General features: G+C 56.9%; 60 protein-coding genes and 1 pseudogene (2 of these 61 cut by a window edge). 32 read left to right on the top strand and 29 right to left on the bottom strand.

Going from position 1 to position 55,778, the window contains the following annotated elements; translation table 11 throughout:
* From C7H08_RS17980 to C7H08_RS17935, 10 genes are all read left to right on the top strand, one after another.
* A protein-coding gene (locus C7H08_RS17980) for an enoyl-CoA hydratase (RefSeq protein WP_106673573.1) crosses the window boundary here: on the top strand, positions 1-33 show its end. Its footprint begins 747 nt before the window's first position; 33 of the gene's 780 nt are visible here — the last part of the coding sequence; its start codon lies off the left edge, out of view; it ends in the stop codon at positions 31-33.
* Positions 34-49: 16 nt separating this feature from the next.
* Positions 50-1,120, top strand: coding sequence for an enoyl-CoA hydratase/isomerase family protein (locus C7H08_RS17975; RefSeq protein ID WP_106673572.1), 1,071 nt, complete (start codon positions 50-52; stop codon positions 1,118-1,120).
* A 24-nt stretch (positions 1,121-1,144) separates the two neighbouring features.
* Complete coding sequence (gene mmsB / locus C7H08_RS17970; RefSeq protein ID WP_106673571.1) at positions 1,145-2,032, top strand: 3-hydroxyisobutyrate dehydrogenase; 888 nt, start codon at positions 1,145-1,147, stop codon at positions 2,030-2,032.
* Positions 2,033-2,158: 126 nt separating this feature from the next.
* The gene (locus C7H08_RS17965) at positions 2,159-3,814 is read left to right on the top strand and encodes an AMP-binding protein (RefSeq protein WP_106673570.1); all 1,656 of its coding nucleotides are present in this window, start codon (positions 2,159-2,161) and stop codon (positions 3,812-3,814) included.
* Positions 3,811-4,227, top strand: coding sequence for a PaaI family thioesterase (locus tag C7H08_RS17960; protein WP_106673569.1), 417 nt, complete (start codon positions 3,811-3,813; stop codon positions 4,225-4,227). Before C7H08_RS17965 ends, C7H08_RS17960 begins: the two co-directional genes overlap by 4 nt.
* An 88-nt stretch (positions 4,228-4,315) precedes the next feature.
* Positions 4,316-5,119, top strand: a complete 804-nt coding sequence (locus tag C7H08_RS17955; protein ID WP_106673568.1) for an ABC transporter ATP-binding protein — start codon at positions 4,316-4,318, stop codon at positions 5,117-5,119.
* Complete coding sequence (locus C7H08_RS17950; protein ID WP_106673567.1) at positions 5,116-5,838, top strand: ABC transporter ATP-binding protein; 723 nt, start codon at positions 5,116-5,118, stop codon at positions 5,836-5,838. Before C7H08_RS17955 ends, C7H08_RS17950 begins: the two co-directional genes overlap by 4 nt.
* 73 nt (positions 5,839-5,911) lie before the next feature.
* Positions 5,912-7,123 carry an ABC transporter substrate-binding protein gene (locus C7H08_RS17945; protein WP_106673566.1) on the top strand — a complete coding sequence of 404 codons (1,212 nt, stop codon included), beginning with the start codon at positions 5,912-5,914 and terminating at the stop codon, positions 7,121-7,123.
* Between the two features lie 108 nt (positions 7,124-7,231).
* Positions 7,232-8,119, top strand: a complete 888-nt coding sequence (locus tag C7H08_RS17940; RefSeq protein WP_044386779.1) for a branched-chain amino acid ABC transporter permease — start codon at positions 7,232-7,234, stop codon at positions 8,117-8,119.
* 77 nt (positions 8,120-8,196) lie between these two features.
* Entirely contained in the window at positions 8,197-9,117 is a 921-nt protein-coding gene (locus C7H08_RS17935) for a branched-chain amino acid ABC transporter permease (protein WP_373284935.1), read from the top strand.
* Positions 9,118-9,157: 40 nt separating this feature from the next.
* Here the strand turns inward: C7H08_RS17935 and C7H08_RS17930 are convergent, their stop codons facing one another.
* From C7H08_RS17930 to C7H08_RS17915, 4 genes are all read right to left on the bottom strand, one after another.
* Positions 9,158-10,180: a DUF2235 domain-containing protein gene (locus C7H08_RS17930; protein ID WP_106673564.1), complete on the bottom strand. Its 1,023-nt coding sequence runs from the start codon at positions 10,178-10,180 to the stop codon at positions 9,158-9,160.
* Positions 10,181-10,650: 470 nt separating this feature from the next.
* Positions 10,651-11,415, bottom strand: a complete 765-nt coding sequence (locus C7H08_RS17925; RefSeq protein ID WP_106673563.1) for a hypothetical protein — start codon at positions 11,413-11,415, stop codon at positions 10,651-10,653.
* Between the two features lie 193 nt (positions 11,416-11,608).
* On the bottom strand, positions 11,609-12,916 hold the full coding sequence (locus tag C7H08_RS17920) for a short-chain fatty acid transporter (protein ID WP_106673562.1): 1,308 nt from the start codon (positions 12,914-12,916) through the stop codon (positions 11,609-11,611).
* Positions 12,917-13,114: 198 nt separating this feature from the next.
* Positions 13,115-13,501 (bottom strand): cupin domain-containing protein, encoded by a 387-nt coding sequence (locus tag C7H08_RS17915; protein ID WP_106673561.1) that lies wholly within the window; start codon positions 13,499-13,501, stop codon positions 13,115-13,117.
* Positions 13,502-13,754: 253 nt separating this feature from the next.
* Here C7H08_RS17915 and C7H08_RS17910 point away from each other — a divergent pair, with 253 nt between their 5' ends.
* A complete protein-coding gene (locus C7H08_RS17910; RefSeq protein WP_165793983.1) occupies positions 13,755-14,063 on the top strand; it encodes a hypothetical protein in 309 nt (102 codons plus the stop codon).
* A 63-nt stretch (positions 14,064-14,126) separates the two neighbouring features.
* Here the strand turns inward: C7H08_RS17910 and C7H08_RS17905 are convergent, their stop codons facing one another.
* From C7H08_RS17905 to C7H08_RS17890, 4 genes are read right to left on the bottom strand one after another with little or no spacing between them, the layout of a single operon-like run.
* Positions 14,127-16,103, bottom strand: a complete 1,977-nt coding sequence (locus tag C7H08_RS17905) for a hypothetical protein (protein WP_106673560.1) — start codon at positions 16,101-16,103, stop codon at positions 14,127-14,129.
* A gap of 49 nt (positions 16,104-16,152) precedes the next feature.
* A complete protein-coding gene (locus tag C7H08_RS17900; RefSeq protein WP_106673559.1) occupies positions 16,153-16,770 on the bottom strand; it encodes a TPM domain-containing protein in 618 nt (205 codons plus the stop codon).
* Between the two features lie 60 nt (positions 16,771-16,830).
* Positions 16,831-17,586, bottom strand: a complete 756-nt coding sequence (locus C7H08_RS17895) for a TPM domain-containing protein (RefSeq protein WP_106673558.1) — start codon at positions 17,584-17,586, stop codon at positions 16,831-16,833.
* The gene (locus C7H08_RS17890; protein ID WP_227663354.1) at positions 17,586-18,146 is read right to left on the bottom strand and encodes a LemA family protein; all 561 of its coding nucleotides are present in this window, start codon (positions 18,144-18,146) and stop codon (positions 17,586-17,588) included. Before C7H08_RS17890 ends, C7H08_RS17895 begins: the two co-directional genes overlap by 1 nt.
* Positions 18,147-18,531: 385 nt before the next feature.
* On the opposite strand from C7H08_RS17890, the gene C7H08_RS17885 reads away from it, so the two are divergent.
* Genes C7H08_RS17885 through C7H08_RS17870 form a run of 4 tightly spaced genes read left to right on the top strand, consistent with a single transcriptional unit; the run spans position 18,532 to position 21,468 of the window.
* Positions 18,532-19,050, top strand: a complete 519-nt coding sequence (locus C7H08_RS17885) for a hypothetical protein (protein WP_133169842.1) — start codon at positions 18,532-18,534, stop codon at positions 19,048-19,050.
* Positions 19,051-19,091: 41 nt separating this feature from the next.
* Positions 19,092-19,547 (top strand): phage holin family protein, encoded by a 456-nt coding sequence (locus C7H08_RS17880; protein ID WP_106673555.1) that lies wholly within the window; start codon positions 19,092-19,094, stop codon positions 19,545-19,547.
* Positions 19,544-20,425, top strand: a complete 882-nt coding sequence (locus C7H08_RS17875; RefSeq protein ID WP_106673554.1) for a DUF3618 domain-containing protein — start codon at positions 19,544-19,546, stop codon at positions 20,423-20,425. Before C7H08_RS17880 ends, C7H08_RS17875 begins: the two co-directional genes overlap by 4 nt.
* An 8-nt stretch (positions 20,426-20,433) precedes the next feature.
* Positions 20,434-21,468 (top strand): chemotaxis protein CheB, encoded by a 1,035-nt coding sequence (locus C7H08_RS17870; protein ID WP_207768332.1) that lies wholly within the window; start codon positions 20,434-20,436, stop codon positions 21,466-21,468.
* Positions 21,469-21,489: 21 nt separating this feature from the next.
* On the opposite strand, the gene C7H08_RS17865 is transcribed toward C7H08_RS17870, so the two are convergent.
* The gene (locus tag C7H08_RS17865) at positions 21,490-21,957 is read right to left on the bottom strand and encodes a fatty acid desaturase family protein (protein ID WP_165793982.1); all 468 of its coding nucleotides are present in this window, start codon (positions 21,955-21,957) and stop codon (positions 21,490-21,492) included.
* Complete coding sequence (locus C7H08_RS18210; RefSeq protein ID WP_165793981.1) at positions 21,933-22,286, bottom strand: fatty acid desaturase family protein; 354 nt, start codon at positions 22,284-22,286, stop codon at positions 21,933-21,935. The genes C7H08_RS17865 and C7H08_RS18210 overlap by 25 nt, the downstream gene beginning before the upstream one ends.
* A gap of 147 nt (positions 22,287-22,433) precedes the next feature.
* Here C7H08_RS18210 and C7H08_RS17860 point away from each other — a divergent pair, with 147 nt between their 5' ends.
* Positions 22,434-22,811, top strand: coding sequence for a nuclear transport factor 2-like protein (locus C7H08_RS17860; RefSeq protein ID WP_106673552.1), 378 nt, complete (start codon positions 22,434-22,436; stop codon positions 22,809-22,811).
* 20 nt (positions 22,812-22,831) lie between these two features.
* On the opposite strand, the pseudogene C7H08_RS17855 reads toward C7H08_RS17860, so the two are convergent.
* A pseudogene (locus C7H08_RS17855) lies at positions 22,832-23,077 on the bottom strand (DUF2959 family protein); the annotation flags it as partial.
* 348 nt (positions 23,078-23,425) lie between these two features.
* On the opposite strand from C7H08_RS17855, the gene C7H08_RS17850 reads away from it, so the two are divergent.
* The gene (locus tag C7H08_RS17850) at positions 23,426-23,713 is read left to right on the top strand and encodes a hypothetical protein (protein WP_106673647.1); all 288 of its coding nucleotides are present in this window, start codon (positions 23,426-23,428) and stop codon (positions 23,711-23,713) included.
* A gap of 161 nt (positions 23,714-23,874) precedes the next feature.
* On the opposite strand, the gene C7H08_RS18585 is transcribed toward C7H08_RS17850, so the two are convergent.
* The 6 genes from C7H08_RS18585 to C7H08_RS17815 all read right to left on the bottom strand — a co-directional run bounded on the left by C7H08_RS18585 (position 23,875) and on the right by C7H08_RS17815 (position 27,519).
* Positions 23,875-23,979 carry a hypothetical protein gene (locus tag C7H08_RS18585; RefSeq protein ID WP_373284934.1) on the bottom strand — a complete coding sequence of 35 codons (105 nt, stop codon included), beginning with the start codon at positions 23,977-23,979 and terminating at the stop codon, positions 23,875-23,877.
* A gap of 59 nt (positions 23,980-24,038) precedes the next feature.
* Entirely contained in the window at positions 24,039-24,302 is a 264-nt protein-coding gene (locus tag C7H08_RS17835; protein WP_207768331.1) for an SHOCT domain-containing protein, read from the bottom strand.
* Between the two features lie 115 nt (positions 24,303-24,417).
* A complete protein-coding gene (gene rho / locus C7H08_RS17830; RefSeq protein WP_227663331.1) occupies positions 24,418-25,452 on the bottom strand; it encodes a transcription termination factor Rho in 1,035 nt (344 codons plus the stop codon).
* Between the two features lie 251 nt (positions 25,453-25,703).
* A complete protein-coding gene (locus tag C7H08_RS17825; protein WP_106673550.1) occupies positions 25,704-25,967 on the bottom strand; it encodes a Txe/YoeB family addiction module toxin in 264 nt (87 codons plus the stop codon).
* Entirely contained in the window at positions 25,964-26,206 is a 243-nt protein-coding gene (locus C7H08_RS17820) for a type II toxin-antitoxin system Phd/YefM family antitoxin (protein WP_092008450.1), read from the bottom strand. The genes C7H08_RS17825 and C7H08_RS17820 overlap by 4 nt, the downstream gene beginning before the upstream one ends.
* Positions 26,207-26,355: 149 nt before the next feature.
* Positions 26,356-27,519 (bottom strand): BON domain-containing protein, encoded by a 1,164-nt coding sequence (locus C7H08_RS17815; RefSeq protein ID WP_207768330.1) that lies wholly within the window; start codon positions 27,517-27,519, stop codon positions 26,356-26,358.
* A 199-nt stretch (positions 27,520-27,718) separates the two neighbouring features.
* Between C7H08_RS17815 and C7H08_RS17810 the strand changes: the two genes are divergently transcribed.
* From C7H08_RS17810 to C7H08_RS17770, 9 genes are all read left to right on the top strand, one after another.
* A complete protein-coding gene (locus C7H08_RS17810; protein WP_106673549.1) occupies positions 27,719-30,148 on the top strand; it encodes a metallophosphoesterase family protein in 2,430 nt (809 codons plus the stop codon).
* A 176-nt stretch (positions 30,149-30,324) separates the two neighbouring features.
* Positions 30,325-31,053: a UTRA domain-containing protein gene (locus C7H08_RS17805; protein WP_106673548.1), complete on the top strand. Its 729-nt coding sequence runs from the start codon at positions 30,325-30,327 to the stop codon at positions 31,051-31,053.
* Positions 31,054-31,151: 98 nt separating this feature from the next.
* Positions 31,152-32,384, top strand: coding sequence for an NAD(P)/FAD-dependent oxidoreductase (locus C7H08_RS17800; protein WP_106673547.1), 1,233 nt, complete (start codon positions 31,152-31,154; stop codon positions 32,382-32,384).
* Between the two features lie 17 nt (positions 32,385-32,401).
* Positions 32,402-33,553: a 2-aminoethylphosphonate--pyruvate transaminase gene (locus C7H08_RS17795; RefSeq protein WP_106673546.1), complete on the top strand. Its 1,152-nt coding sequence runs from the start codon at positions 32,402-32,404 to the stop codon at positions 33,551-33,553.
* 31 nt (positions 33,554-33,584) lie between these two features.
* Positions 33,585-34,412: a phosphonoacetaldehyde hydrolase gene (phnX, locus tag C7H08_RS17790; RefSeq protein ID WP_044386735.1), complete on the top strand. Its 828-nt coding sequence runs from the start codon at positions 33,585-33,587 to the stop codon at positions 34,410-34,412.
* A 135-nt stretch (positions 34,413-34,547) separates the two neighbouring features.
* The gene (locus C7H08_RS17785) at positions 34,548-35,552 is read left to right on the top strand and encodes a putative 2-aminoethylphosphonate ABC transporter substrate-binding protein (protein ID WP_227663352.1); all 1,005 of its coding nucleotides are present in this window, start codon (positions 34,548-34,550) and stop codon (positions 35,550-35,552) included.
* 86 nt (positions 35,553-35,638) lie between these two features.
* Positions 35,639-36,709, top strand: coding sequence for a putative 2-aminoethylphosphonate ABC transporter ATP-binding protein (locus C7H08_RS17780; protein WP_106673544.1), 1,071 nt, complete (start codon positions 35,639-35,641; stop codon positions 36,707-36,709).
* Between the two features lie 18 nt (positions 36,710-36,727).
* Entirely contained in the window at positions 36,728-38,488 is a 1,761-nt protein-coding gene (locus C7H08_RS17775; protein WP_227663329.1) for a putative 2-aminoethylphosphonate ABC transporter permease subunit, read from the top strand.
* A 19-nt stretch (positions 38,489-38,507) separates the two neighbouring features.
* Positions 38,508-39,413, top strand: a complete 906-nt coding sequence (locus C7H08_RS17770) for an EamA family transporter (protein ID WP_106673543.1) — start codon at positions 38,508-38,510, stop codon at positions 39,411-39,413.
* A 66-nt stretch (positions 39,414-39,479) separates the two neighbouring features.
* Here the strand turns inward: C7H08_RS17770 and C7H08_RS17765 are convergent, their stop codons facing one another.
* On the bottom strand, positions 39,480-40,142 hold the full coding sequence (locus tag C7H08_RS17765) for an HAD family hydrolase (protein ID WP_106673542.1): 663 nt from the start codon (positions 40,140-40,142) through the stop codon (positions 39,480-39,482).
* Between the two features lie 241 nt (positions 40,143-40,383).
* Between C7H08_RS17765 and C7H08_RS18580 the strand changes: the two genes are divergently transcribed.
* Together C7H08_RS18580 and C7H08_RS17755 are read left to right on the top strand one after the other, a co-directional pair.
* Entirely contained in the window at positions 40,384-40,995 is a 612-nt protein-coding gene (locus C7H08_RS18580; RefSeq protein ID WP_373284933.1) for a DUF2914 domain-containing protein, read from the top strand.
* Positions 40,996-41,243: 248 nt separating this feature from the next.
* Entirely contained in the window at positions 41,244-42,857 is a 1,614-nt protein-coding gene (locus C7H08_RS17755) for an alpha/beta hydrolase family protein (protein WP_106673540.1), read from the top strand.
* A gap of 99 nt (positions 42,858-42,956) precedes the next feature.
* Here the strand turns inward: C7H08_RS17755 and C7H08_RS17750 are convergent, their stop codons facing one another.
* Both C7H08_RS17750 and C7H08_RS17745 read right to left on the bottom strand, forming a co-directional pair.
* Positions 42,957-43,193 (bottom strand): hypothetical protein, encoded by a 237-nt coding sequence (locus C7H08_RS17750; RefSeq protein ID WP_106673539.1) that lies wholly within the window; start codon positions 43,191-43,193, stop codon positions 42,957-42,959.
* Positions 43,194-43,273: 80 nt separating this feature from the next.
* Complete coding sequence (locus tag C7H08_RS17745) at positions 43,274-43,756, bottom strand: winged helix-turn-helix transcriptional regulator (RefSeq protein ID WP_106673538.1); 483 nt, start codon at positions 43,754-43,756, stop codon at positions 43,274-43,276.
* A 152-nt stretch (positions 43,757-43,908) separates the two neighbouring features.
* Here C7H08_RS17745 and C7H08_RS17740 point away from each other — a divergent pair, with 152 nt between their 5' ends.
* The 3 genes from C7H08_RS17740 to C7H08_RS17725 all read left to right on the top strand — a co-directional run bounded on the left by C7H08_RS17740 (position 43,909) and on the right by C7H08_RS17725 (position 46,647).
* Positions 43,909-44,760 (top strand): metal-dependent hydrolase, encoded by an 852-nt coding sequence (locus C7H08_RS17740; protein WP_106673537.1) that lies wholly within the window; start codon positions 43,909-43,911, stop codon positions 44,758-44,760.
* A 41-nt stretch (positions 44,761-44,801) separates the two neighbouring features.
* Positions 44,802-45,236 (top strand): PaaI family thioesterase, encoded by a 435-nt coding sequence (locus C7H08_RS17735; RefSeq protein ID WP_106673536.1) that lies wholly within the window; start codon positions 44,802-44,804, stop codon positions 45,234-45,236.
* 514 nt (positions 45,237-45,750) lie between these two features.
* A complete protein-coding gene (locus C7H08_RS17725) occupies positions 45,751-46,647 on the top strand; it encodes a DUF2914 domain-containing protein (protein WP_133169840.1) in 897 nt (298 codons plus the stop codon).
* 134 nt (positions 46,648-46,781) lie between these two features.
* On the opposite strand, the gene C7H08_RS17715 is transcribed toward C7H08_RS17725, so the two are convergent.
* Positions 46,782-47,267, bottom strand: coding sequence for a P-loop NTPase family protein (locus tag C7H08_RS17715; RefSeq protein WP_106673534.1), 486 nt, complete (start codon positions 47,265-47,267; stop codon positions 46,782-46,784).
* A gap of 146 nt (positions 47,268-47,413) precedes the next feature.
* Here C7H08_RS17715 and C7H08_RS17710 point away from each other — a divergent pair, with 146 nt between their 5' ends.
* Positions 47,414-47,650 carry an addiction module protein gene (locus C7H08_RS17710; RefSeq protein ID WP_106673533.1) on the top strand — a complete coding sequence of 79 codons (237 nt, stop codon included), beginning with the start codon at positions 47,414-47,416 and terminating at the stop codon, positions 47,648-47,650.
* Positions 47,651-47,931: 281 nt separating this feature from the next.
* On the opposite strand, the gene C7H08_RS17705 is transcribed toward C7H08_RS17710, so the two are convergent.
* The 8 genes from C7H08_RS17705 to C7H08_RS17670 all read right to left on the bottom strand — a co-directional run.
* A complete protein-coding gene (locus C7H08_RS17705; protein WP_106673532.1) occupies positions 47,932-48,468 on the bottom strand; it encodes a hypothetical protein in 537 nt (178 codons plus the stop codon).
* A gap of 131 nt (positions 48,469-48,599) precedes the next feature.
* Positions 48,600-48,848 carry a hypothetical protein gene (locus C7H08_RS17700; protein ID WP_106673531.1) on the bottom strand — a complete coding sequence of 83 codons (249 nt, stop codon included), beginning with the start codon at positions 48,846-48,848 and terminating at the stop codon, positions 48,600-48,602.
* Positions 48,849-49,186: 338 nt separating this feature from the next.
* Positions 49,187-50,311 carry an IS91 family transposase gene (locus C7H08_RS17695; protein ID WP_106673530.1) on the bottom strand — a complete coding sequence of 375 codons (1,125 nt, stop codon included), beginning with the start codon at positions 50,309-50,311 and terminating at the stop codon, positions 49,187-49,189.
* Positions 50,311-51,162 carry a tyrosine-type recombinase/integrase gene (locus C7H08_RS17690; RefSeq protein WP_106673529.1) on the bottom strand — a complete coding sequence of 284 codons (852 nt, stop codon included), beginning with the start codon at positions 51,160-51,162 and terminating at the stop codon, positions 50,311-50,313. The genes C7H08_RS17695 and C7H08_RS17690 overlap by 1 nt, the downstream gene beginning before the upstream one ends.
* A gap of 502 nt (positions 51,163-51,664) precedes the next feature.
* Positions 51,665-53,353 (bottom strand): AMP-binding protein, encoded by a 1,689-nt coding sequence (locus tag C7H08_RS17685; protein WP_106673528.1) that lies wholly within the window; start codon positions 53,351-53,353, stop codon positions 51,665-51,667.
* 53 nt (positions 53,354-53,406) lie between these two features.
* Entirely contained in the window at positions 53,407-53,988 is a 582-nt protein-coding gene (locus C7H08_RS17680) for a peroxidase-related enzyme (protein WP_106673527.1), read from the bottom strand.
* Positions 53,985-54,893 carry a hydroxymethylglutaryl-CoA lyase gene (locus C7H08_RS17675; RefSeq protein ID WP_106673526.1) on the bottom strand — a complete coding sequence of 303 codons (909 nt, stop codon included), beginning with the start codon at positions 54,891-54,893 and terminating at the stop codon, positions 53,985-53,987. Before C7H08_RS17675 ends, C7H08_RS17680 begins: the two co-directional genes overlap by 4 nt.
* Positions 54,893-55,778, bottom strand: partial view of an acetyl/propionyl/methylcrotonyl-CoA carboxylase subunit alpha gene (locus C7H08_RS17670; RefSeq protein WP_106673525.1) — the 3' end only. The gene runs 1,118 nt beyond the window's last position; the window shows 886 of its 2,004 coding nt (coding positions 1,119-2,004); its start codon lies off the right edge, out of view; the stop codon is at positions 54,893-54,895. The genes C7H08_RS17675 and C7H08_RS17670 overlap by 1 nt, the downstream gene beginning before the upstream one ends.

Here is a 55,778-nt window from a genome sequence, read left to right as displayed (position 1 = left end):
GACAAACGTAAACCCCAGTGGAAAAACCGGTAGTCACCGAGGCGAGAATATGAGCGACCACCCTGTCTTATTTGAAGAATGGCAAACCGCGGGGGGTAAGTTGATTGCGGTGGCGCGGCTGAACACGCCCCGTAATCTCAACTCCTTGTCGATGGACATGATCCAGTTGCTGAAACCGCAACTGCAGCGCTGGGCAGATGACCCAAAGGTGTGTGCAGTCTGGCTGGAAGCCGAGGGCGACAAAGCCTTCTGCCCCGGCGGCGATATTGTCTGGCTGTACCGCAGCATGACTGAGCCCGGCAAGCTTGGCGAAGGCGAACGCTTCTTCAGCGAAGAGTACGAGCTGGACTATCAGATTCACACCTTCCCCAAGCCGGTCATCTGCTGGGGTAACGGTATTGTCATGGGCGGCGGCATCGGGCTGATGGTGGGGGCGTCTCACCGGGTGGTCACCGAGCACTCAAAGCTGGCCATGCCGGAAGTGAGCATTGGCCTGTATCCGGACGTTGCCGCCGGCTGGTTTCTGAATCGCATGCCGGGGCGTACCGGCCTGTTTCTGGGCCTGACCGGGGCCAGAATGAACGGGGCCGACGCGCTGTTTGTCGGCATGGCCGACCGCTTCGTCAAACACGCGCTCAAGGGCGACGTGATTGACGCCCTGAAAGCGTCGGATTGGTCGGCGGATAACGCCCACGCGGTCACCGCACAAGTGCTTCGGCAGTTCGAGCAGCACAGCCAGGATGCCCTGCCGGAATCGCCGGTGCGCCAGCATCTGGACGAGATTAACCTGGCGGCCGATGCCGACACTCCGGAACAGGTGGTGCAGCAGATCAAAGCACTGAACAGCCGCGACGATTGGCTGGGCAAATCCACCAAATCCATCGGCAACGCCTCGCCTACCTCACTGGCGCTGATGTGGCAGCACTATCACCGTAGCCGCCACCACGGCCTCAAGCAGGTGCTGGATAACGAATTGGTGATGTCGCACAACAGCCTGAAAAAAGGCGAGTTCGCCGAAGGCATCCGGGCACTGCTGATCGACAAAGACATGCAGCCCCGCTGGCGTTACGCCTCGCTGGGCGAAATTGACCAAGAGTGGATAGACAGTTTTTTCAGCTGAATTAAAACAACAAGGGGAATAGCGATGGCACGGATAACCTTTATCGGCCTGGGCAACATGGGCGGCCCCATGGCCACCAACCTGATCAAAGCTGGCAACGAGGTCACGGTGTTCGATCTCTCCAAATCCGCCGTCGCCGCTCTGGTGGCAGATGGCGCGACAACGGCGGAGTCTGCCAGGGCCGCGGTGGAGGGCGCTGAGTGCGTGATCACCATGCTGCCGGCTGGCATGCATGTGGAGGCGGTGTATCTGGGTGAGGAAGGTCTGTTGGAGGCTCTGCCCGCCGGCACCCTGGTGATTGATTCCTCCACCATCGCCCCTGAAACCGCCCGCAAGGTGGCGGAGGTGGCCCTTGCCAAAGACCTGGAATTTATCGATGCGCCTGTGTCCGGGGGTGTTGGTGGTGCCAAGGCAGGCACTCTGACGTTCATCTGCGGCGGTGAAGAAAGTACCTTCGACAAGGCCAAGCCGATTCTTGAAGGCATGGGCAAGAACATCTTTCACGCCGGCCCTTCCGGTGCCGGGCAGGTGGCCAAGATCTGCAACAACATGTTGTTGGCGATCCTGATGGCCGGCACCAGCGAGGCACTGGCCCTGGGCGCAAAGAATGGCCTCGACCCCGCCGTGCTGTCTGAAATCATGAAGCAAAGCTCCGGCGGTAACTGGGCGCTGAACGTCTATAACCCCTGGCCGGGTGTGATGGACGGTGTGCCGGCATCTCGCGATTATCAGGGTGGCTTTCTGGTTAAGCTGATGACCAAGGATCTCGGGTTGGCGTTTGATAACGCCGTCACAAATCAGGCTTCTATTCCGATGGGCTCATTGGCCCGCAACCTGTTTCAGCTACACGCGGGGCAGGGTCACGGCGAGCTGGATTTCTCAAGCATTCAGCGGCTCTACAAGCCGGAATAAAACCCAGGGGTGGCGTGTGTCGCCCCTTTTTTATTAACCATTGGTTTACCTTTACGTAAAGTGAAGGTTGTGCTAAACCTTGACTAGATCTTGTGCAACTGAAGACAACAATAACAGGAGTTCACAATGGGCCTTCCGCAATACACTGAGGTGTACAACAACTTCGACATGGCCGCTCTGGAAGCGGAGATTCTGGATGGTCGCCTCGACAGCGGTCTGAACGTGTGCCACGAAATCTGCGACAAGTGGGCGACCGATCCGCAAAAGGTGGCCCTCTACTACGAAACCACCGATGGTGGCGACGGCGTGCTGACCTTCGCGGAGCTCAAGGCCGCGTCTGCCAGATTCGCCAATTATCTGCGCAGCCTGGGCGTCAGCAAGGGCGACCGCGTGGCGGCCATGCTGCCGCGGGGCCCGGAGTTGCTGATTGTAATCACCGGCACTCTTCGCCTCGGCGCGGTGTACCAACCGCTGTTTACCGCGTTTGGCTCCGGCGCCATCGAATACCGCCTGGAGCGGGCCAGCACCAAGCTGGTGGTCACCGATCCCGACAACTACTCCAAACTCACTGAAGTCAAAAACTGCCCGCCGGTGCTGTGCTTGAATGCCGCCGCCACCGCCACCGGCGCAGACGTGGCGGACTTTGAGCAGGCCATGGCGCAGCAGTCCGACCAGTGCGAACCGGTGATGATCACCGGTAACGATCCGTTTTTGCAGATGTTTACCTCCGGCACAGTGGGCAAGGCCAAAGGGGTGGCGGTACCGGCCAAGGCCTTGCTGGCGTTCTACGTGTACATGAAATACGCCATCGAGCTGCGCGACGACGACGTGTTCTGGAATGTCGCTGACCCCGGCTGGGCCTATGGTTTGTACTACGCCGTCACCGGGCCGCTGTTGATGGGCCACGCCACCCACTTCAACCCGAACCCGTTTACGCCAGAATCCACCTACGACATGATCCGCAAATACCGGATCACCAACCTGGCCGCCGCGCCCACCGCCTACCGCTTGCTCAAGGCCAACGACAGCGTGTTGCCAGAGGGTGAGAACCTTGGCCTGCGGGTATGCAGCAGTGCCGGCGAGCCCCTGAATCCGGAGGTGGTCAACTGGATTGCCAAGCGCCACTACTGCCCGGTGAAAGACCACTACGGCCAGACCGAAACCGGCATGACCTGCTGCAACTTCCACGGCCTGGAGCATCCGCTCCGCCCAGGGGCCATGGGCTATTCCTCTCCGGGGCACAAGGTAGTGGCCCTGAACGAGAAAAACGAAGTGGTGGGTGAGGGCGAGAACGGCCAGCTGGCGGTGGATATTCAGGCCTCCCCGTTGTTCCACTTCGATGGCTACACTTGGGGCGAGAAAGACCCGTTCGTGAATGGCTACTACCTGACCGGCGACATGGTGACCTGCCACGGCGACGGCAGTTTCTCCTTCAGTGGTCGCGATGACGACATTATTACCACCGCCGGTTACCGGGTGGGCCCGGCGGATGTGGAAAGCACCTTGCTGGAGCACGCCGCAGTGGCCGAGTCCGGTGTGGTTGCCAAGCCGGATGAGAAGCGTGGCTCAGTGATCAAGGCCTATGTGGTGATCAAGGCAGGCCAGGAACCCGCGGATGACAACGTGCTGAGAGAAGAGCTGCAGGAACTGGTGCGCCATCGGCTGTCGACCCACGCCTACCCGCGGGAGATCGAGTTTGTGGACGAGTTGCCCAAGACCCCCAGCGGCAAGATCCAGCGTTTTGTGCTGCGTAATCGTGCCAAAGAGGAAGCCGGCGAATGAAGATCACTTTTGAGGAGTTGCGTCACTTCCTTGAGGTGCAGTTTCCACAGGGGGCCTCCTACGGCACCCTGCAGAAATTGGGTGATGGCTGGGCCGAAATGAAACTGAACGTAGACGAAGAGCACCTCCGGCCCGGCGGCACCGTGGCCGGCCCCGCCATGATGGGGTTGGCGGATGTCACCATGTACGCTGCGCTGCTGAGCCGGATTGGCCTGGTGCCGCTGGCGGTGACCACCAACCTGAACATTAACTTTCTCAGAAAACCGGTCGCCCACGCGCCGATATGGGCCAGGGCGACTATGCTCAAGGTGGGTCGGACCATGGGCGTGGGGGAGGTTTTTGTCTATTCCGAGGGTGTGGAAGAGCCCGTTGCTCATTCCACCATGACGTATTCCATACCCCCGGAAAAATAGAGAAGTTAATTCTTGACGTTTACGTATACGTCAATCTAATCTGTAGATTGATTGTGAAAGACAACAATAACAAAAGGTGAAGTGGCTCATGAGTGAACAGTTCGTTCTCGAGACCCGTAACCTGGTCAAGGAATTCAAAGGCTTTGTGGCGGTTGACGACGTCAATCTGAAGATCCATCAGGGCCATATTCACGCCTTGATCGGCCCTAACGGCGCCGGTAAGACTACGGTATTCAATCTGCTTACCAAGTTTCTGAGTCCGACTAGAGGCCAGATTCTGTATCAGGGTGAAGACATCACGTCTCTGAAATCCGCCGCCATTGCCCGCAAGGGCATCGTGCGCTCGTTCCAGATTTCGGCCGTATTTCCGCACATGACGGCGCTGGAAAATATCCGCGTTGCTCTGCAAACCGCCGAAGGCACCTCATTCAGCTTCTGGAAATCCGGTAACTCCCTGCACAAGCTCAACCAGCGTTGTATGGAGCTGCTCGATTCAGTCGGCCTGACTGAATTCGCCAACACCACTACCGTCGAGCTTGCCTATGGTCGCAAGCGGGCGCTGGAGCTGGCGACCACTCTGGCCATGGAGCCGACAATGCTGTTACTGGATGAGCCAACACAGGGCATGGGCTCGGAAGACGTAGACCAGGTCGTGGAGCTGGTGCGCAAGGCGGCGGAAGGCCGAACCGTGTTGATGGTTGAGCACAACCTCAGTGTGGTCAGCAAACTGTGTGATCGCATTACCGTGCTGGCCCAGGGGGCGGTGCTGACCGAAGGCGACTACCAAACGGTGTCTGCTGACCCTCGAGTTCGCGAAGTCTACATGGGCAGCGCTGACAGCGGTGAGCGCGGTGGCAGCAGTCCGGCCCCGCAGGCGGAGGCAGCGCAATGAGCCAGAGCCCTCAAAAAGATTATGAACAGCTACGGGTTTCCGGGCTGCATGCCTTTTACGGCGAATCGCACATTCTTCATGGCATTGATCTGGTGGTAAAGCGGGGCGAACTGGTCACCCTGCTTGGGCGTAACGGCGCCGGCCGCAGCACCACGCTCAAAGCGATTATGAACATGGTGGGCCGGCGCACCGGTTCGATCATGATCAATGGTGAAGAAACCATGAGCTGCGCGCCGCACCACATTGCAAGGTTGGGAGTGGGTTATTGCCCCGAACACCGGGGCATTTTTTCTTCTCTTAACGTTCAGGAAAACCTCACCTTGCCGCCGGTGGTGCGCAGCGGTGGCATGGGTCTGGAAGAAATCTACGGCATGTTCCCGAACCTGTACGAACGCCGATTCAGTCAGGGCAGCAAGCTTTCCGGTGGCGAGCAGCAAATGCTCGCGATGGCGCGCATTCTGCGTACCGGCGCCAACATGCTCTTGCTGGATGAGATCACCGAAGGGCTCGCGCCAGTAATTGTTGAGAAGCTGGGCGAGGTCCTGATGGCGCTGAAGAAAAAGGGCCTGACCATCATACTGGTTGAACAGAATTTTCACTTTGCTGCTCCCCTGGCCGATCGTCATTACGTGGTCGAGCATGGGCAGATTGTGGAAGAAATCCACGCCGACGAACTGAGTGCCAAGCAATCGGTGCTGGATGGCTATTTGGGGGTCTGATCTCCGGATAGAACGAGAGCAACAAAACCAACAACAACACGAACCAACGCAAGACAGTAGCGGAGATACAACAATGACAATGACCAAAAAGCTTCTGACCTCAGCCGTTGCATCAGCCCTGATGGTGGGTGGCGCTCAGGCGGCCATTTCCGACAACACGGTAAAGATTGGCTACCTGGCAGACATGTCTGGCACCTATCGTGATCTGGCTGGCCCCAACGGCCTAAAGGCTCTGGAAATGGCCGTTAAAGATTTCGGTGGTACTGTAAACGGCACCAAAATCGAAATCGTCAGCGCTGACGATCGCAACAACCCGGATTCCTCTTCCAGCACCGTTCGCCGCTGGGTGGAGAATGACAACGTCGACATGGTCGCGGGTCTGGTGGCCTCATCTGTAACCATCGCCGTCAGCAAGATTCTTGAAGAGAATGACCGGCTTGGTATTGTCTCCGGTTCTGCGGCCTCCAGCATTACCAACGAGCACTGCACCCCTAACCATATCCACTATGTGTATGACACCTATCCGCTGGCCAACGGCACCGCCAGTGCGGTGGTCCAGGAAGGTGGTAAAAGCTGGTACTTGATGACCGCAGACTACGCCTTCGGTCACGCCCTTGAAGCCGATGTCACCCGGGTGGTGGAAGCCAACGGCGGCGAGATCGTGGGTTCTGTGCGCCATCCGTTCCCGACCCAGGATTTCTCGTCGTTTGTGTTGCAGGCCCAGGCTTCCGGCGCAGATGTGGTCGGCCTGGCCAATGCCGGCTCAGACACCACCAACGCCATCACCACCGCCAGTGAGTTCGGTGTAACCCAGGCCGGCCAAACGCTGGCGGCTCTGTTGCTGTTCCTGACCGACGTGCACGCACTTGGTGCCAACACGGCCCAGGGCATCCAGCTCACCACGGGTTGGTACTGGGACATGAACGACGACACCCGGGCATGGTCCGATCGCTTTATGGAAGAAACCGGTGTCCGGCCCACCATGGTGCACGCCGGTATCTATTCCAGCACCCTGCATTACCTGAATGCGGTGGCCGCAGCCGGTACGGATGATGCCCAGACCGTGCGCAAGCAGATGATAGACACCCCCATCAACGACATGTTCGCCACCGACGGTCGCATCCGCGAGGACGGCCGGATGGTGCACGACATGTACCTGGCGGAAGTTAAAACGCCGGCTGAGTCCAAGAACGAATGGGATCTTTACAAGATCCTGCGGACCATCCCGGCAGACGAAGCTTACCGCCCACTCTCCGAGAGCAAGTGCAAACTGGTCACTAACTGAGACTGACAAACGCTGTGGTGCATCCCGCAACAGGGCAGGGTGCACCCGGCAAGTCGCTTGGACGACACGCTCAATCCCAACGTACGTGCTGCTTGTGGAGTTAAACCCATGTCCATGATTTTCGGCGTCCCGCTTGCTGTGCTGTCCGGCCAGCTTCTGATCGGGTTCATCAATGGCGCCTTTTACGCCCTGTTAAGCCTGGGCCTTGCGATCATCTTCGGCCTGCTTAAGATCATCAACTTCGCCCACGGTGCCATGTACATGCTCGGCGCCCTGGTCACGGTTGTTCTGTTCAACACACTGGGCGTTAACTACTGGGTGGCCCTGTTCCTGGCACCCTTACTGGTCGGCGCCTTCGGGGTACTGATCGAATACTTTCTGTTGCGGCGCATTGCCGGGCAGGATCACATCTACAGCCTTCTGCTCACCTTCGGGGTAGCGCTGATTATTCAGGGCGTCCTCACCAATATTTACGGCGTTTCCGGCCTGCGCTACGCGATGCCTGATATGTTCAAGGGCGGCTTCAAACTGGACTTCATGTTCCTGCCTTATTACCGGGCCTGGGTCATAGTGGTGGCGCTGCTGGTGTGCTTTGGCACCTGGTTTGTGATCGAGAAAACAAAGCTCGGTGCCTACCTTCGGGCCGGCACCGAAGACTCCCAGCTGATGCAGGGCTTCGGCATCAACGTGCCGCTTCTGGTCAGCCTCACTTACGGTTTTGGCGTGGCACTGGCGGCCTTTGCCGGGGTGCTGGCAGCACCCATCTACTCCGTCACCCCCGGCATGGGCGCCAATACGCTGATCGTGGTGTTTGCGGTGGTGGTCATCGGCGGCATGGGCTCCATCGGCGGGGCGATTATTACCGGCATTCTGATGGGCGTGATTGAGGGCCTGACCAAAACCTTTTATCCACCCGCATCGTCCGCGGTCATTTTCCTGGTCATGGTGGTGGTGCTGATGTTCCGACCCGCCGGCCTGTTCGGTAAGGAAGCATAACCATGAGCCAGTCCTTCGATTCTTCCAACGTACGAAAGGCTATCCTCGACCAGCAGAAGTCACAGGACCGCCGGAAAATGCTGCTCAACGGCGTCTTGCTGCTCCTGTTGCTAGCGGCGCCCTTCGCGATGTACCCGGTATTCTTGATGAAAATCCTGTGCTTCGCGCTGTTTGCGGTGGCCTTCAACCTGCTGTTCGGTTTTACCGGCCTGCTATCCTTCGGCCATGCGGCCTTCCTGGCCAGTGGCGGCTACACCACCGGGTATCTGCTCAGTAACTACTCGGGCCTGACCACCGAAATGGGCATTATTGCCGGCACCTTGGTAGCTACCCTGCTGGGGCTGGCATTCGCCTTGTTGTCCATTCGCCGGCAAGGCATCTACTTTGCCATGGTCACCCTGGCGTTGGCCCAGCTGGTTTACTTTTTCTTCGTGCAGTCGGCTTTTACCGGCGGCGAAGACGGTATGCACGGTATTCCCCGGGGACACTTGTTCGGCCTGATCGATCTGTCGGACAACATGAACATGTACTACTTCGTGCTGACCGTATTCATCGCCTGCTACCTGTTGGTGCAGCGGATTGTCAGTAGTCCCTACGGCCAGGTGCTCAAAGCCATCAAGCAGAACGAGCCCCGGGCGGTGTCACTGGGTTACAACGTCGACCGCTACAAGACACTGGCCTTTGTGATCTCGGCAGCGTTGGCGGGATTGGCGGGCTCCATGAAATCCGTGGTGTTCCAGCTGGCCTCGCTGAACGACGCCCATTGGCACATGTCGGGTGAAGTCATCCTGATGACCCTGGTTGGCGGCATGGGCACCCTGCTGGGCCCGGTGATCGGCGCTACCTTTGTGGTCAACATCGAGTACCAATTGTCCCAGGGCCCCCTGAGGGACTGGGTTGACCCCATCCTCGGCGGCATTTTCGTACTGACCGTACTGGCGTTCCGCAGCGGTATCGTGGGGGAAATTCAGAAATTCATGCGCAAGAACCTGGGGTGAACGATGGGGGCGCGAGCCCCCAGTCTTCCTCCGTCAGCTCCTAGTCCCACAACGGCGGCCATTTGCCGTGGGTCTTTACAAACCGCTCAATGGATTCGCTCTTGTAGCCACTGGTGTATCGACCTTTCACACTGGAGTGCACCCAGGTCTTGTTGACCTCCAGCGCCGGAATATCCCGCACCAACTTGCCCAGTAATCTGTACTTGCCCTTGTACTCGTTGTGCTGCTCGGCGGTGGCAAAGGTTTGGGTGGGCAGGTTGTCGTGGAAGGTGAGCTTCTGTTTTTTTGCTTCCTCCGCCATCCACAGCAGTGGGATGTTCGCCAGAATGCGATCTTTCTTGTCCGGGCCGTAGCCCCCGCCGACATCCGAGTGTGCGCCCGCAAACCACACTTGCTTGATGTCAGTCCCTTCCTTGGGATCCCACAGGGTAGGCTCGAAGTCTTTCCGGTGTTCGTCCAGCGACAGCGCGTGCCGGGCGGTTTCAACGTTGTTGCCGATCTCCCGGTCGTAAAACAGGTCTTTGTCTTTAATCAAACCGAAAAAAGTGAACGGTAGCCCCAGGGCACCAACGGTATCCCAAACACCCACAAACTTGATGGGCGTGCGCTGTTCCACCGAGTGGGTCTTCTTCCAGGCCATCGAGTGCTCGCCGTTGGCGGAGTGCTTCTTGGTTTTGTACAGCTTGAAGGCGTTTTCAATCTGGTTAGCGTGGACTTTTTTCAAAATGCTGCAGTTATTGATCATCCCGCACAGGCTGCGGGCGGTGTAAGCGCCACGACTGAAACCAAACAGAAAGATCTCATCGCCGGGCGCGTAGTTGTGGACGAGAAACCGATAGCCGTCCATCACGTTCTTCTCCAGCCCCTGGCCCGTCGCGCCTGCCAGAATCTGGTCGTGATAGGAGCCAATGCCCCAGTCGTAGAAAACTACCTGCTCAATGCCCCGACCATCCGTGGGCTGAATCGCCCGGGCAAATTGCAGCACGTTGGTGGGAAAGTCCTCACCGATGTTTTCCTCCGGCCGGTTCCAGGTGCCGTCAAAACAGATAGCGATACGTTTCATGGCGGTGACCTCCTGTCATTGGGGTTTCTTGTTTGTTGTGTTCCATCGCTTCCAAATCGCATTTGAGGCAAGGTTATACTTCATTCAAGGGCAAGCACCACTCGGCTGGATGTGATTGAGTTATTCAATGAATTAAAGCGGATGGGCCATAGATTGGCCAGCTGGAACTCCGCAACTCATTTCGATCGGGACTTTTGTCGATAACAACAATGGGAATGGCGGCAACACCGGGGTAGTCTAAAAAAACTTCAACAAGTAAGCGCTTTGTTATAGATATAGCGACGCCGATGTTCGCTGACACCGATAGATGTCCGCAACCAGACTTATTGGCCACGCGGTGCCTGGTTATTAGATTCTTGGGTGTTATGCCTCCAAGCATAAGAAAGAAGAATGAACAAGATGAATGCCGTTACGATGCAAAGTCATTTTTATATATGTTTCGTAGCGGGAGGCCATCCGTCTGGCCGTCACTATCTGGGCTGCAACGGAATTACCCGGCGCTCTGTGAGATTGACAGGTGGTTCAAAAACCGCCTGGAAGTGTTTTTCAACCAGGGCACGAATGAGCCCGGAGTCGCTGGCTTTTGGCAGCAATCGGCTTAGCGTGCTGTGGAGCGCGGGTTCCTTGGGGGATACGTAGAGGATATGGTCTTTGTTGTAGACCAGGACGAGGTTCTGCTCCATCTGCAGATTCGGGTATTGTGGCCACTCCTTGGCCATTTCATAAGCGCCCCTCGGAAGGTAGTCGATACCCCGATTGCCAATGGCCACCATGTCATAAAGTCGCCGCCATTCCCCGGCAAGACCGATTACCGGTAAATCATTAGCCTGCCATATCTGGTAATCACGCCATGACCTGCCCATGCCGGCTGTCAGCCCCAGAGCTTGAAAATCACCGAGTGTTTCCACCTGGTTGTAGCGGTCTTGGTGTCCGGGGGGAATGAAGAGAATGCGCTGGTTCATCAGGTTGTCGGTCATCGCCACGTCCACCTGGAGGAAGCGCTTGGTGCGGGGAGGTGTTTCGCCCAGCATCATGGCGCTAAGCTCGCCCTGCGCCAGCATCCACTCCAGGCGGGTGGTGGGGATGTCCGCTACTTTCACTATGTCAACGTCATACCCGTCGGCTTCCAGCACTTGCGTTAGCATGTCTGACAGATACTCAAAATCGTTCATGCTGCCAAGCTTGAGCGTCAGGCGCTGGCCCGCGATGGCGGGTGCTGTGATGAGACAGGCCATAAAAGCTGCGATTCCGGCCCACCGAAAGTAATGTTGAGTGCGTGTGGTCTTATGCTGTTTCAAGGGCTGCTCGGGGTAGTGTAGCAAAGCGATGACATGGCAATCCTAATGCAGGGCAGGGCTGCCGGCAACTGTGATCGCGGGTGACAACGGAGAACTCGAAGGCATCCCGCTGTCACCGCTGTAAGGAGCATCAGAGCCAGGTCAAGCCGATGCTGATGATGATGCCGGTGATGATCAGCAACATCAGGCAGTAGCCCATGATGTCTTTGGCTTTGAGTCCGGCAATGGCCAGCACTGGCAGGGCCCAGAACGGTTGCAGCAGGTTGGTCCAGGCGTCACCCCAGGCAACGGCCATGGCCACCCTTGATATGTCCGCACCCAGTTCCTGCGCGGCCGGCAGCATAACCGGAGCCTGCACCGCCCACTGGCCCCCACCGGACGGTACAAAGATATTCACCAGTCCCGCGCTGATAAAGCTCCAGAAGGGCAGGCTTTGCGCGCTGGCAATGGACACAAAGCCGGAGGAAATGCTGGCGGCCAGGCCAGACGCGGTCATCACGCCCATGATGCCGGCATAGAAGGGGAACTGGATCACGATGCCAGAGCCGCCTTTGACGGCCTCGTTCAGGCTGTTCAGCAGGCGTTTCGGGGTCTGGTGCAGGATGATCGCAATGAACAGGAACATGAAGTTCACGATGTTCAGGTTCAGGCCACCACCGTTGATGAAATACTGAAAGATGAAGGCAATACCGCTGAACCCTACCAGCCAGGCCAGTATCCGGCTGTTTTCCAGGTGGTCGGCCGGGCGGTTGATCACAATGGCGGTGTCGGGCTCGTCGTCCAGCACCTTCGGGTCTGCGTACACGCTGTCTTTTTCGTCGGGCAGCATCAGGCGGTTAACGATGGGCACCACAATGAACAGGGCAGCCACGATGGCCAGGTTGAAGAACGCGAAAATGGTTTCGCTGGTCCCGATAATACCGATCACACCTTCCGTGAAGTGCCCATCGGTGGCGATGGTCAGGGGAATGGAGCCTGCCAGTCCGCCATGCCACACAATGAACCCGGAATAGGCGCTGGCGATCAGCAACGGGTAGTGCACGCGAATCTGGCGTGCCAGGGCTTTGGCAAACAGTGCACCCACCACCAGGCCGAAGCCCCAGTTGATCCAGCTGGCGATCAGGGCCACAAAAGTCACCAGTACAATCGCTTGCCCCGGCGTTTTGGCCAGGCCGGCAATCCGGTTAAGGAAGCCACGCACCAACGGCGTGCTGGCCAGCATGAAACCGGTCACCAGTACCAATAGCATCTGCATGGAGAAGGTCAGCAGATTCCAGAAGCCATTACCCCACATCTCGATCACCGCCAACGGGCCATGGCCTTCAAAGATCATGGCGGCGATGAATGACAACAGGGTGAGGATAATCACGAACAGAAAGGGGTCTGGCAGGTATTTGTCCACCAGGCTGACCATGGGTCTGGATGCCCTGTCTAACATAGTGTTCTCCTTTATTATTTTTGGTTCTTCACTAGCTTAGCAAGCAACACGAAAAACGCATGGTAGGCTGACGGTTCTTTTGCGGGTTTTTGTGTGGAAGGGCCGACAAATATTTAACCAGGTGAGAGCCTGCAAAGAAGGGAAAGCTGGGCTCCTTCCTTGCAGGAGCAGTCTTACGTCCGGTTTTTGGGCAACCGCTCAACCGTTGACTTGATGCCGGATATGCTCAATGACTGCGCCGTGCTCGTGTTGTGGGCTGAACATCACGATGTCGGTGTCTTCTTCCGCCCGCACACTGTGCCCGGGAGGCCAGTAGAACAGATCACCGCTTCGTGATGTTTCTTCGCTGCTATCCGTATACAGAGCGGTGATCTCTCCTTTCACCACATAACCCCAGTGGGGGCACTGACAACGGTCATCCTCAAGCCCGCGCAACAGTTCTGTGATATCCGTTCCGGCACCGAAGGAGAAGTACTCGGCACCCATTGTTCCGTAGCCTGAGACATCACCAAAACCGGTTTGCTGTCGTGCCTTTGCGCCGGGAACATCAATCCGAACAGGTATATCTTCTTTTGCGATACGCATAGAAACTACCTCCGTGGTGTTTCGTGCCGACTGCTCCTACCTCATACATACATCTCGGCAGCCTCTTTAAAAGATAGCACACAGAACCTGACAGGACTGACGTTCAGACGGCTGGTTGCGGAAGGTTATTGAGGTATTTTTTGCGATATAGGTCCTCTTGGGTCAACGCCCACTGTAAAGTGGCGGCAATTGCTGCGCGTTCTCGGCAGGCTCCGGTAACCAAAGCGCTATTCCATCTTGGGAGATACCATCAGTGAAACTGAAAAGTCTTATGCTTTTTATGGCCGCAGCGGCTTTGGCTGGCTGTCAGACCTCCGCCAACGTATCGTCAGCCGCCGCGGACGGCGAAGGCATTACCTGCGGCAAAATCTATCAGGCTTTTTCCGCCTACGAGCAAGACCGTGAATCCGCCGTGGCCTGGGCTCAGTTGGGTCAACTGATCAGCCCCACCGCCGGCAACTACGCAAATATGGGTGTAGAAACGGCCGCCAGATATTACGATCAGATCAAGGCAACCACCGATCTTGCCCTTGCCATCCGTGGCTGTCAGCCTGTGCGCTGAGACAAACTTCTGATACCTCTTGAACGTGTGGGTCTTTTGCCCGCGCCCGTACCTTCAGTGCTGTTAGGTCTCCGGCGCTGCCGCCCAGCTGGTGTAGCCAAGCTCCATCACACGGGCCACTTCCTCATCCGGTATGGCCGACAGGTCGCCCAGTTCCAATGTGTCGTAGTGGAATACGTACAGTCGAGAGGTGAATTCGGCAATGGGCAGGGAGGCTTCGCCGCGAAATTCGCCGTGGCCCTGGGTGGAGCAGGTAATGCCCTGGCCCCAGTTCTGTCCGCTGTCGTTGTTGGGGTTGAAGAAATACACCCGCATCTCGTTGCGGGGGCTAAGCCCGACCCTCAGGATGTTAATGGCGTGACGGCCGACAAAGCGTGCCGCGCTGTCGGTGACGGCAATGCCCGCGGGCTGGGCGTGGATCACTGGCATGTGGCCGTTGTAGAAGGGGTGGTAGCTGGCGTAAAAGTGCCGGATGAAGCCATCGTAGTCCTGCACCTCACCGGTGTGAATATCGGCCACCACCCGGAAGCCGTGGCTGACCCACCAGCCATAGAATTCCGGGTTGATCCAGCGGTGGGCGTCGTCGTCCCGGTCTTCGCAGCGGCGCCACATCTCGCCGTAGAGGCGATCCAGGTGGGGAATGAGGATCAGCGACACCGGGTCCACATCCACCGGTGTGTCCTTGACCAACCCGGGCTGCAGATCTCTGGAAGAGACGGTTTCGCCTTCAAAGCGATTCAGTACTTCATTGTCCCGGGCCGCCCAGGTCAGTACCTGAAGCAGATAATCGGCTTCGTTGGTCGCCCAGACTGACAGCCCGATGGCTGACTGGCAGGTGGGGTTATTGCCCTGGCCGACACCCAGCGGCTGTCCTAACAGGTTGATGACACCGGCCAGCAGAAACACCCGGGGCGGCCGGGCATCGCCAAAGGCCTCTTGCAGGGTGTGAGCGGTCTCCGCTGAGAGGCGGAGTTTGATGTGCCGCCACAGGGCCCGCGCCACAGACGGCGTAAACAATGAACCCCGCTCCAGCATCATGGTCAGGCCATACACGGCCTGGCAGGTTTCCGGGTAGATGGCTTCGTCAATCAGGGCGTGGACCAGTTCGGTATAGCAGTAGAGGTCGTCCAGTCCGGTTATGGTCAGCCCCAGTGTGGTGGGTATCAGGTCGTCCTGATCACTGTTGCGCAGAAACCTCAGCATAACCGCGTGGTACGCCGAGGCCAGGCCGGTGTCGTGCATGCTGCGGGCAAAGCAGGTGGCTTCAGCGGCGAGGGTTACATCGTCCATCTCTTGTAGCCGCTGTTCGTAAATCCGCAGGCCCGGGTCTTCGGCGCTGCCCGGGGTGGGCGCAAACAAGGCGTTGACCAGGCGGGTTGCAGCCGCGTTGTCATTGGTTTCTATTTTCGGGTCATAGAGGCATTTGGCGATCTGGCCGATCATGTCGCAGATGCTGTCCACCTGCACCGGCCCTTGATCCAGCAACCGCCAGACCTCTGCCACCAGGCTGTCCAGCAGGCTTTCGTAGCCGAGGTGAGAAATCAGATATCGGTAGAGACCCTGGACAATCATTCCGAGCTGTTTCGGGCGTTCCCGGTCGGCTTCGGTGAGCTGGCCAGACAACAGGTCCAGATTCAACGCCATCACCTGGGTCAGGAAATAGCGCGCCTGTTCGGCCGAAATGCCCTTGTGAAAGTAATCACCCCGGGTGACGGCCAGCATGCGCAGCTCGCTGATGGCCTCAACGATGGTGGTCACCGCACCGGCCTCGCGCAGGGAATGCTTGGCCAGTGCTGGCTGGAGGGTTGCCGGCTGGGCCCAGTCGCTGGTGCCGAAGATGCCGGCGGATTCCAGCGAGCGAACGCGCCGGTACAGGGCGTCGAAGCCGCCCGGCAGCGTCATCAGAGCCCGGGCGCGCTCCAGCAACGTAAGGCTGGAGGCATTAGGGTCGCGACTGCGGGCGCGGGCAAAATCACCCAGCGCCGCATCCAGCTGCCGCAAGGCCAGCTCGAGTGTCGGCTCGGCGTTCTGTTGCCCCATAGTATCGGCTCCCGGGTGCGTTTAGAGCGCAGGGTGCCTGCCGTTGTGGCTAGGGCAGGATCACCAGATGGTTGGGTAGTTCGTTGCGCTCGTGGGTAGCGGGCACATGCTCTTTCAAGAGCTTGCCACAGGCAGCAATACAGTCAAGAAATCCCTGCTTGGTCTGGCCCTGGTGCACCTTGGCCGTGAAGTCCTCCACGATGGTTTCCCATACCGAGTTATCCAGAACGTCGGCAATGCCCTGATCCACCAGGATCTCGACATAGCGTTCGGCCTCCGAGACGAAGATCAGCATGCCGGTGCTGCCTTCGGTATGGTGCAGGTTCTGCTCCAGAAACTGCCGCCGCGCCAGGTTGGAGGCCCGCCAGTAACGCACCGGCCGGGGGATCAGACGGGTGTTGATGCCCGGCACCCGGAACAGCAGGCTGAGCACAGTGAAGGTACCCCACTGCACCAGCAACAGCATGTCGGCACCAAGCCAACTGCCGAAGTAATTGGCAATACCCGGCACCAGCAACGCCAGAATGCCGGCCCAGAGCAGGGGAATATAGCTGTAGTTGTCGGACTGGGCCGCGAGCACGGTGACCAGTTCGGCGTCGGTTTCCCGCTCAACCTCGTTGATCGCCTCGGTAACAGCTTCCTGATCGTGTTTGCTTAGTAATGTCATGATTCTGTGGCTCTCATTAGCAGGTGAGGGAGTTCAGCGTGCGCGGATACCAAGGCGGAGTTACCAGCCACCGGAGGCACCCCCGCCGCCAAAGCCGCCACCACCGCCGCCAAAACCACCGCCACCGAAGCCGCCGCCACGGCCGCCCATGGCACCGCCCAGCAGAGCCGCGCCCAACAGAGCTGCGCCCCCGCGACCACCACGGCCGCCGGAACTGCCGATAAAGAACACGGCAGCCATCATAAGTATGAAGAACAGCGCCACCATGCCGGCTTCAGGCTTTTCCTGAACGGCACCAGGCTGACCCTGTGGCACCGCCATGGGCTCGCCACCGAGGACCTGAATCATGGCCGCGGCGCCGTTGACGATGCCGCCCTGAAAGTCCCCCTCACGGAACGCGGGGGTGATCACGTGATTAATAATGGTAGACGATTGGGCGTCGGTGAGCCGGCCTTCAAGGCCATAACCCACTTCGATGCGCACTTTGCGTTCATCCCGTGCCACGATCAGCAGGGCACCGTTGTCTTCACCCTCCTGGCCGATACCCCAGTGCCGGCCCAGCTGATAGCCGAAATCCTCAATCGGAAAGCCTTGCAGATCGGGCAAGGTGACCACCACCACCTGCTCGGTGCTGGCCTGTTCGTGGGCCTGGAGCATCTGGGCCAGGCGCGTTTCCACTTGTGGGGAAAGCAGGTCGGCCCGGTCAACCACCCGGCCCGTCAGCTCGGGAAAGTCCGGCGTTGACTGGGCCCAGGCGGCGGCCGGGAGCAACAGCAGTAACGTCAGCAACAGACTTTTGCGGGGCACAACAGCCATCAGAATGTCACCGCGGGTGGTTGGTCGGCATTTTCTGCAGTGGCTTCGAAGTTGGCGCGGGGCTCCAGCTCGCTATACAGCATGCTGTGCCAGATTTTACCCGGGAAGGTACGCAGCTCGGTGTTGTAACGCTCCACCGCCTGAATGAAATCCCGGCGTGCGACGGCAATACGATTCTCTGTGCCTTCAAGCTGTGACTGCAGGGCCAGGAAGTTCTGATTCGATTTCAGGTCCGGGTAACGCTCAGACACTGCCATCAGACGACTCAGGGCACTGCTCAGTTCACCCTGTGCCTGTTGGAATTGCTGAAGCTTCTCGGGATTGTTGAGAATGCTTTCGTCCACCTGAATCGAGGTGGCCCTGGAGCGCGCTTCAATTACCGCGGTCAGAGTTTCCTGCTCCTGGGCTGCAAAACCTTTGACGGTTTCCACCAGATTGGGAATCAGATCGGCGCGGCGCTGGTACTGGTTTTCCACTTGTGACCAGGCGGCAGTAACTCTCTCATCGTAAGTGGGGATGTTATTGACCCCACAGCCACTGAGAAACAACACCAGTGCCATCAGCGACGTCAACTGCCAGACAGTCCGCTGTTGAAAGGGTTTTTGAAGAATTTTCATAGTGCTCTTTCCCTGAGGTGGTTGTATTGAAAAGGGAAGATGCCCGGCCCATGGGCGGACGCTTCGAATTACTCTCTAAATGGGGGCGGGGTCAGAGTTTTCAAGGATTGCCAGCGGGTTACCCACCAACCCGCCATCCCGCCAATACCTTACGTGGGCAACCGTACATACCCCGCTGTCACCATGCGCTAGCCTTTCTCCACAGGTTGACTCTGACATTGCCGATGCCTGTCGCTGTCATCCAATTGCGAATTCAGCAAAGTTTCGCATCCCTTATGTTTAATCGCCGGACGTTTGAAAAGCTATCCGGCGTATCAGGAGAAATATCATGGAACCAAACGATCCGGGTAAACATCAAGGTAGGGGAACGCAATCATCGTCTCAGTCATCACCACTCCCTGATGCTTCTTCACAACACGTGGGTGCATCCGGTGGTGCAGACAGTTCCAAGCCAGGCAGTAACACAGACTCCGTCGCAGGAAGTGCCCGAGAGCTTGGTAGCGAAGCGGTAAAAGCCGCTCAGGCCAAGGCTAAGGAGGGCGCCGATACCGCGAAAAGAACTGTTTCCAGCACCGTCAGTCACGGCGCCGAAGCGTTGGGCTGCGCCGCAGACAGCCTCCGGGACCAGGGTGAGGAAACGCTGGCTCAAACGACCACCTCGATTGCTTCCGGGCTGTCTGAGTATGCCGAACGCCTGGAAAAACGCACCTCTGAAGATTTGACTCAGGATCTAGTGCGACTGGCCCGCCAGAACCCGACACTCTTTGTGCTTGGCAGTGTAGGAGTTGGCATCGCGTTGAGCCGGTTCTTCAAGGCATCCTCAAGACCCTCTGATGGGTATAGCTAAGCAAACGCGTACGCTCACACAAGGAAATCCAGGAGGTCAACATGGCTGACGCCGCTCAGAATGGAAATCTCGACCCTTCCGGGCCAAATCGTGACATTCAACCTGCCACCCAGCCCGAGGAAAAAGCGCGGTTTTATGATCTGGTTCGACAACTGATCGATGATCTCGCCCTTCTTTTCCGCAAGGAGCTCGCTTTAGCGGGCTCGGAAGTTTCCCAATCACTTGACGATACCAAAAAAGGTGTCTCCAGTCTGATCAGCGGAGTGGTGGTATTGAACTCTGGTTACCTGTTCCTGCTTGCTGCTGCGACGTTAGGGCTCGGGCAGATTATGGAGCTTTGGTTGGCCGCCCTGATTGTTGGTGGCGTGGTGACGATTATAGGGCTGGTTATGGTAACGGCGGGCAAGAAGAAGCTGGAATCATCCAGTTTGAAACCGACGCGCACCATGGACAGCGTCCAGAGAGACAAGGAAACCGTTGAGGGATACACATCATGACTACAGCAAAAGAGCAATTTAAAAACGACCTGCAAAAGGACCCTGAAGATCTTGCACGTGAGGCTGATAGTGTACGTGAAGATCTCGAGGACACAGTAGATAAGCTGATGAACCAGCTATCTCCCAGCGAACTGCTTAACCGGGGAATCTCAATGTTTCGGAACACAGGTGATTTTGACTTCGTTCGTAATCTCGTCACTCGGGTGGAAAACAATCCGGTTCCAACCGTTCTCGCGGGGGTAAGCCTGATCTGGCTGATGACCGCATCCAGGCAGCCGTCGGTAAATCGGGGAGAGAGCTTCACTGACACCATGGGCAATAAAGCTGGCGCCACTCGGGAAAAACTGTCTTCCGCTACCAGTAGTCTAAAGTCGTCCTCCCACGACGCGGCTGAGCGTACCCGGGAAGCTGGTCATCAAGTGGCTGCAGGCGCCAGCAACGTCATGCACCGTGTAAGCGACGCCGGTCGGCACACTGCCGAAAGCGCACGTACCGGGCTTCGCGATGCGCGTGAAGGCTATATTAAAACGCTACGTGAGCAGCCTTTAATGGTTGGGGTTCTGGCAGTGGCCGCCGGTGCCGCCCTGGGAGCCCTTCTGCCACGCACCTCGACAGAAGATCGCGTGCTGGGAGAATGGAGCGACAGGGGCGCAGGTGCACTCAAGGAAAAGACAGAGGAAAAACTGCATGAAGCCCAGGGTCAGATTGCCCCGGAAAGTGAAGGCCGAGCTGATGCATCCGCGAGCAACACGCCCGCTCAGACCACTACTGACAAACCGGGGTCAGGCATTTCGGGTGCAGGAGGCTCTCTGGCCGGAACAGGCGCCAGCCAATCGGATCCCAAGCCGCCGAAACTGGATCCGGCACCACCGCGGTAGCCTTTAAAATGAAGCGTAAGATCGAGCAGATGGTGTTGAAGCAGATCCGTAATCCCATGCCCGTAGTCGTCGGTGCATCCGCTGGTGGCATGGCGGCGCTGAAGGAGTTGGTTGCACAGTTGCCTGAGGATTTTCCGGCCCCCGTTTTTGTTGTCAATCATATGGGCATGCACACGACGGGCGAAGCGCTGGTTAACGTTTTAAATGGTAGCGGCAACCTTCCTTGTGCACAGGCGCACGATCAGCAGGCGTTCAAGAGCGGTCATATATATCTGGCGCCTTCTGATCAACACATGCTGATTGATAACGGAAAGATTCTCATCACCAAAGGTGCCCGGGAAAACCGTTCGCGTCCGGCAATTGATCCGCTTTTTCGTTCTGCAGCCGTGGCCTATGGCAACCGGGTAATCGGCATCATCCTGACCGGTTATCTGGATGACGGTACCAGTGGCATGATGGCTATCAAGCGATGCGGAGGCGTATGCATTGCGCAGGATCCTGAGGATGCGGCATATCCGGACATGCCGCGCTCGGTCATCGCGAATGTTGGCGCCGATTATTGCATGCCGATCGCCGGGATGGGCGCGCTGCTATCCGAGCTGGTCACCAGAGAACTGCCGGAGCGCACGCCGGTTCCGGAAGACATCGTGATCGAGGCGAAGATCGCCCAGCGGGTTCTGAGCGATCTGCCCTCTGTCGAGGCACTCGGACACCAAGTGCCATACAACTGCCCGGACTGTGGTGGGGTGTTATGGCAAATGGAGGAAGGAAGCCTCCTGAGGTACCGCTGTCACACCGGCCATGCGTTTACCTCCTCGGCGCTGCTGGCTCAACAAACGGTAAAGGTTGAAGAGACGCTCTGGGTAGCGTTGAGAATGTTTGAGGAGCGTCAGAACCTGCTTGTCACCATGAGCAAGAATGAAAGCAAGCAATCGCCTTCATCAATTTCCCAGCGGGCTAAAGACTCACAAGTCCACATTGACCGCATTCGTGCCATGCTGAAGGCGACCGGCAAAGATCTTCATGGTGAAAAGACCGAGTGAGCACCCTTGCATAGGGTGTGATCAACCGGAGGCCTCCCGATAGGTCACCATGCGCTGTTTATCTTCATCCCAGAGGGCATACCGGAAGCAGTCGGCGATATCGCCGGGTGCCAGAGTCGTGACCAATGGTGATTGCAGTTCCGGAATGGCCGCCATCACTTCGGGAAGTCGATAAAAGGGAATCCGAACGTTGAGATGGTGAATATGGTGATAGCCAATATTACCGGTAAACCACTGCATCACCTGATTCATCCGCATGTAACTGGAAGACTCCATAGCCCCCCGGTAATAGCTCCAGGCTTCCGGTGATGCAATCTGCATACGCCGGAAACTGTGCTGGGCAAAAAACAGATAACTCCCCAGAGCGGAGGCCAGCGCCATCGGCAGCAGAAAGACAAAAAAGACCAGACTGAAGCCGCCCAGTATCCACAGCACGGCGATTAATCCGAAGTGACTAATCAGCGCTACCAGCGCGTTGAAGCCTGCCACATGCGGGCGGTCATCATCGGAAACGCGCCCACACTGGTCGTCGAAATCTGACCCACATGGCCGTGATGGTAATTGTGACTGGCACTCCAGGAGCGGGTTGGTGTAAGAGTCAGTGCGCCGTAGGCGTGGAATAGCCACCAGGCAATCAATCCGGCCGCCGTCAGAGCTGCAATCATCAACCCGAAGGTCGAGCCGACGTAGCACCAGCTGGTTGTAGCCGACCCTTCCACATAAGGCTTCGTGGCCGCAAGCAGCTCCCTCCCGACCCGGATACCCTCGCTGTGTTCCGGCAAGCTGTTGTCGGTTTCCCGAATAGTGTCCTGATCCATGGCCCGCTCCTCCCTGCCTATAAAATTAGATTGTTTGGCAGGGAATTTCCAACGTTGGGAATGCGCTGGCGGTTCCAGCAAGGTATCTTTGTCACAACTTAGTAAATTCCGCCCTCAATCGTCCCCACCTTAAACCGGAGCCTATTCATGCAGCCAAAAGATATCGTGGCGCAGTTCATCGCAGACATCCAGGCCCAGCGTTTTGACGAGGCCAAGACCCTACTGGTGGCGGAAGGATTTGAGTATGTGGGTCCGAACATGCGTTTCCTTCGGCCCGATGACATGCTGTCGTACCAATTTGGCATGGCAGCCATTCAGAAAGATCTGGTTGTCCGTCAACTCAGTGCCGACGGCGAGCACGTGTTCGCGATCCTGGACTACCAGACCCACTTCAAACCGATCGGGGATGTGCGGCTGGCGGTTTGGTTCCGTGTCCGGAGCGACAAAATTCAGACCGTTGAAGCCTTCTATAACGCTGCCGTGGTTGAAAACATGCTGGGTGGAAGCCTGCCGTCAACCAGCTGAGCCGCTGACCGATCGGCGGGTCACCCGCCTTCGCGGAAGCGCCGGATAAAGGCCTCGGACTCCGCGACCGACTCCTCCATATTGCGAATCAGCTCGTCCACGTCCTGGCGAATACCCACCAGCTCGTTCCCTGGGGAGCCGATCGCCTGGGCGTTCAGGTTATGTTTGAGATACAGCACCTGATCCTGAAATGCCTGCAACACCGGATCCATGCGTTCTTCGGCTGTGTGCATGCGGCTGATCAGCTGGTTGTAATGAGTGCGGGTCTCATCTAGCGTAGTGCAGTGAGGAACAGCCCTCCAGAAGCACGACGCTCAGCAGTAGCGGCAGCCGCCGGGCACCGGATGGTATTACGAGCTACTTCAGCGCCTGGAGGGTTGGCTGGAAACGCCCATGCTGGTCCCGAACAAAATCGATTACCTGAAGGGTAACTGGCTGACGGCCATTGCCCTGTCGCGACAATCGCCGGAGTCGTGACCTTGTCTGGGTCACGGGCTCACCCTGATGGTCAGTTGGCGCAAGACAATGAAGCCCTGTAATCTAGTGCTTGATGCGCTGGCGGGGTTGAGGCCCTATCCAGCTTTCCAATTTTTATGGGGTTGGTCACACCAATTATGAATGTGGATAAAGCAAAAAAGCGTATCGCAAAGCAGGTCAACAAAGGCTTTCATGGCTATCCCCTGATTTCGCTGGAGTACTTTGGCAAGACGCCGGAGACGGCAACGGAGCTCGTTATTTCGTTTACTCAGGATGAAAACGCAGAACCACAGAAGCAAAAGTTTGTGAGTGAAAGCGACGTTCGAGAGGACGAGATGATCCAATCGACCCTGGTAAGGGTTATTGAGCGAGCGGAGGCCAAAACCGTCGCTCAAATTGAGGGTGTTTCTATCCTCGCACAGTAATTATGACCAAGAGTTCCCCTCCGAATTGTGACCAGAGTAAAAGAGAACTACCTTATACTCTGGAAGGCGTCGACTTCGATGCCAATCGGGAAAGAGCCAACCAGGAGGGCTAAAGAATGAACCAACAACATCAGATGAAGGGAATGGGCTGGGGTCGATTTTCAGCGATGATCGCGACCTCGACTTTTATCATGTTTTTCCTGATGTACCAGTTCATCAATGTCGCTGCTGTTGGTAGCTGTATCGCGGGCTGTGCGGCCAAACAGTGCCAGTCGGGTTGCCCCAAAACTGGACTGGAGTTCCGGATTGCTACGAGTCCGCCCAGTTAACTTTCAAGATCTTTTCTGATTTGCTCAAACTCTTCCCGCGTGATCTCACCCTTGGCGTAGCGCTTCTTAAGAATCTCCATCGCCGTTTCAGAATCTCCATTTTGGTTCGACGGTCCTTCGGAGTTATTCCACCACGGCAGTTTGGAGCCACCTCGGCCAAACACAAAATAAAGAAAAATGACGAGAAAAATAATCATTATGAGAGGCATGACTACGGGGAATACCCACCAACCGCCCCAGCCAAAATGTTCGGGACCCATACTCTTTCTCCTTCTTCGGCGATGCTTGGGTTATGACCCAATGAGCTTTGCAGCAATTTTGGAGCCGCGCAGCGCGAAATCTGTAGTCGACGCGGGTCTGACCCCGTAGCGCGGATTAATTGATGGGCGCCCCGGGGATGTTGTCCAGAAGCTCGGCATTTGTGGGGTACTTCTCAAGCAGCTCAACCAGCTTTTTGGTGCCCTCTAGCGGTTTGAGACCGCCAAGCGCCCGGCGCAAGGCTCTTATTTTGTCTAAATCTTTCGGGGCTAACAGTAGCTCTTCTCGGCGTGTACTGCTTTTCGAAATGTCCAGCGCGGGGAAGATTCGCTGACTCGCAACGTCTCTTGATAAAACCAGCTCCATGTTCCCTGTACCCTTGAATTCCTCAAATATAACCTGGTCCATACGGCTGCCGGTATCAACCAGAACGGTGGCCAAAATGGTAAGCGAGCCGCCATTTTCAATGTTTCGTGCAGCGCCAAACAACCTCCGCGGAATCTCCATCGCTCGCGCATCCATCCCGCCAGACATAGTGCGACCGCTGCTCTTTCGCTCCGCATTATGCACACGCGAAAGCCTGGTGAGAGAATCAATCACAATCATGACGTTGTGACCCTCGCCAGCTTGTTGGCGGGCGATATCAAGAAGCTCATCGGCAACGCGAACGTGATGAGCATAGCTTTCATCCGAAGAAGAAGCGTGGACCTCAGCCGGGACGCTACGCTTGAAATCAGTGACCTCTTCGGGTCGCTCATCGATCAATAACGCGTAAAGTTTAATCTCGGGATACGCCTTTCCCACCGCCTGGCAAATATCTTTTAAAATTGTCGATTTTCCAGACCCCGGTGGTGCAACGATCAAACCTCGCTGTCCCATTCCAATCGGCGTGATCAAATCCATCGCGCGCACCGTGAGTTTTTCTGAACCTGACTCCAAGCGAATCCCCGGCGTTGGATTGATCACCACACCGTTTAAAAAACGTTTTTGTGGATCAGCCTCACCTTCAACCTCAAACACAGCTTCGGCTTCGTTAGCCACTGGCTCAACGTCTTTATTTCGTGTTCGGGTTAAACCTAATGTCTTTCTCGTCATGGCTGTTTGATAGCCCTTGTTTGATAGATATTTTTCGAAATGGGCTGATAACGCCAAAAAACAGAAGCCCTGACAGATTATTGAAGACCATTTTCGACAAAGCCAGCCCAAGGCAAAAGCCAGTGTGCACAAAATAAGTCTGTTCCGGTTTTTCAGGCATGCCCACGACTCCTTGTCCGTTTACCTGATTTTACCAAACCGGGATGGGAATTTCGGGGTTGTTCTACAGCCTCAACGCGGAGCTTTGTGGCAATTTAGGAGTCGCGAAGCGGTGGAAAAATTGTCCGGCACCAGCGGCTTGTTATGCATTATTCGTAGTGACTCCAGAGCCTGAGAACTTTCACCACTCGCTCGTCCTCAAACACTTGGTAGACCAGACGGTGCTGAATATTGATGCGTCGTGAATAGGCCCCCGCAAGATCACCAACGAGTTTCTCAAACGGAGGCGGTTTGCGGTATGGGTGTTCCGCTATCAGCGCTAAAAGTTCTTGAGCTTTTGGCTTAAGGCCGCTGGAGGCCAACTTCTTTGCATCGTTCTGGGCTTGCTTGGTGTAAACCAACTTCCATGTCACCAGTCCAGCTCCTCATCGCATTCACCCACCGGGGTATCCATCCCCTCACGAATAGACTCCCGCATACCTGGTACGGAGAGCAGGTAAAGTGTCTCCTGAATTGCAGACCAGTCTTCCTCGGAAACCAGGACAGCTTTGTTCCGCTTACCCATGATGACGATCGGTTGGTGGGATTCGGCGGTCTCGTCAATCAACCGATAAAGGTTGCTGCGCGCCTCAGTTGCTGTGATTCCGGTCATGACGCACCTCTTTCGTGCTCAAATTTCCAGCAAGTGTACGCCTATAAGTACGTACGTCAAGACGAACGTTTTTCATAACGCTCGGCAGCCGTGATTGCTAAAAAAGCTGCGACCTCTGGCATGCTCATCCGTATCGAACTGATTGAGCATTACCTTCCACCCCCGCTGAAAAAGGCGGTAAGCCTGCTGCTGGTGATGCTGTTCCCGACTATTGCCCTATGGTTGCCGGGGCAGAAGGGGTTTGTGGGTGGCGAGTGGTGACGCGGTTGGGGAGACAAGTGCACGTTCCCCTCACGAAACGGTTGCTGCAAGCTCAGAAAGAGACTGGCGAGAAAATTCTCAGTGATGTCGCGGAAGGCGATGCCCAGCACCAGACCAATCAGGCCTGTACCGCCCACCAACGTGAGCGCGAGTTGCGTAAGCCCCGCAATGCGCAGCACAAGGTAAAAGCCAACAAGCATTACCAGTACTCCGCCTGTCCGGGCCGATACTTCGCGCAAAAGCTGGCTACCGGATCGGTCCAAAAGCCTGCGACGCAGAGCGTAAGTCGTCAACCTGGCGAAGATCCAGGAAATAACGAGGACGACTACTGCCACTACGATCAGCGGCAGAAATTGAACCAGTCCGCGAGCCAGATCATTCAGTTCCTGATGGGCTGGGTCGAAATCCCAAACCTTGGTGGGGGCCACCTCGATCTCATTGAGTACGGCAACCACGCCTTCCGTATTCCTCGCCAGATCACCCGCCCATTGCCGGGACTCATCATTTTCCGTCGTTCCATTGAGTCTGACGATCCCTTTCTGGACCGTGACCCCGGGCTCGCCAAACCAACCAGTTGTTTGCAGAATATCCGTTATTCGCTGCCTGATCTCGTCATCCGTGGCAACCGGGTCGACATCGACTCTATTCGGAGTATCGGTATCGTCGTCAGGCGCGCTCGCCGACACCGGCTTATCCTGACTGCTGTCTGGCGGCTGCTGAGCAGCAACAGAGGTAGATAAAAGGATGGCGCAACATATAAGCAGAGCGCAGATGAGCCGGGCAGATTGAAAACGTGCAGGACCCCAGATTCGAATCAGAAACTGCATCGCAAACTCCTGTTGAGACCTATGAGGCTGGAGCAGAAGAATAGAGTCTTTAATAACTGCGGAACAATTACAATCTTTGTAGTTCTTGGGGATCTCGAAGTGGGCGATTTTGCCTTTGCAGAATTCCCGCAGGTCGTCACCGGTCACCGGGGCGGCGTCCGGGGCCAGCTTTACCCAGGCGATCTGTACTTCTGTCATGTTCACCTTGCCGTTGACCTTTTTCATCACTTCGGCCGGGCAGGCGCACTTATGAAAGCCCGGCACGGTTTCGGGCATTTCTGGATGAGGTTTTAAAGGCAAATCTGGTATGTACCAGTTGTCATGAATCTTTAAGGTGACCGCAACACAATAATCACGGGACTGACATTTTCTCCCTCTATTTTGGTGGGTACCAAAACTGGTATATACCAAAAAGGAGAGTCTAATGTCTTCCCCCTACCGCATACTGCTGGCGGCCGGTGCCTCGGCCCTGCTGCTGACAGGTTGTAATGATTCCAGTTCGAGTTCTGACGCAGCTCCGGCCCCTGGTACGGAGCAGCCGGGCAATCCCGACCCTGTGGTGGTGCCGGCGCCTGCGGCAGAGCAGCCCCCTGAATTCATTGTCAGGCCTTATTTGCAGGCGCCGGGTAGCGATACCATGACGGTGATGTTTGAGACTGAGAACACGCAGCCAAAGGTCTGGGTACGCCCTTTCGGTAGTTCGGAGGAGTTTCAGAAGATTGACGCCGGCGTGCACTCCCAGGATGGCCTGGTGTATCGGGCGGTAGTATCGGGGCTCGAGTCTAATCGTTTGTACGAATACTACGTGCTGACCAACGACGCAGGCGGAGCGGAGCGGGTGACACAGGCCTTTGCCTTCAAAACCTGGCCGGATGTGAACGACGATGTCGATCAGGCGAGGTTTATTGCGATCAGTGACACCCAACTGGATCGGGAGATCTACGAGGTGGTGCTGAACAACGTGGTGACAGACGGTTTCATGACGGAGGAATGCAACGGCTCGCAGCCTGAGACCTGTGCTGAGAACATTGCTGCCATCACTATCTCCGGGGACGTGGTACAAACCGGCGGCAACCGTTCCAACTGGCGGGACCAACTGTTCGGACGAATGGCAGACATCACACCCTACGTGCCACTGGTTACGGTTCCGGGTAACCATGACTACTATTCCAATGCGGAGCTGGAGCTGTATCGAACTTACATGTCGCCACCGGAAAACGGATCGGTGGGCTATGAGGATCACTGGTATTTCATCGATTATCTGGACCTTCGGTTGATCGGGCTGGACAGCTACCCGATTTCGGGGGCCCACGGTAGTTTCAATCGTGAGACGTTGGCGGTTCAGCGCCAATGGCTGCGGGAGACGCTGCTTGATGCCGAAATCCAGCAGAAGACCTTCGTGATGGGCATGTTCCACCACGGCTGCCTGTCCGAGATGTGGAATGTCGGGGAAAGCATTGGTTCCTGCGAAATGGTGTCTGAACTGGAAGAATACAGCGACCGCACCGGTGCGGTCACCGGCCATTTCTTCGGCCACACTCATTCCTACTCCCGCGGGCAGTCGTTAAACACACCGCACCTGTGGCTCAACGCAGCGAGTGCCTCGGGCTACATTGAACCACTCGACAACTCCGACCATCAGAACAATCAGATCAGCGACTACGATACCTTTGAGGTCAGTCGTAGTGAGTTTGGTTACAGCGTGCTGACGTACCGTTTCGGAGAGAACGCCTCGGTGACGTTGCAGCGGAAGAAAGGCGGGTATGACGGTGATACCGAGTTCGAGGTGGTGGATGAGGTAACGTTCGCCAGCAACCGGAACGACAACCTGCCGCAGGCAACCGCGGGAACGGGTGAGCTGCCGGCCATGGATATTCAGCTGGCGGTGAACGTGGGTGCGCCAGAGCAGGTGCACGAAGTGCAATGGCAGATCTCCGAGAATGAGCAGTTCGAGGGGGTCGTGTTTGACGTATGGGGTAACGAAACCCGTCGCCACAATCTGTTCTATGATGAGGCCACTCAGGTGGGCGGTGATGAGTATCAAGGCTATGAACCGATTGACACCCAGCAGGGCGCCGATATTTTCCGCCTGGATCTGTCGGAGCTGCTAAGCCTGAAGACCGTCCGTCCGGGTGTTGATGACCACTACCGCTGGAACAAGCGGTTTGCCTCTCAGAATACTCACGTCTCCTCCTACGATGCGTATGGCGGACAGCCAAGACCCACCCTGGGACTGAAGCCCGGCACCACCTATTACTGGCGGGCACGGGTCAGAGACTTGCAGATGAACTGGTCGTCCTGGAGTGAGGGCTACAGCTTCAGCCTGGCCGGTACCCGCACACCGAACCTGCTGACCAATGGTGATGCAGAAGCCGGAGACCTGTCGGCCTGGACGCTGTCGAGCGGGCTGATCAGTGCCATCACGGCCAGTAACAACGGGGGTTTTGGCGCGGCCGCGGGCGATTACTATTTCGCGGGCAGGGGGTTCGGCCAGGGACAGCCTGGTGACTGCTGCACGGATTCGGCGTTCCAGCAGGTGGATGTTTCGTCCTATGGGCAGGATATCGACGCCGGTAAGGTGTATCTGGATTTGTCGGCGCAAATGACTACCTGGTCGGCGGATGATATACCGGAATTGAGGATCGAATTGCGCGACGCCAACGATCAGCCGGTGGCGTGGAACCAGTCGCTGGAGCGCACCAGTGCCTCCATCAAGAGCTGGGAAACCCAGTCAATTGAGGGCTTTTTGCCGGCCAGTGTCCGTAGTGTCGTGGTGCACATCGGCGGTGAGCGCAAGGCCGGTAACGACAACGACGTCTATTTTGATAACGTGTCGCTGAGTTTGCTGTACTGAGCGATCTCTGCTCATTGAAAAGCAACAGACTGAAACCCCGGGCCGCAGATGTGGCCCGGGGTTTCTTGTTTTAAGGCACCAGGTTCAGGAACTTACGCCCTTCGCCTGTGCTCTGTCATACTGTCGTCACAGTGCCGGCTTAGCGTGGCAGGTTTTGTGGGTGACAGGAGCGGAGTATGCAGCAGCAAGCGTTTGTGGAGGGTACCTTACCGCTTTATCTGAAGGTGCGAGATCAGTTGGCGGGTCAGATCGACAAGGGGGTGCTGACCCCGAATACCCGGCTACCTTCCGAGCGAATCCTGGCCGAAGAATATGGAACGACCCGCGTCACCACCCGTCTCGCACTCGCGCAACTGGAAGCCGAAGGAAAGATCTACCGCTCCAATCGTCGTGGCTGGTTTGTTTCCCCGCCCAGGCTGATCTACAAGCCAACGCACGATTACAGTTTTTCAGACAACGTTACCGCTCAGGGGCGAGTGCCCGAAACCGAAACCCTCGATGTGACGGCGACTGAGGCCAACCCCTGGCTTGCCACAAAAACCGGCCTGGCTGTGGGCGATCCGGTGATCTTGCTTCGTCGGCGCCGTCAGATTGATGGCCGACCAGTACTGGTGGAGAACATTTACCTGAATGCGACCCGCTTGCCAGGCATTGAGACATACGATTTCAACCGTTCGCTCTGGAAGCTTCTTCGGGAGCAGTACGGGGTAGAATTGAAGGGTAAGCGGATTGAGATGTATCCCACGGCGCTGGTGGATCCTCAGGCGAGTGCCATCGGTGTAACGGCCGGCACCGCAGGGCTCTATGTCACCCGGTGCAGTCAGGACGGGCAGGGAGGCTTTATCGAGTTCGATGAAGAGTTCTGGCTGCACGATGCCTTGAGTATTCAGGTTGAAGTGAGCTGACCGCCCCGGTAGATCGTCTCCTGGCTGTCATCAGGTCTTCATAAAACCGTCACAGTCCCTCGTCAAACTGGTCTATACCAGATGAGCGAGGAACTACCATGCCTACACCCCATCATCCGGATGTCGTCATTATTGGAGGCGGCATCCTCGGATGTGCCATTGCGCGATACCTAAGTCGTTTGCCCGGTCTCAACATCATCGTGGTTGAACGACACGGCCTGGGAGAGCAGACCACCAGCTACGCCGCTGCGCTTCTTACCCGTATCCGTCCGCATCAGGCCTTGACCGCTCTGGCCATGGAAACCTTTCGCGCTATTGAGGAAATGGGGCAGGCCAGCGATGAGCCATTGCCGCTCAGAAGCGTCGGTAGTCTGCAGGTGTCTGCTCAACCAAACGGGCAGCGCCAGCTTAAAGAGACGGCCCTGCGGGCCGCAGAGGCCGGTGTGACCGCAGAGCAGATTGCCGTGCAGGATGCCATGAAACTGGCTCCGTGGCTTGATTTGACGCCCGACACGGCCGCGCTCTGGCTGCCGGACGATGGCTATATAGATCCCTATTCGCTGTGCATGGCGTATGCCGCTGAGGGTCGCCACCGTGGGGTTCGGTTTCGTCTGAAGCAAAGTGTCAGCAACTTGCTGATGCAGGGCGGCCGGGTAACGGGCGTTCGCCTCGGGCATGGTGAAGTGCTCACGGCCGGTATGGTGGTTGATGCCGCTGGCCCCTGGAGTACGGTTCTGGCCAGGCAAGTGGGTATTCACCTTGGCATGGCACCGGTGCGCAGTCATTACTGGATATCAGCGCCTGACGCTCGCATTCCTGCCCATGGACCGATGACGATACTGCCCGACAACGGCGCCTATGCGAGGCCAGAGGTTGGCGGCTTGCTGTTCGGCCTTCGGGATACTCAGGCCGTGGTTGCCGACCCGGCAGCTCTGCCCGAGAGTCTGCAGGGTTTCCGATTTGATACCGATCCAGCGGGTGAGCGCGCCCTTGAGGGCGGATACACCTCGCTGCAGTCTCAGCTTCCCCTGCTGGATGAACTCCGGTTGGCCCACTACGTCAGCAACGTTTCCAGCTATACCCCGGACGGCTTCTACCTGCTGGGCCCGATGCCCGGCATTGAGGGTTTTATCGCGGCGACCGGCTGTTCCGGTGCGGGCATCGGCATGTCGGGGGGCATTGGTCGATTCATCAGCGAACTGATATCCGGCCAGTCGACCTTTGTTACTCCAGAGCCGTTTCGCCTGGACCGGTTTGGCGCCATTGATCCCTTTGATTCTGATTTCATCCACCGCTGTGCTGAGGCACGAGCCCGAAAACGCACTGGCTAATTCCGTTGGAGACTCCAATGATCCCGAACGATCCGTATTTGCTTACCCCTGGTCCGTTGACCACCAGTCTTTCCGTGAAACAGGCCATGTTGCACGACTGGGGCTCCTGGGATAACGACTTCAATCAACTGACCGCAGAGGTGTGCACACGTCTGTTACGTGTGGCCGGTGGCGAGAACAGTCACGTGTGCGTCCCGATGCAGGGCAGTGGCACCTTTGCAGTGGAGGCCACGTTGGGCACGTTGATTCCCCGGAACAGCACCACGCTTGTGCTGATGAACGGGGCCTATGGACAGCGGATCAGCAAAATTCTTGATCGCTTGGGCCGGCGATGCCTCGCGATCGACAAAGGCGACTACCATCCGCCGCGGGGCGATGAGGTGGAAAGAACACTCCGGCAGCATCCGGAGATCGACCAGGTGGTGGTGGTCCACTGTGAAACCAGTTCGGGCATCCTGAACCCGATTCCTGAAATCGCCGGGGTCTGTCAAAAGGCTGGCAAGCACTTGATTATCGACAGCATGAGCGCGTTCGGTGCGCTGCCGGTCAATGTGGCGGAATTACCCTGTGCGGCGCTGATTTCCTCGGCCAACAAGTGCTTTGAAGGTGTGCCGGGTTTCGGCTTTGCCATTGTGGATAAGACCTTGTTGTCTGAATCCGAAGGGCAGTGCCACAGCTTGTCGCTGGATCTGCATGACCAATGGCGGTACATGGAAAAGTCAGGGCAGTGGCGTTATACCCCGCCGACCCATGTGGTCGCTGCCTTTTTGCAGGCCCTGCGCGAACACGAGGCCGAGGGCGGCGTGGCTGGTCGTCTCGCCCGCTACAGCCGAAACCGCGACCGACTGGTTGCGGGCCTTCGCGAGCTCGGTTTCCAGACCCTGCTGGCGGATGAATGGCTGTCTCCGATCATTACTACTTTCCTGTCTCCAGACAGCCCGGATTTCGATTTTCCGCGTTTTTACGAGGCCATCAAGGCCCGAGGTTTCCTGATCTATCCCGGCAAGCTGACGGTCGCCGAGAGCTTCCGGCTCGGCTGTATTGGCCAACTTCATGACGAGCAAATCGATGCAGTGGTAGCGGCGATCGCCGATGCCTGTCAATCGCTGGGGATGCCGGTGCCCGTACCCCCTCCGGCTGCTGCGCCAGACAATCTCGAAAACCACTGACCTCACCCTGATCGCAAAAGGAAGAAGCGCTATGCACAGCTACACCCGTCGTTACACCGGTCCTCTGCAAGCGGTGATTATGGACCTGGCCGGAACCTGCGTGGATTTCGGTTCACTGGCACCGATTCAGGCTTTTCTCCAACTGTTCCGGAACGAGGGCATTGATGTGTCCGAACCCGAAGCCCGGGAGCCCATGGGGACGGAAAAGCGTGAGCATATCCGCTGTTTGCTGGCGATGCCGAGGATTCGGAGCCAATGGCTTGAGGCCTATGGAAAGGCGCCAGAGGCCAACGATGTCGACCGCCTCTACGAGGCATTTCTGCCCCTTCAGACTGCGGCGATTGCCGAGCGAACAACACTGATTCCTGGCGCCTTGGCGCTTCAGGATCTGCTTCAGGAAAAAGGCATCAAGTTGGGGGTGAACACCGGCTACAGCCGGGACATGGTGAACGTCATGCTGCCCGGGCTCGCGGATCAGGGATTTGTGCCGGAAAGCGTGGTTGTGGCGACGGAAGTGCCGTCCGGCCGGCCGGCACCACATATGAGTCTGCAAAACGCACTCGAGCTGGGCATTGGCGCAGTGCAGGCCTGCGTCAAAGTGGACGACACAGGGACGGGCATTGAGGAAGGTTTGAACGCGGGCATGTGGACGGTGGCCGTCGTGGCCTCCGGTAATTCGGTCGGGTTGAGTGAAGCTCAGTTTTACGCCCTCGCAGAGAGCGATCGGGAGGCGTTGCTGGCCCGAGGTCGTCAGGTGATGGCGAGATCGGCTGCCCACTATGTCATCGACTCGATACAGGACATGCCGGGCGTTATCAGCGATATCGAGCGCCGTCTGGCAGCGGGGGAGCGCCCCTGAGGATCCGACAAGGAAACGTCATCGAGCTGTCACGTCTTTGCAATCAAATGACCTTAATGTGGTTGTTAGTCAATCTGGTATACACCAGAAACCCTAACCGAACTGACGCTTTAAAAGGAGAGTAGCGTGAAACACCTGAAAAAAGCCCTGGCCCTGACCGCCCTGATGGCGGCCGTGAACGCCAACGCCCAGACTGAACTGACCGTGTACACCGCGGTTGAGGCGGAAGATCTCAAGAAGTATGCCGCCCGATTCAATGAAGACCACCCTGACATCAAGGTCAACTGGGTTCGCGACTCCACAGGTGTCATCACCGCGCGCCTGCTGGCTGAGAAAGACAATCCTCGGGCGGATGTCGTTTGGGGGCTGGCGGGTACAAGCCTGCTGTTGCTGAAGAACGAAGGCATGCTGACGCCTTATGCGCCGAAAGGGCTTGAAAAGCTGTCGTTGAAGTTCCGTGACCGTGATGAGACTCCCTCCTGGGTGGGCATGGATGCCTGGATGGCGGCGGTCTGTGTCAACACCATTGAGGCTGAGAAAAACAACCTGCCCATGCCAACCAGCTGGGAGGACCTGACTAAACCGGTCTACCAGGGCCATGTGGTTATGCCAAACCCGAACTCCTCCGGTACCGGCTTCCTGGACGTCTCTGCCTGGCTTCAGATGATGGGTGAAGACAAGGGTTGGGAATTCATGGACGGCCTGCACCAGAACATCAGTCGTTACACGCACTCCGGCTCCAAGCCTTGCAAAATGGCGGCTTCCGGCGAGACCACCATCGGCGTTTCCTTCGCTTTCCGCGGTGCCCGCCTGAAAGAACAGGGCGCCCCCCTGGAAGTGGTGTTCCCTTCAGAGGGCCTGGGTTGGGAAGTGGAAGCGACTGCAATTGTTGACGGAACGGACAAGATGGAAGCCGCCCAGACTCTGGTCGACTGGTCGATCACCCGTCAGGCCATGGAGATGTACAACGAAGGCTACGCCATCGTGGCGATGCCTGGCGTGGCGCAGCCAGTGAAGCATTTCCCGGCAAACGCGGAAGAGCTGATCATCGACAACGATTTTGGTTGGGCTGCCAGTAACCGCGAGGCCATCCTGACTGAGTGGGCGCGTCGCTACGACGGCAAATCCGAAGCAAAATGAGTTGGCTGGGCGGGCACTAGCCCGTTAAGCCAAGGCGGTGCCCGGTTTTGGGCACCGCGCCAGATTATTCAAGAGCAGGGGGTACCATGAGCCAGAAGACCCAGGGAAGTCGTCTCGAAATTCAGGGCGTAAACAAATTCTTCGGCGATTTTTGCGCGCTGAAAGATATCAATCTCACCATCGAACCCGGTGAGCTGGTGTGTTTCCTCGGGCCATCGGGATGTGGAAAGACCACTCTGCTTCGCATTATCGCAGGGCTTGAGCGCCAGAGTGGAGGACTGCTCCACCAGGGTGAGACAGACATCTCCCTGAAACCGCCCAGGGAGCGTGACTTCGGCATTGTGTTCCAATCCTACGCCCTGTTCCCGAACATGACGGTCACCGACAACATCGCCTACGGATTGCGTAGCATCGGCATGCCGAAGGCCCAGGTCCGCAGCCGGGTAGACGAACTACTGGCCCTTGTCGGGCTTGAAGATCAGGCCAGCAAATACCCCGCGCAGTTATCCGGTGGTCAACAACAACGTGTTGCCCTGGCACGCGCCCTGGCGCCCTCGCCGGGCTTGCTGCTGCTCGATGAGCCACTATCAGCGCTGGACGCCAAAGTGCGCCATCACCTGCGCAGCGAGATCCGCAGCCTCCAGAAGCAACTGGGTGTTACCACTGTCATGGTGACCCACGATCAGGAAGAAGCCCTGGCCATGGCTGACCGTGTGGTGGTTATGAATAACGGCGTTATCGAGCAGGTCGGAACACCCCTGGACATCTATCAGCAACCCGCGTCGGCGTTTGTTGCCTCTTTCATCGGCGCCATGAACTTCATCGACAGCTCCCCACTGAATGGACAACGGGTGAAGATCGGAAATCGCGAGCTGGACCTGATTCGACCGTTGCCCGCGGCTGATGGATGTATCCAGCTGGCCATCCGGCCAGAAGATGTTCACCTCTTACCCAGCGGGGATGGTGAATGGGAAGGGGAGGTCCTGGCCCTGGATTATCTTGGCGCTTTTATCCGGACTCACATTCGCCTGAGTGACATTGAGCTGGACCTGGTCGTAGACGTGGACCCACGTTCCGCGCGTCGGCTTGATCTACGTGTTGGCGGATGTATCTGCCTCAACCTGCCCTCCGACGCCCTGCATTGTTTCGCTGCATGACGGTTTGCGGAGTTCCGAATGTCTGTGTTTGACCCTGGTAAGTCTTCCATGATTGATTCTCCCTCGTTTTCGACACCCGCTACACGCAACTGGCCAACCCTGGCGGAATTACGCCGGAGGCTTACCGACCGTTGGGTGTTTGCACTGCTTCTGGTAATCGGTTGTGTGGTTCTGACCCTGCTGGTGCTTGCGCCCCTTTACACACTGCTTTCGAAAAGTGTCGAGAACAAGGCCGGTGAATTCGTCGGGCTGGAGAACTTTGCTCACTATCTGAGTTCCGGCGGTATCGAATCCGCGTTCTTCAACTCTCTCTGGGTGGCCGGGCTTAGTACCGTGATTGTGGTTTCGCTGGCGTTTATGGCGGCCTGGGCGTTGACCCGCACACGTTTGCCTTTTACCGGTTGGCTTCGTGGTGTTCTGGTGTTGCCGATTCTGGCGCCGTCGCTGTTGCCCGCGATCAGCCTGGTGTACCTGTTCGGCAACCAGGGCGTGTTGAAAAGCTGGTTGTTCGGCGCTGAGATCTACGGACCCATTGGCATTATCATGGGTTCGTGTTTCTGGACGTTCCCTCACGCCCTGATGATTCTGCTGACGGCGATGGACAATGCCGATGGGCGTCATTACGAAGCCGCTACCGCATTGAAAGCCAGCCCCTGGAGAACGTTCTGGACGGTAACAGTGCCCGGTGCCCGCTACGGGCTGGTGAGTGCCGGGTTCGTTGTGTTTACGCTGGTGATTACGGATTTCGGCGTGCCCAAAGTCATTGGCGGGCAGTTCGACGTACTCGCCACAGACATCTACAAGCAGGTGATCGGGCAGCAAAAGTTCGAGATGGGGGCTGTGGTCAGCGTACTGTTGCTGTTGCCGGCCATGTTGGCGTTTATCGCCGATCGCTATGTGCAGCGCAAACAGTCGGCTAGCTTCACCGCCAGGTCAGTGCCCTACAGGCCCCGCCAGGATAGAATGCGGGACGCCATTGGAGCGCTGATGCTGACGCCGACCATCGTGTTCATCTTCGCCATCATTGGCATGGCTGTTTATGCCTCGTTCGTTACTTTCTGGCCCTACAACCTGCAACTCAGCCTGAACAACTACCAGTTTGGCCGGATGGACGGTGGCGGCTGGGGTGCTTACATCAACAGCCTGAAGATGGCTCTGGGCACCATGTTGATCGGAACGGGACTGGTCTTCTTCAACGCCTGGTTGATGGAACGGACGCCACAACCCAAGCTGCTGACCGGCGTATTCCAGTTTCTCTCACTCCTGCCGCTGGCGGTGCCTGGTCTGGTGCTGGGGTTGTCCTACATCTTTTTCTTCAACCATCCGGACAACCCGGTCAACGGAATCTACGGCACCCTGTTCATTCTGATCCTCTGTACCATCACGCACTTCTACGCAGTTTCCCACCTCACGGCCGTCACGGCGCTGAAGCAACTGGACCAGGAGTTCGAGGCAGTGGGGGAGTCTCTCAATGCGTCCCGCTGGCGGGTGCTTTTCACGGTCACTTTGCCCCTGTGCCTGCCCGCGATCCTGGATGTGGCCTTATACCTGTTCGTGAATGCCATGACCACGGTCTCAGCGGTTGTGTTCCTTTACGGCCACGACTCTCAGTTGGCGTCTGTGGCGGTGTTGAACATGGACGAAGCCGGAGACATCGCCCCTGCGGCTGCCATGGCCATCCTGATCACGGCAACCTGTGCCGTGGCAAAACTCATTCAGGGGGTGCTGCGCTTCTGGGTGGATCGTTCAACCCGGGCATGGCGGCAGGGCATGGAATGACCCGGCAGCCTGAAACCGCATGACCTCCACGGCGATCATTATTGTTCTGGTGTCCGCACTCGCCCACGCCGGTTGGAACCTGTTTGGCAAGAAGGTCAGCCCCAGCGGCGCTTTCTTCTGGTATAGCACCCTGTGGGGCGCGCTCCTGACCCTGCCGGTGCTGGTGTATTACCACCCCCTGCTGCGTGAACTGGATTCGGGCATCTGGTGGTTGGTGGTTGCCACCGGCTTTTTTCAGGCAACCTATCTCAGTTGTCTGGCGGCAGCCTATCGTCATGGCGAACTGTCGGTGGTCTACCCGCTGGCGCGATCATCGCCCCTGTTGATCCTGCTGGTCGGAACCCTGTTCCTGGGTACGGCTGAAACCATCACCGGTGCGGCCGTTGCCGGTATCGTTCTGATAGTGGGCGGCTGCATCATCCTGCCAATGCAACGGCTCCGGGACTTTCGCCTCGCCAACTACCGCAACCTCGCAACCCTGTTTGCCCTCCTGGCGGCTGCCAGTACTGCCGGATACTCGATCGTCGACGATAACGCCACGGACCAAATGCGAGACTTGCTGGCTGGCATCGCGCTGGATGCGGAAGTGGCTTTGGTGTTTGTCATCCTCCAGGCGTGGTCAGCCTTGGTGTGGCTGAGCCTTGGCTTGGGTCTGCAGGCGACTGAACGACGGCTTTTAAGGGAACTGGTCACGAACTGGCGCAGTACCATGGCAGCGGGGGTGTTGATCCTTGGAACCTACGCGCTGGTCGTGTGGGCCATGGCCTACGCTGATGACGTCAGCTACGTAGTGGCCTTCAGGCAGGTCAGCATACCTATCGGCGTTGCACTGGGTTGGTATTTTCTTGCGGAACCGTTGCACACGCCCAAGATCCTTGGTGTTCTGACCATCCTTGCGGGCTTGCTGCTGGTGGTTCTGGGGTGATGGTTGGCCTGGCTTTCACGGAGCAAAGGCGGAGCTCCGATCTTGCGAGGTTGAGCTGGCGGAGGGTCATGCCTGCGTCACGTCATCAATAAGCACACGCCAGCCCTGTCGTCTGGCGTAGTCTTCCAGAACCGGGTCCGGGTTCACAGCAACCGGATAGTCCACAGAGCTCAGAAGGGGAAGGTCATTGTGGGAATCCGAATAGAACCACACTTTCTCCGGATTGGCTGATCGGGCTGCCATCCACTCCTTGAGAGCAGACACTTTGCCGCCCCTGAAAGGGCGACGGGTTCCAATGGTTCCCTTGAGATTGTTGTTGTGCCACTCCACCTGAACGCCTATGTCGTTATCAATGCCGAGGTGCCGGGCGATGGGGGTAACCAGATGTTCTCCCGTTGCGGAGATAATTAACACATCGTGCCCCTGGGCCTTGTGCCAGGCAACCCGCTCCTGCCCTGTTGGAAGGACTCGGGGAGGGATTACTTCAGTAACAAACCGCTCGATAAGCGTTTCAACCTGGCCCCGTTGCCAACCCCGCATAGGCGCCAGGCTGTATTCCATGTAATCCTGGAGATCCAGTTGGCCATGGGTGTAGGCCCTCATAAATGCTTTATCTCTGGCCTCGGAATCGGGGGTAACATCAATATCTTCAGCGCGGAGAAATTCGGTGAATAAGTGCGAACTGTCCCCGCGAATCAGGGTTTCATCCAGGTCGAAAATTGCAAGCATGTAGCACTCCTTTGGTATACACCAGATTATGCTTCAGGCTTGTTACGGGTTTGTTACGTGAGAAGGCATGAAACTAACTCTGCCCTGATTGATAAGATTCTAAAGGGATACCGGGTGCAGCGAGGCGAGCCTCACCGCCGCGCCGTGCGTGCATGAGTTTGCCATAGTGTATTTTTTAAGGATTGTGTCTCCCGGCCTGGAGGAAAAAGAGCCAATCGACGAAATCCCGAACGTTTTACGGATGGACAGTGACGGACTGATTCGAATTTACCTGTTTACCGAAATCCAAGGCATGAAAGGCCAGTTGCACTTCCACGATTGGTACCTGGAGAACGAACGGGTTGCGCGGGTGGAAATCAGGCCGTCGGTTGACCCCATGCGCGCATCCTCAGCCAAGTATATCGACCGGCACATGTTGGGAGACTGGCGAGTTGAGGTGGTCACAGAGGAAGGCGAGCTTTTGGCCAAAGGGGGGCGTTTTCAGTCCTCCCTCAATAAACTTTGTGGGGCTCGTCCCTCGGCCCAAGCAAAAATAAGTCTGTCCCGGTTTTTCCAATTCTGGACTACCAGGCCCACTTTAAACCGATCGGAGACGTACAGTTTGCGGTCTGGTTTCGTGTCCGGAATGACAAAATACACACGGTGGAGACCTTCTATAACGCCGCCGTGGTTGAAAACATGCTCGGGGGCAACCGGCCGCGCCCATGGTGCTGGAAGGCCAGAGGGTGCTGATATCCTTCAGCGTAGGTGTTGCCTTGTACCCGGAAGACGACCACACGGCGCGCCATCTGCTTGGACGCGCCTGATTCGAAAATGTACGAGCAAAAACGGAGACTCTGAACGAACTAACTGACTGGGTGAACTCCAATCAGCTCAACTCAGTGTGCTTCAGTGACAACCCCAGTGGTAGCTTGCCATCGATAGGTTCCACCGACTGAATAGAAGTCTCCGCATCTTGAGCTTCTGAGATTCTGCCCCGGTTTATCTAATGCCATTTGGCCCAAATAACGACCATTGCGACCGTTTGAGACAAAGGCAGCTCGTGTTGAACACTCTATCTTGTGGGCAGCATTTGATGACAAACATTAGAGGGATGTGCGCATGAAGAGGTGGGCTTTTTTACTGTCAGCGATGGCCGTGGCGGGATGTGGTGGTTCGGATTCGCCTGCGGCGGAGGAACCGAGCCCGCCGCAGGCGGTATTGGAAGACGACGCCGTTGCGCCGGATGAGCCATCCACACCTCAGCGCCTTGTGCCGACCATACCGGAAAACCTCGACACCCGTTGTGATGAGGCAAGCGCACCCGGTCCCGCGTGGGCAGATTGTGAGGCCACCAACTACGCCAGAACCCTGGGGGCATTAACGGAGCAGGTGTCGATCCCTTTTCAGCGGCGGTACCTGGAGCAAACGCTTTCCAACGTAGACGATCTAGTGCAGCGATCCATCCTGGATCCGTCGTGGTTGTTGTCCCTGTCGCTCAACACCCCGCTGACACCCTTGTGCGCGACCTATGGCCTGCCCTGCACAGGTGATCCGTATCGTTATCCCGAGGCAAACGGGCCGGATGGAAAAGGCTTCTATCAGAGCGAAGCGGATGTCACCGATGTGGTGTTTTATGACCGGGAATGCGCCCGATTGTCAGGTACTGTTTGGGTGCCAAAACACGCGGCTGCGGACAACCCGGTGCCGACCATTGTTATCACCAACGGCTCTGTGCAAGCGCCGCAAACCGCCTACAGCTGGGCGACACAAGCGCTGGTCAGGGCCGGGTATGCCGTGTTGACCTATGATCCAAGGGGGCAGGGTCGTTCGGATTTTCAAACCCCGCTGCTAGAGCAGGGCAGTAACCTGAACCCCAAAGTCTTCTGGGAAGGGCAGGTAGACGCTATTGATTTCTTCCGGTCCACGCCCGACCAGCATTACCCGCATTCGCAAGCTTGCGGGAGATCAACGCCTACCGACGTGTTCGACTATAACCCCGAATGGTCCCGCCTGGATCATTCTCGGCTAGGCATTGCCGGGCACTCGCTAGGAGCGATCGGTGTATCGGTGGTTCAGGGCTACGGCGCACCGGGCGCAGAGCCCTGGCCCGGGCTGATGGATGAGGATAATCCGGTGGATGCGGTGATCGCCTGGGACAGTCTGGTCACCCCCACGGGACAGGGCCTGACAACGGCCTCGAATCTGCAGCTACCGGCCCCGCTTTACGACGTCATGCTGCTGGCCATCACCCAGGGCATTCTCCCGGAATTCGCGCCCAGGGTGCCGGCCATGTCGTTTTTTGCTGACTATGGATTCCTGCCAGCTCCCTACCTGGTTCCACCTGATCCGGATGGAGGCAAGGTCGCGTTCGAGGTCTGGAAAGCCGCCGATGTTCCGGTTTACACGCTCGGTTTTCAGGGCACGACACACTTTGATTTCTCCCTGTTGCCGCAATTTCCTGCCACCTCCTGGTGCCCGGATGTGTCCGGGAACGCCTGCTCAGGTGGATGGGGCAGACCCTCCATCACTCATTATACCGTTGCGTGGTTTGATCGTTGGTTAAAGGTCGCAGGCGAGCCTGGCTACGAAGATGCGGATGAACGGCTGATTGATGACGCGCGAGTGGGTGCGGCAGACAGGATGAGTTTTCATTACCACTCGGCTCGGGCGTATCCGGATCGCAACGGTGGGCAGCAGCAGTGCGAGAGGATTCGGGGTGGCTGCGGAGATTAGGTTTGAAGTACAGTTTTGCAGCATCCATGTTCAACGGTTGCTACCTGCTGGTTCAGAGCGTTTGGAGCGTGAGTGGTCAGCAGGAGGCTTCCCGTTAGGTCACCATACGTAGTTTTTGATGAGCGGAAACGCGCCCATTAGCAGAGCACCTAAAACATCTTCGATGTATGGCTTGGTGGCCGTAAACAGCTCGCCTGCATCGAACCCGATATTTTCCAGTATTTCCCGTTCTTCCCGGAACTGGCTGTCATCCAGAAAGCCCAGCTTATTGGCCTGGGTCGCGACAATGACCCGGTCAAATACACTGCCGTCACCTAGCTGGTTATATACCCACACGCCCTCGTTGCTGACCTATACCTGAGCCAGACCCTCAGCCAACGCCCCGTCCCACCCTTGAGACGCTTGAGTTCAGAGCCCTAGAGGATGTCGCGACGAGAGGAGGGCAATTGCGCCGCTTCGTCCATCACCGGGATCATATCCTTGGCGTGGAGCGCTTCGCCACATTCCGAGCAGCGCAGTTGTGAGTCGGTTTTGTGGCCACAGGGTTCGTGCACCAGCTCTAGAGGTGGGTGCTCCCCTTTCTCATTAAGCCAGGTATTTCCCCACTGGGTCAGTACCAGAATCACCGGATAGAGCGCCAGCCCCGCTTCGGTCAGCCGATATTCATAGCGTTTGGGGCTGTCCTGATACATCACTTTTTTCAGTACATTCTTGTCGACCAGCCGGTTCAGCCGATCCGAAAGCAAATGGCGGGTAATGCCCAGCTGTTTCTGAAAATCTTCAAAGCGCCGTGTTCTCATGAATGCGTTGCGAATGATGAGCAGGGTCCATCTGTCGCCCAGGATGGCAAGACTGCGGGCAACTGGGCAGCTCATGTCTCCAAGTTCATGCCATTTCATAAAGCTTCTCCCCAGTGGTTGCCAGACCGTCACGTCGTATCGTCCAGATCGGGACAAAATGTTATCAGGTTCTAAAAAAGAATGGACCCCAATTCTGCCATCCCATAGCATTCGGCTCGTAAGTTCCTTTTTAGAACCTAAGGAGTTGTGCCATGGCTAACGCTAGAGTAGAAGCAAAACCGAAAGCGTCTTTCCCTGTTCGTCGCATGGATTATGACTTTGAGGAAATGCCCCAGTATTGGTGCGATAACGAGCCATCCCTGACCCACTACTTCACCGGGCTTTCCACGCTGTTCCCAGAAGGGGAATCCTATTTCGTGCGCTCGGTACGAGCCCTGCGCACCGATATTCAGGATAACCGCAGGCTGGACCGGGATATTGGTGCTTTCATTGGCCAGGAAGCAATGCATTCAAAGGAGCACCACGCCTTTCACGAGAGCGCACAGCGCTACGGGTTGGACCCAGAGTCGCTGGAGCGCGCCACGGGCATGGTACTGAAAACCATAGAATCGTTGTTTCCGAAAAAGTGGAACTTGCTGGTTACGGTGGGGCTGGAGCATTACACCGCAGTGCTGGTGGAAACCATGATGCGGAGTACCTATCAGCTCATGCGGGATGACACCATCCGCAATCTCTGGCTCTGGCACAGCATCGAAGAAACCGAGCACAAAGCCGTCGCGTTCGATATGTATCAGCACCTATATGGAAAGGGATTGGGCGCCTATGTACCGCGAGTGGCGATTTACACGTTCAGCCTCGCAATGATCACGGTGATGAGTACGGTTTATCACGTCGTACTGATGAAACGTGACAAGCAATTGCTCAACGGGACCACCTGGCGGCGATTCATTAAGTTTGCCGGCCAACACTACAAGGAATTCATACCCCAGTTCCTCGCATACTATCGTTTTGACTTCCATCCCAATGACGTCGATGTATCCGAGGTGGTGGCGCAAGCCAAGCAGATTACCGGATTAGTTGCGGACAGCACCGGGACCCATTGAAGTGGGTCTTTACACTGAAATCAAAAGAGAGCGTTTGAGACATGACAGATCCCAGAATAATGACCGGCCTTGAAATCATGCAAGCCTTTGCCGAAGGGCTATTTCCCACGCCCGGCATCGCCAAGACCATCCCCATGCAACCCACTGAGGTGGAAGAGGGCCGGGTAGTCTTCATTGCCACCGCCGATGCCAGCCATACCAACCCCCTGGGCGGGGTGCACGGCGGGTTCGCCGCGACGGTTCTGGATTCGGTAACCGGATGTGCCAGCCATACGGTGCTGCAGGCAGGTGAGGGCTATGGCACCACCGATCTCAATATCAAGATGTGCCGGCCCATACCGTTTGAGACCAAGATGATTGCCGAAGGCAAGGTCATTAACGTGGGGCGTTCGTTGATCATCTCCGAGGGCACCATTCGGGATGAGTCGGGTAAGCTCTATGCCCACGCGACCGCGACCAATATGATCATCCGCTGAATCGGTGGGAGCTACAGGCCGTATTCGCGCTCGACTTTTGCGATCCGGACCCGAAAACTGGAATACCACTGCTGATGGCCAAGGCGCTGGGCCTCTTGGTGCTCAGCGCTCTTCTTCCCGTTGCTGATGGCTTCAAGGCTTTCCCAGTAGGAGACCGTAATGCCCAGATCCTCCCTGGGCTTTACTATTCCTCAATCTGCGGCACACTGAATGCCTTACTGAAGAACCCAGAGGGATCAAAACAGCAAACCGTCTTCTTGCCTGGGGCGAGCCTCACCGCCGCGTCGAAGCCAGCTCGGCTTTGCCCATCTCGTCTTGGCAAAACAAATCATCTCCGATAATTATGGTACCGCCACCTCGTGTGTGCAGGAGTTTGCTATAGTGTATTTTCTAAAGATTTTGTCTCCCGTACTGGCAAGCTTCCCTTTTTTCGCCTAGCACCTTCGCAATCGGTAACGTGAAGCGGTTGTGCATATTCAAACCAACTATTGCCCGCTTCAAGGAAGAACGACTGGTGAAAACATCGATACCGCAAGATCAACGGTTTTCAGGTAAGTCCTCCCGTCTACCCGAGCCCGCGGAACCCCAAGAGATTGTTGTGTTTCTTTGGGGGCGCATCTTTGCTGCTCTCTTCGTATTGTTTCTGGTGGTGGGGGGCATAATCTGGGGCGCTTTAGAGATCTTTGGCACCGGCGAGCAAAAGGAAGCGCAGGCAGAGAATCAGGAAGTGGAGGCGCCTTCTCTCCCGTCGGTATTTATCGACCAGCCCGCGTCCGAGCCTGCATCTATCCAGTTACCGAAGACCACAGCACGAGAAAAACCGGAAGATGGCGAAAGCCCTCGCATGCCGGACCAGACAAATTCAGTTCAGGCAGACGTTGCCGAGCCGCCTGCCTCCATGTCCGAAACTGCCTCGGAAATCGCGTCGAGTGAATCCAGTGCAGAACCCGCCCGCCCTCAGTTGGCCAGTCAGGCGAGCGAACCGGTGTCATCGGTAGAGCCCGCCTCCCTTCCGGCGCCGGCTGCAGGAGAATCCGAAGCGTCCCCGGAAGATGCTGCGTCCATCAAGCTACTTTCTGATCACTTGATCCGGGCGCAATTGAGTACCGGCCTGGAGGAAAAAGAGCCCATCGACGAAATCCCGAACGTTTTAAGGATGGACGGTGACGGACTGATTCGAATTTACCTGTTTACCGAAATCCAGGGCATGAACGGCCAGTTGCACTTCCACGACTGGTACCTGGAGGACGAACGGGTTGCGCGGGTGGAAATCAGGCCGTCGGTTGACCCCATGCGCGCATCCTCAGCCAAGTATATCGACCGGCACATGTTGGGAGACTGGCGAGTTGAGGTGGTCACAGAGGAAGGCGAGCTTTTGGCCAAGGGGGCGTTTTCCGTCCTCCGTCAATAAGCTTCGTGGGGCTCGTCCCTCAGCCTCACGATCCAAAGACGCGACAACCCAAGCCGGGAAATCGACGTTGATTCGCTTTTGTTCCTGATTAACGCGGCGCCCCAATGGAAAAGACACCGCCTCGCCTGCGCTGGTCATACCGATTCATACTCACTCGGATGATTAAGCTCACGTTTTTTCCCCTTGAACGCGTCATAGAGCGCCCGATGGCGACGGAGCCCGTATTCGTCTGAACGGGTTCCATAGGCAGCTACCCATTCGATTAGATTATCCAGGTTTTCATCCTGCTCTTCCTTCGAGCTGAATTTCTCTGGCTCCCAGGGGCGTGCGCGACAATGAGCGATACAAACCTCAACCCCGGGATTCAGAAAAATGAGCTCGTCACACTCGCACAGAATCGGCTCGATGATGTCTGCGTAACAGCCTTCAATTATCCAGCCCTCATTCTCGGCAATAAAACGCCTTACATCCGTGATGCTATCTTGGATCGGGCGCCGCTGCGCCCCATTGTGAAATGCCACTTCATCAAGAGAAAGGCGAGGGGCTGGGTGTTTGGCAATCAATCTCTTTGCGAGAGTGCTTTTACCAGCGCCAGCATTTCCAAGAAGTATCGTTCTCACCGCGCTGTTCCTTCCTGGGTAAAACGCTTGGCACACGTGCCGATTTGGAGCCGCAGCGCGGCGGGAAAGCGGTCACTTTGCTGCCACTTGTTATGGGGTGAAACATCCTGCATCGTTTATATATGTCTATCTCCGTGGGGTGTCAAATGACTGCGCTCGAACTAGAAACCCTCAGAAATGCTGCCATGACGCTCTCCGAACAGGAGCGGGCAGCTTTGGCCAAAGATCTGGTGGCAAGTCTGGATGGCCCTGCCGATGAAGGTGTTGCAGAAGCCTGGGACCGTGAGATTTGCCGAAGAATCCAGCAGATCGATTCAGGAGAAGCAGAGCTGCTCGATGCAAAGGAAGTTCTGTCCCGCGCCAGAGATCGAATTAGGGGCTGATCGTTTTGAGAGTAAAGAGTCAAGGATCCCAATCCCCCGCTGGTTCCAGCCACCCATAGCGCCGCAAGATCCGGAGCAAAACAACTGATCCTTCATAGATTCCCGTTTTCACTCGTAACTATCGAAAGAAACCAAGCCATCATAGTCGTTGCTTTTGCTCACCACTCCAGAAAACCAGGCTACTGGTGGAGACGGCTTTCCCCATAACGCCCGGCTCTCGCGCCGATTTGGAGCCGCGAAGCGGCGTAAAATTGGTCGCCGTGCAGCCGATTGTTATGTGCTTACTCCGGTCCACTTTTCAATTTTTTACTAGAAAGATCTTCTTTGAGAAGTGCAGCTAATTCTGAGTGTTTTTTCCAACATTCAGGCATGTGCTCTCCCGCTTTTTTATCTCGCTCAACTTCCCATTCTTTCCGTTTTTTCAGTCGCCATTTCTTTTCATGATCTTCTTCAAACTTCGGAATGAACTCTTCTGGAGGGTTTGGTAAGTCGCCCACCATGGTAGAGATTGAAGCTCTGACAGCTTTAAAAGCCTTCCGAATTTCTTCAGTTGAATGAAGCCTTAGTTTGATCTCCAACTTGTAAAATTTTTCCAGCTGATCTTCAGTGTCTCGTCCCTTGTTACGAATCAGGCGATCACTTATGTGCAGGACGTCTTCGTATAGCATTGAAAGATCATCTAGCTCTTTTTCAAGAAGGCGCCTAGCGTCGGCCTGAGCTTGTCGATCACGTTCGTTTTTCGAGGTTATCATCGCATTTAGCAACATAGCGCCGCCAGCAATGAGAGCTCCCAATACTGTTCCAATTATTGTTTCCATTTATTCCGTACTCAAATGCACATAACGCCGAAGCACAGCGGCGCCCTTGTAATGGAGGCGCAGCCGCAATGAAAAGGGCGTCCGGCGGCCATCGGCCGCGAACTGCTGCGCCTTGTTAAGTGTGCGTGGACCTAATGATTGAGAGGCCCGTCCAGCTTCGTGTCGAACATTTTCAAAAATTCTTTCTTATCTTTGAAACGAAAAATATGACCTCGGAAACCGTAGAGTTTTTCTAGAGCCTCGGAGGGAGAAAGCGCTTCTAAGCTGAGACCGAACGTGACCACGTATCTGGAACCAAGATAGGTCTCATTGAGTAGATCATAGCCATACAGGTGACAGGCATCCTCTTTTGAATAGACTTCTTTGATCAGGGCTACCATTCTGATTCCTTGTTTTTCTGACACTTAACACTGAAGCATTTAATGGTCGTGCGCAGCATGACCTTTAAATGTGGGTTGGACTAAGCCGCTGCCACCGAAGCCTGCGGACAACGTATAAGGGTAAAGTAATTTTTAGACGGATGCCGGAACGGCAATCCGCGCTGGAGAAAGCTCTTGGCAGAAATGAGTATCGTCCTGTTGAACCCCATGAAAGACCTCGTCCTTGTGCAATTTTGGTCAGACTACCCCGCTATTTGTTCCATTTCCAGTCAAAGCCCGAGCCGATGCCCAGCTCCTCCGGAACTGTAACGCTTGCTGGAAGCCGCCAGGGAAAGCGGCTAGGCCGTCAGAATGCCCACCGTTTTATACCGGGGAATCTGTCGAACCATATGAACCACGCCGCCATCACATTGAGGGCACGGCCAGGTGCGGTGGGACTCTGCGCCATTTTCCGTTACATCGCCCGCTTCGGGTGGCTTTTGAAGAGCCTGATGAATGGCGGTCAGCTTTTGTCGTCGGGTTCGGTTACTCAGATAGCCAAAGTGGCGGATACGCATGAAGCCCTTGGGCAGGATATGCATCAAGAACCGTCGAATAAATTCCGCCCCTTCCAGCTGCAGAGTCTTCTGACGCCCGTCTTCCCGGTAATCCTTGTACCTGAGCTTGATCCAGTCACCGTCCTGTGACACCAAACGACCGTTGCTGATGGCAATGCGGTGGGTGTAACGGGCCAGGTAATCCACCACTGTCTCCGCCTGGTTCAGGCAGTGTCGGGCGTAAACCACCCAATCCTTCTGCATCACTTCGTTGAGCACGTCGTTGAGGGCACCAGGGTCTATGAGTCTGTGCAGTTCGCCAGTCCTGATGGAGCTCCTGAGAGACGACACCATTCGGCCGCGAAAACGGCGGGACAGCGCCCTGACCGGGAACAGGTACTGATGCTTGGCTTGATGCCATTCGCCAGTTTCTGTGAGCGCCCCGCCCGGAATGAGACAATGCACGTGAACGTGGCGACTCAGGTTCTGCCCCCAGGTATGGAGGACGGCTGTCATGCCCAGCTCACCCTGCAAGTGTTTGGTTTTATGGCCAAACTGACTGAGCGTATTCCACACTGACTCAAACAGGCGACGGTAAACCACTTCGGGGTGCACCTGAATCCAGCCATTCAGGGCATGGGGCAAGGTAAACACCAGATGGAAGTACGGTACCGGCAGCAGCGATCGGCGCTGGCGCTCACACCACTGCTGGCTGGCCCGCCCCTGACATTGCGGGCAATGCCGGTCTCGGCAACCGTAGTAATGCACCGTTCGCGCTTTACAGTGATCACAACGCATTTCCATGCCACCCATCCGGGCCGTTCGACAATCCATCAGTCGGCTGCATACCTTGCGACGATGGCTGTCCAGTGAGTCCGTCGAGAGAAACTGGTTCAGTGCTGACTGGACCGTAACTGAATTAGCCATTACACACCTCCCAAACCCGCAATCAAGTCCGCAGGCGACCGGTTCTGTGAGGATATGCCGGGCAACCAGTGCAGGTAACGCTCGGTGGTGCGCAGATCACTATGCCCCAGGAACTTCTGCAACTCGTTGAGCGGTACACCATGTTCCAACTGATGGGTCGCATAGGCGTGGCGGAGACCATGGATCCCGCCGCATTTCTGCACACCGCTGCGGTACTTGGCATGACGATAAACCCTCTGAGCCGTGGTAACGGTCAGGTGCTGACCGACCAGCATTTCACTTGGAAACAGCCAGAGCATGGGGCGCCCAAGGCACCAATACGCCCGTAACCTATCGAGTAGCACACCAGTCAGGGGCACCATACGATCCTTGCCACCTTTTCCCTGCTGGACATGGAGTAAGTGGCGCTCTCCATCAATGTTCTTCACCTGCAACGCCACCGCTTCGCTCACGCGCAAGCCGCAGCCATAGGTTACGGATAATAAAGCGCGATGCTTGGGGTTCTTGATGGTTTCCAATATCCGTGCAACATCCTGACGAGTCAGTAACTCAGGGATGCGTTGTGGTCGCTTGGGCAACACCAGGTTCACATCGAAATCCGCCCAGTGCAGCACCTGCAGATACAAAAACCGAATACCATGCAGGTACAGCCGACAACTGGCGGGTGCCAGGGAACGTTCCTGAACGAGGTAATTAAAGTAGGTCTGCAGATCCTCGACCTGCAACTGATCGGGGGACCGGCGATAATATCGGGCCAGATCGGCGACGACGTAGAGATAACTTTTTTGAGTCTGGGGGGAAAAGCCATGCTGACACATGGCCTGGATCATGGTCTGACGTAAGGGTGTCATGACGGTATCTCCTCTTTCGAATAGCCCACCTGGGCTATTCGAAAGTATCCGCCAACCACCCTCACTTTGCGGAAATTCTCAGTCGCACCGCTACCGCGAAGCGGTTTAGTTCAACAGTTAATTCAACGACAAATGTCATCTATCCAAAATGCGCTTATCCCGAGGCACCAGGAAGGTCTTTCATCAAATTATTTTCAAAATCAAACTACTACCGGCCCACCAAATATAACGTACCGGGAAATAAGCGCCAGTTGTCGGTTTCTCCCCGAATCAGTGGTGCGCCTATTTACAATTTAACGTTCTGACTATTTCATGATTTTCATGAGGTTACAAGCCAGGAGAGACCACGTTCACAGAGTTTTACGACAGTTGTCGTCTATTTCCACTATCGACCGTGAATTTGCAGTGGCCCACGCCCTGTTTTGAACTCGGACGCATACAGCCGGGCAGGGAGGCTAGCCCAGGGTAACCCTGGGCCAGAGTGATGCAGTAAGAGGGTCGCTTAGGTCTTCAGCCCCATCTCCTCAATAGAAATCTCCCGCATTTTAAACTTCTGAATCTTCCCGGTGACGGTCATCGGGAACTGATCCACAAACTTGTAGTTTTTCGGGATCTTGTAGTGGGCGATCTTGCCTTTGCAGAATTCCCGCAGGTCGTCGCCGGTCACTGGCGCTGCGTCCGGGGCCAGTTTTACCCAGGCGATGAGTTCTTCGCCGTATTTCTCATCGGGTATGCCGGTTACCTGCACGTCTTCGATGGCGGGGTGGGTGTAGAGGAATTCTTCAATTTCCTTCGGGTAGATGTTCTCGCCGCCGCGGATGACCATGTCTTTGATGCGGCCGACGATCTGCACGTAGCCGTCTTCGTCCATGGTGGCCAGGTCGCCGGTGTGCATCCAGCCGGCGTTGTCGATGGCTTCGTGGGTTTTCTCTTCGTTGTTCCAGTACTTCAGCATCACGCTGTAGCCTCGGGTGCAGAGTTCGCCGATCTCGCCGCGGGGCATCACGTTGCCGGTGCCGGGGTCGACGATCTTGGTTTCCAGGTGCGGCTGGGTGCGGCCTACGGTGGTGACTTGCTTCTCAAACGGGTCTTGGGAACTGGTCTGGGTGGAGACCGGGCTGGTCTCGGTCATGCCGTAGGCGATCTGCACTTCCTTCATGTTCATCTTGCCGTTGACCTTTTTCATCACTTCGGCCGGGCAGATGGAGCCGGCCATGATGCCGGTGCGCAGGCTGGACAGGTCGTAGCTTTCAAACTCCGGGTCGGCCAGTTCGGCGATGAACATGGTGGGCACGCCGTACAGGGCGGTGGCCTTTTCCTGGTGCACGGCCTGTAGCACGGTTTTCGGGTCGAAGCCTTCACCGGGGTAGATCATGGCGGAGCCGTGGGTAATGCAGCCCAGGTTGCCCATCACCATGCCGAAGCAGTGGTACAGGGGCACCGGGATTACCAGGCGGTCGTTCTCGGTCAGGCGCTGGCTCTCGCCCACAAAATAGCCGTTGTTAAGAATGTTGTGGTGGGTGAGGGTGGCGCCTTTGGGGTTGCCGGTGGTGCCGGAGGTGAACTGGATGTTGATGGCGTCATCAAACTGCAGCTCCTTCTGGCGTTGGCTGCGGTCGTCGTCAGAGACGTCGCTGGCGAAGCCGAGGAATTCGGTCCAGCTCCACATGCCCTCGTGCTTGTCGTCGTGCATGTTGATGACGGCGCGCAGGTCTGGCACGTGATCGGCTTTGAGTTTGCCGGGGGCGCTGCGTTTAAGTTCCGGCGCCAGCTCGTAGATCATCTTGCGGTAGTTGGAGCCTTTGAAGGCATCTGCGGTGACCAGGGTGGTGATGCCGGCCAGGTTGAGCGCGTATTGCAGCTCGTGCACGCCGTAGGCCGGGTTGATGTTAACCAGGATGGCGCCGACCTTGGCGGTGGCGAACTGGGTAACGGTCCACTCATAACGGTTGGGGGACCAGATGCCGACGCGGTCGCCACGTTTGACGCCGATGGCCAGGAAGGCTCGGGCGGCTTCGTTAACCTTGTCGACAAACTCTTTATAGGTCCAGCGTATGTCCTGGTGCAGGCACACCAGGGCGTCGTTGTTGGGGAACCGCTCGGCGGTGTGGTCAAGCATGTCGCCGATGGTCATGCCCAGCAGGGGTTTTTCGGCGATGCCACTGGTGTAACTTGGGAGAGTCTTGCTCATCTCTCTGCCTCCATTTGTTGTTGTCGTTGAGGGCTGGCAAGTTAATGCATTTGCTAGCGACTCTGGCTGTGATACTCCGGATTGGGCTGCATATCGCTGGCGATGGCCACGCGGTTGGACATGTTGTAAAAACCGATCAGGTTGCTCAGGTCCCAGATGCCCCGGTCGCTGAGGCCAGCATCCCGCAGGGCCTGGGTGTGGTCTTCGGTGACCAGGGCCGGGGTGCGGGTGAGCAGGGAGGCGAAATCGAGCATGGCGCGCTGGCGCTTATCGAGTTTGGCGCTGCGGTAGTTCATCACCAGGTGCTCACCCAGCTGGGGGTCGCCACTGAGTACCCTTACGGCGGCGCCGTGGGCTACCAGGCAGTAGAAGCATTTGTTCTCGGAGGAGACGACCACGGCGACCATTTCCCGCTCGAGCTTGGTGAGTTCGCCTTCGCCCATCATCAGTTCGTTGTACAGGCGGGTGAAGCCTTCGAGCTGCTTGAGGTTCTGGCTGTAGGCGGTGAGCACGTTCGGGATCATGCCGAGCTTTTCCTGGCAGATCTGGAAGTACTTTTGGGTGTCCTCCGGCATGTTGCGGATCTCGGGAATCGGCAGGTCCAGGGCGACGACGTTGTTATTGTTCTGATTCATGTGCAGTGTCCTCCGAGCGCTTGCCCGACTTTGGAGCCGTTAGGGCGGTTGAGCTGGCTGCAGATCCAGTCGCCGGTGGCGACCAGTTTGTCCAGATCAACACCTGTCTTGATACCCAGACCGTTCAGAAGATATAGCACGTCTTCGGTGGCCACGTTGCCGGAGGCGCCTTTGGCGTAAGGGCAGCCGCCGAGGCCGGCGACGGAGGCGTCGATGATCGAGACGCCTTCTTCCAGCACCGCGTACAGATTGGCCAAAGCCTGGCCATAGGTGTCGTGGAAGTGCGCGGCCAGTTTGTCCATGGGCACGTGGGCGGCGACGGCCTCCAGCATGCGTTTGGCTTTGATCGGGGTGCCCACGCCGATGGTGTCGCCCAGGGAGATTTCATGGCAGCCCATGTCGTACAGGGCTTTGGCCACATAGGCGACCTGCTCCGGGGCGATGTCGCCCTCGTAGGGGCAGCCCATTACGGTGGAAACGTAGCCGCGCACGGGGATGCCGTGTTTGCGGGCTTCTTCCAGCACCGGGGCGAAGCGTTCGAGGCTTTCGGCGATGGTGCAGTTGATGTTCTTTTTGGTGAAGGCTTCGGAGGCGGCGCCGAACACCGCCACTTCGTCGGCTTTCGCGGCCAGCGCCCCTTCAAAACCTTTCAGGTTCGGGGTGAGGGCAGAGTAGCGTACGCCGGCCTTGCGGGTGATGCCGGCCATCACCTCGGCGGCGTCAGCCATCTGCGGCACCCATTTCGGCGACACAAAGCTGGCGGCCTCGATGTGGCTCAGGCCGCTGTCAGCCAGACGGTCGATCAGGCCGGTTTTGATGGCGGTGGCGATCACCGCGCCGGGCTCGTTTTGGAGTCCGTCCCGGGGGCTCATTTCAACCAGGCGCACCTGTTTGGGGAAGGCCATCAGCCAGCCTCCTCTTCCGCGTCTACGGTGACTTCAATGGCGATCAGCTCGGCGCCTTCGGAGACCTGGTCGCCTTCGGCGAAGAAGATATCGGTGACCACGCCGTCGGCCGGGGCCTTGATGGCGTGCTCCATTTTCATGGCTTCCATGATCACCAGGCTCTGGCCGGCGGTGACCTTGTCGCCCACTTTGGCTTGCACCGCCACGATGGCGCCGTTCATGGGCGCGGCCAGGCTGCCGTCGCCGGCCATTTCTTCGAAGCCGTAAGTTTCTTTGTACACGGTGCAGTTGAAGGTGTCGCCTTCGTAGAAGAGCACCAGCTGGTCGTTGTGCAGGTTGCCGTGGATGCTGATGCGATGGCCGTTGATCACCGCCTGCAGGTAATCGTCATCCAGGCGCGCGGTGAGGTTGTATACGCTGCCGCCCACGAATACCTGGTAGCGGTCGTCCCGCTCCAGGATTTTCAGGTCGTGAATCTCGTCGCCCACTTTTAATTGCAGGGGCTGGGCGTATTCGGAGTTCATGCGCCAGCTGTTCTGGCGGGCAAACGGCGACCAGGGGTCGGTGCTGACCACTTCCCGGGATTTGCGTTGCTCCAGCACGAAGCCGGCGGCCAGGACCAGGGCCTTGTGGGTGTCGAGCCGGGATTTCGGGAACAGCAGGTCGTGGTGATCGTCGATAAAGCCGGTGGTCAGCTCCGCTTCCCGGAACGGCTGGGCGTCGGCCAGGGCGTGCAGGAAGCGGATGTTGGTTTTCACGCCGGCAATGCGGTAGTGCTCCAGCGCCTGCACCATGCGGTTGATGGCCTGGTCCCGGGTTTCGTCCCACACGATGAGTTTGGCGATCATCGGGTCGTAGTGGATGCTGATCTCGTCGCCTTCGGTG

It is taken from the genome of Marinobacter halophilus (genome assembly GCF_003007685.1).
In the GTDB taxonomy this organism is placed as follows: Bacteria; Pseudomonadota; Gammaproteobacteria; order Pseudomonadales; family Oleiphilaceae; genus Marinobacter; species Marinobacter halophilus.
This window is presented reverse-complemented; position numbering and strand designations above follow the sequence as displayed.

Excerpts from the sequence above, each read along its gene's own strand:
- C7H08_RS17875 (WP_106673554.1), top strand. The coding sequence starts at position 19,544 with ATGACTACAGCAAAAGAGCAATTTAAAAACGACCTGCAAAAGGACCCT.
- C7H08_RS17975 (WP_106673572.1), top strand. The coding sequence starts at position 50 with ATGAGCGACCACCCTGTCTTATTTGAAGAATGGCAAACCGCGGGGGGT.
- C7H08_RS17820 (WP_092008450.1), bottom strand. The coding sequence starts at position 26,206 with ATGACCGGAATCACAGCAACTGAGGCGCGCAGCAACCTTTATCGGTTG.
- C7H08_RS17925 (WP_106673563.1), bottom strand. The coding sequence starts at position 11,415 with ATGGCCTGTCTCATCACAGCACCCGCCATCGCGGGCCAGCGCCTGACG.
- C7H08_RS17810 (WP_106673549.1), top strand. The coding sequence starts at position 27,719 with ATGTCTTCCCCCTACCGCATACTGCTGGCGGCCGGTGCCTCGGCCCTG.
- C7H08_RS17735 (WP_106673536.1), top strand. The coding sequence starts at position 44,802 with ATGACAGATCCCAGAATAATGACCGGCCTTGAAATCATGCAAGCCTTT.
- C7H08_RS17915 (WP_106673561.1), bottom strand. The coding sequence starts at position 13,501 with ATGCGTATCGCAAAAGAAGATATACCTGTTCGGATTGATGTTCCCGGC.
- C7H08_RS17835 (WP_207768331.1), bottom strand. The coding sequence starts at position 24,302 with ATGGGTCCCGAACATTTTGGCTGGGGCGGTTGGTGGGTATTCCCCGTA.
- C7H08_RS17930 (WP_106673564.1), bottom strand. The coding sequence starts at position 10,180 with ATGAAACGTATCGCTATCTGTTTTGACGGCACCTGGAACCGGCCGGAG.
- C7H08_RS17860 (WP_106673552.1), top strand. The coding sequence starts at position 22,434 with ATGCAGCCAAAAGATATCGTGGCGCAGTTCATCGCAGACATCCAGGCC.
- C7H08_RS17890 (WP_227663354.1), bottom strand. The coding sequence starts at position 18,146 with ATGGCACTGGTGTTGTTTCTCAGTGGCTGTGGGGTCAATAACATCCCC.
- C7H08_RS17815 (WP_207768330.1), bottom strand. The coding sequence starts at position 27,519 with ATGAAAAAGGTCAACGGCAAGGTGAACATGACAGAAGTACAGATCGCC.
- C7H08_RS17955 (WP_106673568.1), top strand. The coding sequence starts at position 4,316 with ATGAGTGAACAGTTCGTTCTCGAGACCCGTAACCTGGTCAAGGAATTC.
- C7H08_RS17920 (WP_106673562.1), bottom strand. The coding sequence starts at position 12,916 with ATGTTAGACAGGGCATCCAGACCCATGGTCAGCCTGGTGGACAAATAC.
- C7H08_RS17885 (WP_133169842.1), top strand. The coding sequence starts at position 18,532 with ATGGAACCAAACGATCCGGGTAAACATCAAGGTAGGGGAACGCAATCA.
- C7H08_RS17685 (WP_106673528.1), bottom strand. The coding sequence starts at position 53,353 with ATGAGCAAGACTCTCCCAAGTTACACCAGTGGCATCGCCGAAAAACCC.
- C7H08_RS18580 (WP_373284933.1), top strand. The coding sequence starts at position 40,384 with ATGGACAGTGACGGACTGATTCGAATTTACCTGTTTACCGAAATCCAA.
- C7H08_RS17780 (WP_106673544.1), top strand. The coding sequence starts at position 35,639 with ATGAGCCAGAAGACCCAGGGAAGTCGTCTCGAAATTCAGGGCGTAAAC.
- C7H08_RS17870 (WP_207768332.1), top strand. The coding sequence starts at position 20,434 with ATGAAGCGTAAGATCGAGCAGATGGTGTTGAAGCAGATCCGTAATCCC.
- C7H08_RS17940 (WP_044386779.1), top strand. The coding sequence starts at position 7,232 with ATGTCCATGATTTTCGGCGTCCCGCTTGCTGTGCTGTCCGGCCAGCTT.
- C7H08_RS17945 (WP_106673566.1), top strand. The coding sequence starts at position 5,912 with ATGACAATGACCAAAAAGCTTCTGACCTCAGCCGTTGCATCAGCCCTG.
- C7H08_RS17675 (WP_106673526.1), bottom strand. The coding sequence starts at position 54,893 with ATGGCCTTCCCCAAACAGGTGCGCCTGGTTGAAATGAGCCCCCGGGAC.
- C7H08_RS17935 (WP_373284935.1), top strand. The coding sequence starts at position 8,197 with ATGCTGCTCAACGGCGTCTTGCTGCTCCTGTTGCTAGCGGCGCCCTTC.
- C7H08_RS17965 (WP_106673570.1), top strand. The coding sequence starts at position 2,159 with ATGGGCCTTCCGCAATACACTGAGGTGTACAACAACTTCGACATGGCC.
- C7H08_RS17695 (WP_106673530.1), bottom strand. The coding sequence starts at position 50,311 with ATGGCTAATTCAGTTACGGTCCAGTCAGCACTGAACCAGTTTCTCTCG.
- C7H08_RS17895 (WP_106673558.1), bottom strand. The coding sequence starts at position 17,586 with ATGGCTGTTGTGCCCCGCAAAAGTCTGTTGCTGACGTTACTGCTGTTG.
- C7H08_RS17960 (WP_106673569.1), top strand. The coding sequence starts at position 3,811 with ATGAAGATCACTTTTGAGGAGTTGCGTCACTTCCTTGAGGTGCAGTTT.
- C7H08_RS18210 (WP_165793981.1), bottom strand. The coding sequence starts at position 22,286 with ATGGATCAGGACACTATTCGGGAAACCGACAACAGCTTGCCGGAACAC.
- C7H08_RS17800 (WP_106673547.1), top strand. The coding sequence starts at position 31,152 with ATGCCTACACCCCATCATCCGGATGTCGTCATTATTGGAGGCGGCATC.
- C7H08_RS17705 (WP_106673532.1), bottom strand. The coding sequence starts at position 48,468 with ATGGAAACAATAATTGGAACAGTATTGGGAGCTCTCATTGCTGGCGGC.
- C7H08_RS17755 (WP_106673540.1), top strand. The coding sequence starts at position 41,244 with ATGAAGAGGTGGGCTTTTTTACTGTCAGCGATGGCCGTGGCGGGATGT.
- C7H08_RS17905 (WP_106673560.1), bottom strand. The coding sequence starts at position 16,103 with ATGGGGCAACAGAACGCCGAGCCGACACTCGAGCTGGCCTTGCGGCAG.
- C7H08_RS17710 (WP_106673533.1), top strand. The coding sequence starts at position 47,414 with ATGACTGCGCTCGAACTAGAAACCCTCAGAAATGCTGCCATGACGCTC.
- C7H08_RS17900 (WP_106673559.1), bottom strand. The coding sequence starts at position 16,770 with ATGACATTACTAAGCAAACACGATCAGGAAGCTGTTACCGAGGCGATC.
- C7H08_RS17795 (WP_106673546.1), top strand. The coding sequence starts at position 32,402 with ATGATCCCGAACGATCCGTATTTGCTTACCCCTGGTCCGTTGACCACC.
- C7H08_RS17805 (WP_106673548.1), top strand. The coding sequence starts at position 30,325 with ATGCAGCAGCAAGCGTTTGTGGAGGGTACCTTACCGCTTTATCTGAAG.
- mmsB (WP_106673571.1), top strand. The coding sequence starts at position 1,145 with ATGGCACGGATAACCTTTATCGGCCTGGGCAACATGGGCGGCCCCATG.
- C7H08_RS17740 (WP_106673537.1), top strand. The coding sequence starts at position 43,909 with ATGGCTAACGCTAGAGTAGAAGCAAAACCGAAAGCGTCTTTCCCTGTT.
- C7H08_RS17850 (WP_106673647.1), top strand. The coding sequence starts at position 23,426 with ATGAATGTGGATAAAGCAAAAAAGCGTATCGCAAAGCAGGTCAACAAA.
- C7H08_RS17950 (WP_106673567.1), top strand. The coding sequence starts at position 5,116 with ATGAGCCAGAGCCCTCAAAAAGATTATGAACAGCTACGGGTTTCCGGG.
- C7H08_RS17880 (WP_106673555.1), top strand. The coding sequence starts at position 19,092 with ATGGCTGACGCCGCTCAGAATGGAAATCTCGACCCTTCCGGGCCAAAT.
- C7H08_RS17770 (WP_106673543.1), top strand. The coding sequence starts at position 38,508 with ATGACCTCCACGGCGATCATTATTGTTCTGGTGTCCGCACTCGCCCAC.
- phnX (WP_044386735.1), top strand. The coding sequence starts at position 33,585 with ATGCACAGCTACACCCGTCGTTACACCGGTCCTCTGCAAGCGGTGATT.
- C7H08_RS17775 (WP_227663329.1), top strand. The coding sequence starts at position 36,728 with ATGTCTGTGTTTGACCCTGGTAAGTCTTCCATGATTGATTCTCCCTCG.
- C7H08_RS17690 (WP_106673529.1), bottom strand. The coding sequence starts at position 51,162 with ATGACACCCTTACGTCAGACCATGATCCAGGCCATGTGTCAGCATGGC.
- C7H08_RS17745 (WP_106673538.1), bottom strand. The coding sequence starts at position 43,756 with ATGAAATGGCATGAACTTGGAGACATGAGCTGCCCAGTTGCCCGCAGT.
- C7H08_RS17765 (WP_106673542.1), bottom strand. The coding sequence starts at position 40,142 with ATGCTTGCAATTTTCGACCTGGATGAAACCCTGATTCGCGGGGACAGT.
- C7H08_RS17700 (WP_106673531.1), bottom strand. The coding sequence starts at position 48,848 with ATGGTAGCCCTGATCAAAGAAGTCTATTCAAAAGAGGATGCCTGTCAC.
- C7H08_RS17680 (WP_106673527.1), bottom strand. The coding sequence starts at position 53,988 with ATGAATCAGAACAATAACAACGTCGTCGCCCTGGACCTGCCGATTCCC.